This is a genomic window from Azospirillum sp. HJ39, from assembly GCF_041507355.1.
GTDB classification, from domain to species: Bacteria; Pseudomonadota; Alphaproteobacteria; order Azospirillales; family Azospirillaceae; genus Azospirillum; species Azospirillum thiophilum.
Map to the genome: position 1 here is coordinate 2,969,928 of NZ_CP167911.1, position 57,671 is coordinate 3,027,598.

Genomic DNA, 57,671 nt, shown 5'->3' on the forward strand with positions numbered 1-57,671 from the left:
AGGTCGCGAATTCCGCCACGTTCCCGATGGCGTCCAGCATGATGGCGTTCTGGAAGCCGCGCTTGCGCGCCTCGACCAGCGCCAGCCCGGCGTTGGGGTACAGGCAGGCGGCCTTGGCCTCGGTCGGGGCCATGCTCGGGATCGGCCGGCGGCGGGTGGAGATGCAGGCGGCGAAGCCGGTCGGCTTCGGCAGCGGGTCCTCGTAGATCGACAGGACGAAGCGCGTGCTCTCCGGGGCCGGCGAAACGAAACCGTCCTCGGCGTAGAACATCGGACGGACGTAGAGTTCCGCCTCCTTGGGGAAGCGCCGGATGCCGTCCCAGCACAGTTCCTCGATCTCACCCGCGGTCACCATCGGTTCCAGCCCCATGACCTGGGCCGAGCGGATGGCGCGGGCGCAGTGGAGGTCGAGGTCGGGAGCGACACCCTGGAAGGCGCGCGCACCGTCGAAGACCGTCGAAGAGAGCCACAGCGTGTGGGACAGCGGTCCGACGATCGGCGGGTTGCCCTCCACCCATTCGCCCTGGATCCAGCTCCACGCCTGCCCTGCCATGCCGCCCATGATTGCGTCCTTCCCTCGGATGATCTGTGCCTATGGTTTGGGCGCCGCCGGTTCGCGCCGCCCATTCGTGGTTCGTCGTCGATGGTGATCTCCGAAGAGCATACCCCCTCGTCGTCATCGGTCAACCGGTCCGCATGAGGGAGCGGATTGCGGAATCCGCTGTTGAAACGGGGAACTGCCTGACCGAAGCGACCAACCGACGGGAAACGAACCATGCAAACCGCAGAGACCGGCGCCGGGACCGGCGTCCCTGGCATCCTTGCCGCCGCGCCCCGCCCTCAACCGCGTCCGAACGAGGATGTCCCGGTCGTCGATGTGCCGATCACCGACAACCCGGACCTGCCCGACCCGGGCGGCCCCGGCAGCACCGATGTACCGGTTCCCGGTGGCGATCTGCCCCCCTCGCGGCCGACCGACCCGGATTTCGCCTGATCCTGAAATGGGAGGGGGGTTACGGTAGGAATCCCCAAAACGACGAAAGGCGGCCAGAAGGCCGCCCACTCGTAAGTACCTGATCTTTTTTAGGAAGGATGGCGCGCCCGAAGAGATTCGAACTCCTGACCCTCAGATTCGTAGTCTGATGCTCTATCCAGCTGAGCTACGGGCGCCTTGTCTATCCTACACTTACCTACCGTCTGTCCCGGCGTCGGAGTATTGCCCCCGGCGTCGAGGCGCGCAACCTACTCAAATCCTTCATCCGGCGCAAGCGCTTTTCGCGAAGAAAAACACATGCCCAAAAGATGGATTTCGACGGCCCCAGACGACAAAAGCCACCCGAAGGTGGCCTTGCTTGTCATGCTGCGGAGGATGGCGCGCCCGAAGAGATTCGAACTCCTGACCCTCAGATTCGTAGTCTGATGCTCTATCCAGCTGAGCTACGGGCGCCTTGTATATCCTGACATCCACCGTCTGTCCCCGGCGTCGGCGGCAGGCCGTCGGCGTCGAGGCGCGCAACATACTCAAACACCCCCTGCCCCGCAAGCGCTTTTTTCGACGATTTTCGCCAAGCCTTCGGGAAGCGGCCCGATCACGCAAAGCACCCCGGATTGCCGGGCGGCGGCGGCTGGGTTATACAGTCCGCTTGCTGTTTCTGGAGAGTCAGTCCCGTGGCCGAAGCCCCCTTCAACAAGCATTTCCCGGTGTCCTGGGAAGAGCTCCACCGCAATGCCAAGGCGCTGGCCTGGCGCCTGATCGACCGCGGCCCGTGGAAGGGCATCATCGCGATCACGCGCGGCGGCATGGTTCCCGCGGCGATCATCGCGCGCGAGCTCGAAATCCGCATGATCGACACCGTCTGCGTCTCCAGCTACGACCATCAGAACCAGCGCGAGGCGATGGTGCTGAAGGGCGTCGAGGGTGCCAATGCCGGCGACGGCGAGGGTTGGCTGATCATCGACGACCTGGTCGATACCGGCAAGACCGCGGTGGTCGTGCGCAAGATGCTGCCCAAGGCGCATTTCGCCACCGTCTACGCCAAGCCGGCTGGCCGGCCGCTGGTCGACACCTTCATCACCGAAGTCAGCCAGGACACCTGGATCCATTTCCCCTGGGACATCGAATTGCAATTCTCGCAACCGATCGCCAGGCAGCGGAACGGCTGACGCCAAGCGGTTGATGCGGCACCGCAGCCGCGGTCTCCGCCGGTTTCGCGGAGGCCGCGGCATACGGGCCGGCCATATCGAAGAGCATCACACAAAATTTACCGTTCCCTGACTACAACCGGGCTCACGGAGCGTCCGCGCCCGCCTGCCTCACATCATCGCTTCACAACACCGCGTCCCAACTCGCGCATGACCGACGACCCATCTGGCGACACCCGCCCGGACGAGCCTCACCAGGACGAGTTGCGGCGGAAGATCGACGCGCTGGTCACCCGGCTGCCGGCCAGCCTCGTCTACAGCCTCCTCAGCGAGATCGAAGGCATGGACAGCGAGCCGGCCGACCGCGTCCAGCTCGTCCGCCAATATGTCATCGAGTATCTCAACCGCCAGCGCACCAACCGGGCCCGGCGCCTGTTCACCAACCTGTTCGAAGCCTTCCTGATCGACGACGACGTGCTGTACCATGCCGGCGTCGCCATCCCCGGCATGCTGCAGCGGGTCGATGTCGGCGCCTTGTGGGAGGCGATGAGCCGCGACGCCTTTCCCCTGCTGGCGGTCGAGGCGCAGGAGATGTTGGACGAGATGGCACGCGGCGACGTGATCGACCGCGTGCTGCGCTCCCCCGTCGCCATGGTGATGAAGGAGCGGATGCGCGTCGCAGCGGTCAGGCATCTGGACACCGTCCTGACCAACAAGAAGGCGGTGGACGAGTTGCTGGCCGGACTGTCGCGCAACCGGCCGCGCCGTACCCGGCTGATGTCGGGCTTCCTGGAAAAGACGCCGACCATCGACATCGGCACGCTCCGGCTGATGCACCTGATCCTGACCAACGCCGAAGGCGCGGTGAAGCCGGTCGCCGACCGGCTCGAGGATTTCCCGGCATCCTGCGCCGACGAGGCGGAGGCGAACCGGATGGCCGACCGCTTGCTGGACGCGACGGACCAATTGCGCGACCGCTGCGGCGACGATCTGGCGAACCTGCTGCCGTTGTCGGTGGTGACGACGAAGCGCAACTACGCCGTCGCCGCGCTCTACATCCGTCAGAGCGGTGTCGATCCCGGCCGCGGCGACGCCGTGACCGCGGCGCTGACCGGCCATTTCATCGGAGTCACGCGGGCGCTGACCGCGGCGCTGAGCGTCGTGCTGAAGCTGAACGACCGCGTTCCCGGCTCCGCCATCCGCCCCAGCGCCAAGGAAAAGGCGCGGCTGGAGGCCCTGATGCAGCGGCTGGACCAGCTGGTCCACGCCGCGACATCCGCCGGCCTGATGGAGGACCGGCGCAGCGAGCCCGCCTTCCGCAACGCCTGGACCCAGGCGGCGAAGATCATCGGCTCGCGCGTCACCACCGTGGCGCTGGAACGCTCCGCCCAGGCCGCCGCCGCCCGGCGCCAGCCGGTCATCGACCATGCCGACATCGTCTGGCTGAACCGCTTGCTGTGGCGCTGGCAGGCGATGTCGCGCGAGTTCGGATTTGAGACCTACGACCTGGTGAAGTGGCGCGAAACCCTGCTGGAGGAACTGCGCGCCAACGTCGAGAAGGCGATGAAGTTCGAGGAAACGGACCCGCTCGACGAACGGATGGAGCATCTGCTGCGCGTCAATGCGCTGGCCGGCGTGTTCGGCCAGCGAGTCAGCGGCTGGATCCCGACCTTCAGCCAGAACATGACCCGCCTGCTGTCGCACCGGCTGGAACGCGGCGGCACGCTTGGCACCGACGAACAGGCCATCATCGACGACCTCGTCGCCACAGCCCGCACCGAGGTCGGCAAGTCGCGCTACTGGAAGAGCAACGAGCTGATGGACCTGATCGAGCTGTCGGACCGGACGCGGCAGGTGGGGTGACCGCCCCCCTCTACAACAGTCCGGACGACCGGTGCCGCGGGTCGAGCCAGTCGCGCAAGCCATCCCCCAGCATCGTCAGCCCCATCACGCCGAGCGCGATCGCCACGCCGGGGAAGACCGCCTGCAAGGGGGCGGTGAACAGATGGGTCTGCGCATCGCCCAGCATCTTGCCCCAGCTCGGGCTCGGCGGCTGGATGCCGAGCCCGAGATAGCTCAGCGCCGCCTCGTTGACGATGGCGACGGCGAACAGGACGGTGGCCTGCACCACGACGATGCCGGCGATGTTGGGCAGCACATGCACCAGCGTCACCGACAGTGGCCCACGACCCAGCGCCAACGCGGCGCCGACGAAGGGCCGCCGCCACACCGCCAGCGCCGCTCCGCGGGTGACGCGCGCCAGCACCGCGGCGTTGAACAGCGCCAAGGCCAGCACGACGTTGACCGCCCCGGCGCCGAGCACCGCGGTCAGCAGGATCGCCGACAGCACGGCGGGAAAGGCGAAGACCAGATCGCCAAGCCGCGCCACCACCTCGTCCCCCCAGCGCCCCAGCGCGGCGGCCAGCAGCCCGAGCGGTACCCCGCCGAGCAGCCCGAGCCCGACCGCAGCAGCCCCCACCGCCAGCGAGTTGCGGGCGCCGACCATGATCATCGACAACACGTCCCGCCCGAAATGGTCGGTCCCTAGCCAGTGCGCGGCGCTCGGCGGTTTCAGCCGGGCGATGATGCGGACCTGTTCCGCCGGATAGGGCGTCCACAACAGCGACAGCAGCGCCAGCGCCACCAGCAGCGCGGTCAGCGCGGCGCCGAGACACAGGGAGAGGGGAAGGCGCGATCTCACGACGCCCCTCCCTTCGGCCGCGGATCGGCAAGCGCGCAAGCGATGTCCACCAGGGCGTTCACCACCACCACGAACAGCGCCAGCAGAACGACCACCCCCTGCACGACGATCAGGTCGCGCTGACCGATGGCCTGATAAAGCAGCCGTCCCAGCCCCGGCAGGGTGAAGACATTCTCCACCACCACCGCACCGGCGACCAGGAAGGAGATCTGCAGCCCCAGCACCGTCGCCACCGGGATCAGGGCGTTGGGCAGGGCGTGGCGCAGCAGCACGGCGACCCGGCCCACCCCCTTGGCGCGGGCGGTGCGGACATGGTCCTCGCCCAGAGTGTCCAGCACGGCAGTGCGGGTGACGCGGGCGAGGATGGCGGCCTCCGGCACGGCCAGCGCCAGCGCGGGCAGAGCGAGCGCATGCAAGGCCGGACCGATGCCGCCGCCCCAGCCGGGAAAGCCGCCGGCCGGAAACCAGTGCAGCGTCAGGGAGAACAGCAGGATCAGCAGGATGGCGATCCAGAAGCTGGGCATCGACACGCCGAGCTGCGCGAAGCCCAGCACCGCCCAGTCGCCGCCCCTGCCCCGCCGCGCCGCGGCCAGCAGGCCGAGCGGCAGGGCGGCCAGCGTGCTGAGCGCCAGCGCCAGCAGGGCCAGCGGCAGGGTGACGGCCAGCCGCTCGGTCACCAGTTCGGCGACCGGGCGGGCATAGGTCAGGCTGACGCCGAGGTCACCGCGGGCCAGGCCGCCGACCCAATGCAGGTAGCGGGCCGGCACCGGCTGGTCGAGCCCCATCTGGGAGCGCAGCGCCGCCAGCGTGTCCGGCTGCGCGTTGACGCCCAGCATCAGCAATGCCGGGTCGCCCGGCACCAGTTGCAGCACCGCAAAGACCGCGACGGTGGCAAGCCAGACGGTGACGATCAGGCTGAGCAGCCGTCGCAGCAGGAAGGCGAGCACCCGGGCGATCCTTACTTGCCCAACATCACCGGCCCGCCCTCACTTCCAGGCGGCGGCGGTGACGTCGTTGGCCTGGACCGGGCGGTTCACCCACAGGCCGGTCAGCGACGCCTTCTGCACCGTCACCGACGGCAGCATGAACAGGAAGCCGTTGACCGCATCCTCCGCCAGGATCCTCTGCTCCTCGCCATACAGCGCGTTGCGCTTCGCGGCGTCCTGCGTGCGGTTCAGCTCGTCGTTCAGGGCGTTGAAGCGGTCGCTCCGGTAGTTGAAGTAATAATCGGGGCGGGCATAGATGTCGATGTCCAGCGGTTCGGTGTGGGCAATCATCGACAGGTCATAATCCTTGCCCTTGAACACCTTCTCCAGCCAGGAGGCCCATTCCATCGGCTCGATCTTCGCGCGGATTCCGACCTCGGCCAGCATGGCGGCGACCAGTTCGCCGCCGCGCCGGGCATAGGGCGGCGGCGGCAGGCGCAGCGTCGTGTCGAAACCGTCGGGATAGCCGGCCTCGGCCAGCAGCGCCTTCGCCTTTGCCGGATCGTAGGGATGGAGCCCGGTCAGGTCGACATAGCCTTCGCGGTGCGGCGGGAAATGGCTGCCGATGGCGGTGCCGTTGCCGTACAGCACGCCTTCGATCAACGTCTTGCGGTCGATGGCATGGGCCATGGCCCGGCGGACGCGGACATCGTCGAAGGGCTTGCGGGCGTTGTTGGTGGACAGGACCGTCTCGCCCTCGGTCGAGCCGACCATCACCGTGAATTTCGGGTCGCTGCGGAACTCGGCCAGCGCCTCGTAGGTGCTGAACAGGGTGAAGGCATCGACGTCGCCGGCCTTCAGGGCGGCGACCTGGGCGGCGGGATCGCTGATGAAGCGGAAGGACACCCGGTCCAGCTTCGGCTTCACGCCGTCATAGTCCGGGTTGCGGACCAGCACCACCCGGTCGCCGGCAACCCAGCGCTCGAACTTGAAGGGGCCGGTGCCGACCGGTTTCTGCTTGTTGGTCGCTGCCGTCTCCGGAGCCACGATGGCGGCGTCGCCGCTGGCCATGTGGAACAGGAAGAGGCCGTCGGGCCGCGACAGCGTGACCACCGCCGTCTTCGGGTCGGGAGTCTCCACCGAGGCGATCGGGGTGAAATAGGCCTTCTGGGCATTGACCGAATCGGCCGCCCGCGCCCGGTCCAGCGTGAACTTCACGTCGGCCGAATCGGCGGCGCTGCCATCATGGAACCTCGCGCCCGGCCGCAGGCTGAAGCGGTAGGTCAGCCCATCCTCCGACACGGTCCAGCGTTCCGCCAGGCCGGGAACCAGCCTGCCTTCGGCATCGACCCGCAGCAAAGGCTCGAACAGGTTGGCGTAGGTGACTTCCTTGATGGCGCCGGCCGCTCCGGCGGTCGGGTCCAGATGCGGCGGCTCCAGCGCCATGCCGACCACGAGGTCGGTGCGCGGCTGGGCCGTGGCCGGACCGGCGGCCAATGCCGCCGCCAATGCCAATGCTGCGAAAGCCGCCAGGGTGAAGCCCTGCTTGGCGATGGACATGATGGCAAACTCCCCCGTCTCGTCGTTGCCGACGTTCTCTTTGCCGCGATGATGCGGTGCGGCGCGGGAGAGCGCAAGCACGGCCCACCGGCATTCCGATGGGCCGCAGCGGATCAGGCGGCGCCCGGCACGCCCTTGGAGGTCGAATATTCGAAATGCAGCGCCTCGCCCGGATAGACCAGCGGACGGATGGCGTGGGCAGCCTGGGCCGCCTCGGCGAAGCCGCAGAGGATCAGCTTCAGCTTGCCCGGATACGTCGCGATGTCGCCGATGGCGAAGACGCCCGGCACGTTGGTGGCGCAGCCGGGCTGGGCCACCGCGATGTGGCTGCGCTCCAGGTCGAGGCCCCAGTCGGCGATGGGTCCGAGATTCATCGACAGGCCGAAGAAGGCCAGCATCGCGTCGGCCGGCAGCGCCTTCTCCTCGCCGTCGAGCGTGGCGACGCGGACCGCCGTCAGCTGCCCGTTCTCGCCGTCCAGGCCGGACAGCTGGTAGGGCACCACCATGTCGATCCTGCCGTCGCGGACCAGCGCATCCATGCGGGCGACGCTTTCGGGAGCGGCACGGAACTTCGGACGGCGATGGACGACATAGACCCGCTCTGCCACGTCGGCCAGCGACAGCGCCCAATCGACCGCGCTGTCCCCGCCGCCGGCGATCACCACCTTCTTGCCGGCGAAGTCCTGGCGGCGGCGCACCATGTAGAAGACCGACTTGCCCTCATACGCCTCCAGCCCGTCGAGCGGCGGACGGTTGGGGCCGAAGGCGCCGCTGCCGGCGGCGACGATCACCGCCCGGGCGTCGATCCTGGTGCCGATGCTGGTCTCCACCAGCCAGCGTCCGCCATCCTGGCGGGTCAGCTTTTCCACCTGCTGGCCCAGATGATAGGTCGGCGCGAAGGGGGCCGCCTGTTCGGCCAGCCGGTCGATCAGGTCGGCCGCCTCGATGGAGGGATGGGCCGGGATGTCGTAGATCGGCTTTTCCGGGTAGAGCGCCGTGCATTGGCCGCCAACCATGTCCAGCGCGTCCACCACATGGCAGCGCATCTTCAGCATGCCGCATTCGAACACGGCGAACAGTCCGACAGGACCGGCGCCGACGATGACGACGTCGGTGGTGAGGACATCGGTGCTGGAAACGGTCTGCGACATGAAAGCCTGTTCCTTGGGGACGGGTGGGCAGTTGAGACTCGAAGGCGGATGGATGAACCTTCCATTGTCCGCATTTCCCGGCCGGGTCAACCCCCAGCAAGGGGAAAGCGGCCCCGTGTCGCGCGTCCCGCATGTCTCGGCAAGAGAAGGCGGCGGGCATTCGTAGAATTTTTGGCAAATTCGCTTAAATTTGTCGATTGCAGCCCGCCCCGGCAAGGCGGACAGTGACAGGGTTCCCCGGTCTGGGAGCCGGTCGGGTGGAGGTCCGGAATGAAGGAATTGCGGTGTCTGGTCTTCACCGACCAGGAAGTCATCCGGGCCGTGCTGGATCGCCGCCGCCGGGTGAAGGATCCCTTGCCGGTCGGCACCGTGTCCGGTGTCCTCTACCACAAGCCGGAAGGGCGAGAGCAGGAGGGTGTCGAGACCCGCCTGACCGTCACCGGCGACGATGGCGCCGTGACCGAACTGGCGCTGTCCGACACCGAGGTGACGGCCGCGCTGGTCGGCTATTGCATGGGCCGGCGCATTCCCCTGCCGGTGGCGTCCGACAAGATGCTGCACCTGATCAGCGGCGCGCTGACGCTCATGATCACCATGAACTTCAACAAGGCGCCGCGGCTGGTGATGGCCGCGGGCGCGGCTGAGGGACCGGCCGGACCGGCAGCCGACCGGCTGTCGCCCAAACGGCGGATCGGCCGGTAACCCATCCTTCTTTCCGGCTTGCAGGCGGGCGGCGGCTTCGCACAGTATCCGCCCCATGCCGGACACGCCCCCCCATGGCCCGCACGCCATCGTCATCCCGCTTCCCGACGAGGCCGCCACCACGGCGCTGGCCCGCCGGCTGGGCGCCATCCTGCGCCCCCGCGACCTCGTGGCCCTGCACGGCGACCTCGGCGCCGGCAAGACCGCGCTGTCGCGGGCGTTGATCCGCAGCGTCACCCATGAGGATACCGAGGTGCCGTCGCCCACCTTCACGCTGGTGCAGACCTACGACACCGCCATCGGCCCGGTCTGGCATTTCGACCTCTACCGCCTGTCCGGTCCGGACGAGGTCCATGAACTGGGCTGGGACGATGCGCGGGCCGAAGCCGTCGCGCTGGTGGAATGGCCGGACCGGCTGGGGCCGTTGCTGCCCCCCGACCGGATCGAGGTGACGCTGGAGCATGCCGGCCCCGATATCGGCCCGGACGCCCGCCGCGCCACCTTGACCGGCCATGGCGCGCTCGCCGCGCGGATAGCTGCCGCCGACTGGACGCCGTGATGCCTGCTGCCCTGTCAAAGCGGGAGGCGGAAATCGCCGCCTTCCTCGCCGCCCACGGCCTGTCCGCCGCGATGCGGGAGCCGCTGCCCGGCGATGCGTCGGCCCGCCGCTACGAGCGCATCCGCAAGCCGGACGGCGGCACGCTGATCCTGGTCGACACGCCGGTTCCCGCCGACGACCTCGTCCCCTTCATCGCCATCGGCAACGAGTTGGCCACCATCGGTCTGTCGGTTCCCACCATCCTCGCATCGGATGTGGAACGAGGATTGGCAATCCAGGATGATTTCGGAAGCGAAACCTTTACCCGCCTGCTGGCGGACGGTGCCGACCCGTGGCCGCTCTACGAACTGGCGACCGATGCGCTGATCGCGATCCATCGCAATTGGCCCGCCGGCGCCGCCGAACGGCTGCGCCTGCCGGTCTACGACCCCACCCTGTTCCTGGCGCAGACCGGGCTGTTCATCGATGCCTATGTCCCGGTGGCGCTCGGCCGCCCCCCAAGCGACAAGGAACGTTCCGAATTCGAAACAGCTTGGCGCGCGGTTCTGGAGCCGGCCTGCTCCGGGACGCCGTCGCTGCTGCTGCGTGACTATCATGTCGACAATGTGATGCGGCTGCCTCGGCCTGGGGTGAATGCTGCCGGGCTGATCGACTTCCAGGGGGCAGGCTGGGGGCCGCGGGCCTACGACCTCGTCTCCCTGCTCGAGGATGCGCGGCGCGACGTGGCGCCCGATCTGGCGGAGGCGATGGTCGCACGCTATCTCGACGCCTTTCCCGCCACCGATGCCGCCGCCTTCCGCCGCGCCATGGCGGTGCTGGGGGCGGCGCGCCATACCCGGATCGTCGCCATCTTCGTCCGTCTGGCGGTAAGCCGGGGCCGCCGCTCCTATCTTGTCCATCTGCCGCGGGTGTGGCGCCTGCTGGAAACGCAGCTGGCGAAACCGGAGCTTGGCCCGGTCGCCGCCTGGTTCGACCGCCACCTGCCACCCGATTCCCGTGCCGCCCTGGCCGTTCCGGAGACGCCGTGACATGACCGTGACCGTTCCCGATACCGCGATGGTGCTTGCCGCCGGCAAGGGCCTGCGCATGCGGCCGCTGACCGACCACCGGCCGAAACCGCTGATCCCGGTGCTCGGCCGGCCGATGCTCGACCATGCGCTCGACCGGCTGGCCGCGGCCGGCGTTGCCAAGGCGGTGGTCAACAGCCACTATCTCGGCGCGATGATCGGCGATCACCTGAAGGGCCGGGCGGCGGAGAATCCAAGCTGGCCGGCCATCGCCCTCTCGCCGGAAGAGACGCTGCTGGAGACCGGCGGCGGGGTGAAGAAGGCGCTGCCCCTGCTGGGCGCCGCGCCGGTCTATACCGTCAACGCCGACGTCTTCTGGCTGGACGGCCCGATCCCGGCACTGCGCCGCCTTGCCGCCTATTGGAACCCGGCGGAGATGGACGCGCTGCTGCTGATGATGGCGACGACCAAGTCGGTCGGCTATGACGGGCCCGGCGACTATCACATGGATCCGCTGGGCCGGCTGACCCGCCGCGGCGAACTCGAGTTGGCCCCCTTCGTCTATGCCGGCGTCCAGATCGTGAAGCCGGAGCTGTTCGCGGCGGACACCCCCGACGGCGCCTTCTCCACCAACCGCATCTGGGACCGGGCGCAGCAGGCCGGCAGGCTCTTCGGCCTCGCCCATGACGGGCTGTGGTTCCACGTCGGCACCCCCGGCGGGTTGGCCGAGGCGGAAGACCTGCTGGCCATCGGCGGCGTGCGCGCGGTTGCCCATTGAGAGGGTAAGCTGCGATAACTGTGCCGGCGTTCGACGCTGCCCCCACCCCGACCCTCCCCCGCTGGGCGGGGGAGGCGGCAGGATGCTTGTCGGCGTTCGGCGGAGTTCCCTCCCCTGCGCAGCGGGGGAGGGTTAGGGTGGGGGCAAGCAATACACGGACCTTCCATGCTTCCCGATAGCCATCCCACCCCCAAGGTCTACAGCATCCCCTCCGGCGCCCCCTTCGTCGACATGCTGGCGGCGGGGATCATGGAGCGGGTCGGCGGCGACCCGATGGCGCTGGCCGGGGTGACGGTGCTGCTGCCGACCCGGCGCGCCTGCCGGTCGCTGACGCATGCCTTCCTAAAGCGCTCCGGGGGACAGCCAACGCTGCTGCCGCGGATGGCGCCGCTGGGCGAGTTGGACGCCGGCGACCTCAGCCTGACCGAGGAGGAACTGCCCGACCTCCCGCTCGACCTGCCCGAAGCGATCTCGCCGCTGAGCCGGCAGATGACGCTGGCGCGGCTGGTCTTGGCCAGCACGTTATCGGCAACGACAGCTCAGGCGGTACGCCTTGGAGCCGACTTGGGTCGGTTGATCGATGCCGTGTGGACGGAACGTGTCGGTTTCGAGCGGCTCCACACCCTTGTTCCCGATGATTACGCGGAGCACTGGAAGAAAACCCTGGAGTTTCTCAACATCGTCACCGAGGTCTGGCCCGCCATACTCGAGTCGAGCGGCGAGACCGACCCGGCCCGGCGCCGAAACCTGACGCTGGAGACCCAGGCCGCACTCTGGCAGGCCGCCCCGCCGCCGGGGATGGTGATCGCCGCCGGCTCCACCGGCTCCATCGTCGCGGCGTCGGACCTGCTGTCGGTCATCGCCCGGCTGCCGCAGGGGGCGGTGGTGCTGCCCGGCCTCGACCAGGGTGCCGACGACACCATCTGGCAGGCGATCGAACAGGATGAGTCCCACCCGCAGCACGGCCTGTCGCAGCTGATCCGGCATCTCGGCGTCGAGCGGGAGGAGGTGCGGGCCTGGACCGACGTGGCGGAGCCGCGCGGCGCCCGTGCCCGCCTGATCGCCGAAGCGATGCGGCCGGCGGCGACGACCGAGGGCTGGCGCGAATTGTCGGGGATGGACGCCTCGGCGCTGACCGGCCTGACCCGCATCGACGCCGCCACATCGGAGGAGGAGGCGCAGGTCATCGCCTTGCTGATGCGCCATGCGCTGGAAACCCCGACCCGCACCGCGGCCCTGATCACCCCCGACCGCAACCTCGGCCGCCGGGTCGCCATGGCGCTGGCGCGCTGGGGCATCCTGGTCAACGACTCGAGCGGCCAGCCGCTCGCCCACACCGCGGTCGGTACCTATCTGCGGCTGACGGCGGAACTGGCGGCAAGCCGCGTCCATCCGCTTGCCCTGCTGGCTCTCGCCAAGCACCCGATGGCCGCTGGCGGCCGCGACTCGGCGGATTTCCGTGCCGCCGTCCGCGCGCTGGAACGGGTGGTGCTGCGCGGCCCCCGCCCGGCGGAGGGATTCGACGGCGTGCTGGGGGCGCTGGAGCAGGCCGACCGCTTCGACCACGAGGACCAGCAGGGCTTCCTGCGCGAGTGGCTGATCGACATCGGCCGGCGTGCCGCCCCCTTCCTGGAGGCGCTGAACGGCGAGACTCCGCTGGCCGACCTGCTGCGCGCCCATGTCGCCTTCTGCGAGGCGCTGGCCGCCGACCATGAACAGGAGGGCAAGGACCGGCTCTGGCGCCAGGACGACGGCGAGGAGGCGGCGCGCTTCCTGGCGGATCTGCTGAAGGCCGCCGAGGGCTTCCCGGCAATCCCGGCCAAGGATTACCCGGCGCTGCTGGACGCGCTGATGAGCGCGCGGGCGGTGCGCCCCCGCTATGGCCTGCACCCCCGCCTGTCCATCCTGGGCCCGATGGAAGCGCGGCTCCAGCATCTCGACCTGACCATCCTGGGCGGGCTGAACGAGGGGACATGGCCGCCGGCAGCATCTGCCGATCCCTGGATGTCGCGGCCGATGCGGCGCGATTTCGGCCTGCCCAGCCCGGAACGGCTGGTCGGCATGTCGGCCCACGACTTCGCCCATGCCTGCGGCGCGCCGGAGGTGGTGCTGACCCGCGCCGCACGGGTGGAGGGCACGCCGACCGTGCCGTCGCGCTGGCTGCTGCGGCTGGAAACCGTGCTGAAGGCGCTGGGCATGGACGGCGTGGTGGAGGAGCGCGGGGCCTGCTGGCTCGGCTGGGCGCGCGGGCTGGACGAGCCGGACCGGGTGCAGCCGGTCGGCGCTCCCGAACCGCGCCCGCCGCTGTCCGCCCGCCCGCGCAAGCTGTCGGTGACGGAGATCGAGACCTGGATGCGCGACCCCTACGCCATCTATGCCCGCCACGCCCTGCGGCTGCGCGCGCTCGACCCGATCGCCGCCGATCCCGGCGCGTCCGACCGCGGCCAGATCATCCACGACACGCTCGACGCCTTCGTCCGCGAGCATCCGGGGCAACTGCCCCATGATGCGCTGGACCGGCTGATCGCGATGGGACGGGACCGTTTCGGCCCGCTGCTGCGCAGCCATCCCGACGTCTGGGCCTTCTGGTGGCCGCGCTTCGAGCGGGTCGCCGCCTGGTTCGTCGATCTGGAGCGCGAGCGCCGCCCCCGCCTCCGCCCGCTGGCGACCGAGGTGCCGGGCCGGCTGGAGCTGTCCGGCCCCGGCGGCCCCTTCATCCTGACGGCCAAGGCAGACCGCATCGACCGCGGCCCCGACGGGTTGGTCGTCATCGACTACAAGACCGGCACCCCGCCCGGCACGCGCGAGATCGAGCTCGGCTTCGCCCCGCAGCTGCCGCTGGAGGCCGCCATCGCCGCCGCCGGCCGCTTCAGCGGCATCGATGCCGCTCCGGTGGCCGAGCTGACCTTCTGGCGGCTGTCCGGCGGCGACCCGGCCGGCGAGGAGAAGCCGGTCAAGGGCGATCCCGCCGTGCTGGCCGAGGAGGCGAAGGCCGGGCTGGAGGCGCTGATCGCCCGCTTCGACGACCCCGACACCCCCTACCGCTCCCGCCCGCGCCCGGCGATGGCGCCGCGTTACACCGACTATGCGCATTTGGCCCGCGTCCAGGAATGGTCGTCGGGCGGCGGCGAGGGAGAAGGCTGAGCATGACCGACACTCCCGGCAATAGCGCAACCGACCTGCTCGCCCGCACCCTGCCGCCCGACCCCAACGTGGCACAGCGGCGGGCGTCCGATCCGACCGCCTCGGTGTGGGTGGGGGCATCGGCCGGCTCGGGCAAGACCAAGGTGCTGACCGACCGGGTGCTGCGGCTGATGCTGGCCGGGACGCCGCCGGCGCGCATCCTGTGCCTGACCTTCACCAAGGCGGCGGCGGCGGAGATGGCGATCCGCATCAACCGCACGCTGGGCCTGTGGGCGACCCTGCCCGACGATGGGCTGGAGGACAGGCTGGCCGACCTGTGCGGCGAACGGCCGTCGGTCGAGGCGCGGCTGAATGCAAGGCGGCTGTTCGCCCAGGTGGTCGACTGCCCCGGAGGCATGAAGATCCAGACCATCCACGCCTTCTGCCAGTCGCTGCTGCGCCGCTTCCCGCTGGAAGCCGAACTGGCACCGCATTTCGACGTGATGGACGACCGCACCGCCGACGGGCTGCTGACCGAGGCGCGCGACGCCGTGCTCCACGCCGGTAGGACCGGGCCGGACAGCCCGCTCGGCCGCGCCATGGCCCGGCTGACCGCCGACCTGAACGCCGAGGATTTCGCCAACCTGCTGGCCGAACTGGCCGGCCAGCGCGGACAGATCGAGAAGCTGCTCGAATCCCATGGCGGCCTGGACGGGCTGGTCGACGCCATCCACGACACCCTCGGCGTGCCGCCCGGCGTCACCGAGGAGTCCATCCTCGCCCATGCCAGCCACGACGACCAATGCGATCCGCCGGCCCTGCGCGAGGCCTGCCGTGCGCTGTCCGGCGGCGGCAACAGCGACCAGGAGCGCGGCATCGCCATCCAGCAGTGGCTGGACGCCACAGACCGCCGGGTGCGTACCTTCGATGCCTACAAGCGCCTGTTCCTGACCGCCGAGGGCAGCCCGCGCAAGACGCTGATGACCAAGAAGCCGGCAACCGCCTATCCCCAGGCGCTGCTGTCCCTCCAGAAGGAGGCGGAACGGCTGGTGGAGATATCGGAGCGGGTGAAGGCAGCCGGGGTCGCCGCCTCCACAACCGCGCTGCTGACGCTGGCGCAGGCGATGCTGGAGGCCTACCGCGAGCGCAAGGCGGCGCGCGCGCTGCTGGATTACGACGACCTGATCCTGGCGGCCAACCGGCTGCTGGGCGGCAAGGACGGCACGGCGGCGCGGGTGCCCTGGGTGCTCTACAAGCTGGACGGCGGCCTGGACCATATCCTGATCGACGAGGCGCAGGACACCAACCCCGACCAGTGGGCCATCGTCGCCGCGCTCGCCGGTGAGTTCTTCACCGAGCTGGAGGCGGCGGCCCCCGACGGCAAGATCCGCACCGTCTTCGCGGTAGGCGACGAGAAGCAGTCGATCTTCAGCTTCCAGCGCGCCGATCCGGCCGAATTCGCCCGCATGCGCCGCCATTTCCAGGACAAGGCCGAAACGGCGGAGCGGCTGTGGTCCGGGGTGGATCTCGACATCTCCTTCCGTTCCACTTCCGCGGTGCTGGAGACGGTGGACGCCGTGTTCGCCGTCGACCGCGCCCGCGACGGCGTGGCGTCCGACGCCAGCCCGGTCATCCGCCACCGCGCCTTCCGCCGCGGACAGGCCGGCCTGGTCGAGCTGTGGCCGCCGGTGAAGCCGGCGGAGGCGGTGGAAACGCCGGCCTGGGCGCCTCCGGTGGCCCGCGAAGCCACCGATTCGCCATCGGCCCGCCTCGCCTCCGTCATCGCGGCGACGGTGCATCGCTGGATCGACAGCGGGGAAAGGCTGGAGGCCAAGGGCCGGCCGGTTCAGCCCGGCGACGTCATGGTGCTGGTCCGCCGACGCACCGCCTTCGTCACCGAACTGGTGCGGGCGCTGAAGGACCGCGGCGTGCCGGTGGCCGGCGTCGACCGCATGGTGCTGACCGAACAGCTCGCCGTCATGGATCTGGTGGCGCTGGCCGACTTCCTGCTGCTGCCCGACGACGACCTGACATTGGCCACCGTGCTGAAGGGCCCGCTGATCGGGCTGACCGAGGAGGAGCTGTTCCGCGTCGCCCATGGCCGGCGCGGCACGCTGTGGCGCGCGCTGGTGGCGCTGGCGGAGACCGAGCCGGACTTCCGCCCGGCCCGGCGCTATCTGGGCGACCTGCTGGCGCGCACCGACTTCTCCGCACCGTACGAGCTGTTCGCCGGCCTGCTGAACCGGCCCTGTCCGGCCGACACCCGCTCGGGACGCCGGGCGATCCTGAAGCGGCTCGGCCCCGACGCGCAGGATCCGCTGGAGGAGTTCCTGGCCGTCTGCCTCGCCTTCGAGAAGACGGAACCGCCGTCACTGCAGAATTTCCTCGCCTGGCTGGCGGCCAGCGACGCGGAGATCAAGCGCGAGCTGGAACAGGGCGGCGGCACCGTGCGGATCATGACCGTCCACGGGTCCAAGGGGTTGCAGGCGCCGATCGTCTTCCTGCCCGACACGCTGGGCAGCCCGACCCAGAGCCCGCCGATCCTGTGGCCGGACGAATCCTGCCCGGTGCCGCTGTTCGCCGCGCGGCGCAGCCAGGAGGACGCGCTGAGCGCCGAGGCGCGGATGCGGGCCAACCGGCGGCGCGACCAGGAATACCGCCGGCTGTTGTATGTCGCGCTGACCCGGGCCGAGGACCGGCTCTACATCTGCGGCCATCAGGGCAAGCGCGAGCCGTCCGACGATTGCTGGTACCGGCTGGTCGAGGAGGCGATGCGCGGGAACGGCGTGCCGCATCCCTTCGACTTCACCGGCCTCAGCCCCGACGGCTGGGCCGGCGAGGGCTGGCGGCTGGTCGGCGCCCAGACCGCTGCGGTACCGCGCCATGTCGAGAGCGAGGACAGCATCGCCGCGGCCCCGCCGCCGCCCTGGATCGCCGACCCGGCGCCGGTCGAGCCGGAACCGTCGCGCCCCCTCACCCCGTCGCGCCCCGATGGCGAGGAGCCGGCGGCGCGCTCCCCGCTCGGTGCCGACGACGGCCAGCGCTTCCGCCGCGGCCTGCTGGTCCACCGCCTGCTGCAGACCCTGCCCACTCTGGCCGAGGCGGCGCGGGAGGCCGCCTGCCGCCGCTTCCTCGCCCGGCCGGCGCACCAGCTGACCGCCGAACAGCAGGACGCCATCGCGCGCGAGACGCTGGCGGTGCTGAGCCATGCGGAGTTCGCGCATCTGTTCGGCCCGGAGTCGCGGGCGGAGGTGCCGCTGGTCGGCGTGGTGGCGCTGGGCGACGGCAGCCGGGCACTGGCCGGACGCATCGACCGGCTGGCGCTGGCCGGCGACACGGTGTGGATCGCCGACTACAAGACCAACAGGCCGCCACCGCGGGATCTGGAAGACGTTCCAATGGTTTACCGCCGTCAGATGGCCGCCTACCGCGAGGCGTTGCGCGCCGTCTATCCCGGCCGCCGGGTGCGCTGCGTGCTGCTGTGGACCGACGGTCCCTTCACCATGGAACTGCCCCCTTCCCTGCTCGACGCGGCGGCAGCCGGGCTGGCGCCGCGGGCGGGATGACGGACGGGCGGCGGGCGGGACGTGACCCGAAAGATGGGGTGACTTGACCGGCCGTGTACCTCCGCCCTACATTTTGCTCAATTCCACTGACGGGGCGATGCCCGCCGGCCTTCCACAACCGGTCCGCGGCGCTTCCGAATCCAGGCAAGAGGTCACATGAGCACCACCATCAAGGTTACCGACGACAGCTTCGAGCAGGACGTCCTGAAGGCCAGCGGCCCGGTCCTGGTCGATTTCTGGGCGGAATGGTGCGGCCCCTGCAAGATGATCGCCCCGGCGCTCGACGAGCTGGCCGGCGAGTATGAGGGTAAGGTCACCGTCGCCAAGCTGAACATCGACGAGAACCCGGACACCCCCGGCAAGTACGGCGTGCGTGGCATCCCGACCCTGATGCTGTTCAAGGACGGCAGCGTCGCCGCCACCAAGATCGGCGCTCTGCCCAAGGGTGCGCTGTTCCAGTGGGTCGACTCGGCTCTGTAAGCGCCCGTAACGCTCCAGGTAAGGAAAAGCCCCGCCCGCGGTCACCGCGGCGGGGCTTTTTCGTTGGGGTCCAACGCCGAGGCCCCCCTCACTGCACCTTCTTCGCCTTCTCCTTCGCCGCATCCTTACCTGCACCGGTCGCGATCTCCGCGGTGCGGGCGAGGTTGTCGGCGGCGGCACGGCCCCATTCGCTGTCGGGAGCGACGCGGCGGGCCAGCGCCCAGTCGTCGCGCGCGGCGGGCAGGTTGCCGCCCAGCGCCTTGACGTTGCCGCGCAGCAGGATCGCCTCCGGATCGCCGGGCTTCAGTTCCAGCGCCCGGTCGATGTCGCCCAGCGCCTGCCGGTAGTTCGACAATGCCTTGTTGGCCGATGCCCGGTAGAGATAGGCGTCGGCCCGCCGCGGGTCGCGGGCGAGCGCCGAATCGAGGTCGGCGATGGCGTCCCAGAACCGTTCGCCTTCGGCACGGGCGAAGGCGCGGTCGATCAGCAGGTCGGTGTCGCCCGGTGTCTTGTTCAGCGCCGAGCTGTACAGCCGTTCCGCCCGGCCCTGGTCGCCGGCCCGCAGCCATGCCCAGCCGGCCCGGCCGAGCAGGGAGGCCGCCGCCTTGGGATCGTCCTTGCCGAGCGTCGGCACCAGCGCCTCGATCTGAGTGCCGGCCGCCTTGAAATCGCCGGCATGGAACAGCGCCAGGCCCTGGCAGAGTTTCGCGAAATCGCCGCCGCCCTGCTCCAGCCAGCGCTTGGCGTCGGCAATGGCGCCGTCGGGATTCGCCTCCGCCTTGGCGGCGCAGGCCTGAAGCTCGCGGTTGCGGTCCAGCCCGGACGGCGGGCCGGCGGCGGCATCGGCCGTGGACGGAAGCGCCAGCGCAGAGGCCAGGGCCAGGGCTACGAAAAGCCCCGAAGCCGGGGCACCGGAAAGGTAGGGATTGCGTCGGGTCATGGTGCCTTTACACTCCGCCATCGCCGGGCGGCGCGCAAGCTCCGGAACAGGGCCCGCCCCAGCTCCCGGCTTCACCGAGACCACCGCACCAACCGGAACCGCCCGCGATGACCGATCCCCGCCTGTTCGTGTTCGGCCTCGGCTACAGCGCCGGCGTCTTCGCCGACGCGCTGCGCGCCGACGGCTGGCGCATCGCCGCCACCTGCCGCAGCGAGGCGAAGAAGGCGGAGCTGGAGGCCCGGGGAATCGAGGCCTTCCTGTTCGACCGCGGCCGGCCGCTGGCCAACGCGAGGGCGGCGCTTGCCGGCACGACCCACCTGCTGGTCAGCGTGCCGCCGGATGCCAACGGCGACCCGGTGCTGGACCAGCATGCCCCCGACCTCGCCGACCTGCGGACGCTGGACTGGGCCGGCTATCTGTCCACCACCGGGGTCTATGGCGACACCAAGGGCGAATGGGTCGGCGAGGCGGCATGGCTGAGACCGACCGGCGAGCGCCAGAAGCGCCGGGTGGAGGCCGAACGCGGCTGGCTGAACCTCTACCGCCAATATGGCGTGCCGATGCACCTGTTCCGGCTCGCCGGAATCTACGGTCCCGGCCGCAGCGCCATCGATTCCGTCCGCGACGGCACCGCCAAGCGGGTCGATAAGCCGGGTCAGGTCTTCTGCCGCATCCATGTGGCCGACATCGCCGCGACGCTCCGCGCCTCCATGGCCCGGCCGACGCTGGGCGCGGTCTACAATGTCGCCGACGATCTGCCCGGCCCGTCGCACGAGGTGGTGGAGTATGCCTGCCGCCTGCTGGGGCTGGAGCCGCCTCCGCTGGTCCCCTTCGATCAGGCGGAGCTGTCGCCGATGGCCGCCAGCTTCTACGCCGACTGCCGCCGGGTGAAGAACGACCGCATCAAGCGCCAGCTTGGCGTCATCCTGGCCTATCCCGACTTCCGTGCCGGGCTGGAGGCGCAGCTGGCGGCGGGACTATAGGCAAATGGTCCGGTAAATGGTCAACCTAAGCTTACAAAGCAAATGACAGACATATGCCGGTAATCATAAACTTGTAACCAAGATGCGCATGGAAATGGCAAAGGTTATTTAATAATCTCCCGGGATCATGGACGTCCAGGCGACGACAATCCCGCGAGGTGTTGGGCGCATGAGCAGCACGCCTACGGTTATGACCGCCATTCTGTCCACCGGCCCCTCCACCGGCGGTCCGGTCGGGGACGGCCTGAATCAGGCCGCCTTCCGCCGCCAGATGGACGAGGTCGTCTCGCGCATCCCCATGCACGCCATCCGCTCGGTCCTCGACGCGGTGGAGGGAGCGGCGAGCCCGAATGCCGAGCGGGCTCGGCATCTGCGCGACGCGCTGGTCGATCATTTCAACCGTCTGCGCCCGATGAAGGCGCGGCGCCTGTTCACCAGCCTGTTCGAGCCCTTCCTGGTCGACGACCCCATCCTCTACCGCTCGCCGGAAGCGGTGCCGGCGCTGATCCAGCGGGTGGACATGGGCGGCATCTGGGCGGCGCTGGCCCGCTACGCCTTCCCCGGCCTGGCGTCGGAGGTGCAGGGCCGGTTGGATGCCATGGCGCGCGAGGCGATGCTGGACGCGGTGCTGACCAGCCCCGATGCGCTGGTGATGCGCGACCTGATGCGGCGTGAAGCGTTGGATTTCCTCTATGCCCTGGCCGGTGACCGCAAGCTGACCGACCGCTTCCTGGCCTTGGCGAACGAGGAGGCGCACCAGGACGCCGGGCTGCGCACCCAGTATCTCGGCCGCAAGGCGCCGATCGACGGCGACCTGTTGGGCTTCGTCCGCGCCCTGCTGGAACACAATGCCGTTCTGGTGCCGCTGACCGAGCGCATGCGCCGCGACATCGAGGAGATCAGGGGGGAGGAGGGGATGCAGGCCGCTTCAGGCCTACGCTCCGCCGAGGTCGACTGCCAGTCTGCGCTGATGGTGGGCTTCGTCCGCCGGGTGCGCGACCTGGGCCTGCCCTTCCGCGACCAGTCGCAGGTCCTGGCCTGGTTCGCCCCGCTCTACGGGCTGAACGTCAAACGCCGCTATGACGTGTTCCTGCGCCATGTGCGCGAGCATGGCGGCCCGGCCGTGCGCGAGTCGCATCCGCTGCTGCGTGCGCTGCTGTGCCATTTCCACGCCGCCTGCACCACCATCCGCGAGGTGGTGGACGGCATGTTCGGCGACATGGAGATCCAGGACGGCGGCGTACTGTCCGCTCCCGCACCGACACGCGTCCTGCTGGGCGAGGCGGTCGAGCGGTTCGACCGGGCGCTGACCGCGCTGAGCGGCACCGGCTTCCTCGCCAGCCGCTCGACCGGGCCGGCGCTCCGGGCGGAGTTGAACGCGGTCAGCCGCGACCTGACCGGCACGGTGATGCCGGCCCTGGCCGCCCGGCTCCAGGCGGCGATGAACGCCCGGCACGCCCCGGTGCCCGACCATGAGGACATCGTCTGGCTGTTGGATCTGGTCTGGCGCTGGGGCCGCCATCTCGGCAATGCCGGCTACGCCAATCCGGAGTTGAAGTCTCTGCGCCTCTATGCGGTGGAGACCGGCCGCCTCGCCTTTCTCCAGGCGATGAAGGCGGAACCGGAGGAGAAGCCCGCCCACCGCATGGCCCATCTGCTGCGCATCCGCAGGCTGATGGCGGCGGTGGGCGAGACGGTGGACGACTGGATCAGTCCGGTCAGCCAGGGCCTGCACCGGGTCGTCCACAGCTATCTCGACGCCGAGACATCGATCGATGCCGACGAATGGGCGGTGATCGACGCCTTCGTCACCGCGGTCCGCGGCGAGCTGGCCCGTTCCCGCAACTGGCAGCGTGCCGACTTCGTCGACATCCTGCGCCTGCACGAGGCGCGGCGAAGGGGGGCCTGAGGGGGCACCGGGAGAGAACTCGCCGGTTCCTCCCCCTGGCCGAAGGCCCTGCCCGCAACAATTTGGTTCGACCCACCCGCCGATGTGGTATGATGCGCGCCCGCTCGGGGCTGGGCGGCCGGTTTCCGGCAATCACCCCGGCGAGCTTCGCAATCTCAGCCCGGCCGAGACCACGCCAGCATGAACATCACCATCGAACGCGCCGCCCTTCTCCGTTCCCTGGGTCACGTGCAGAGTGTGGTCGAGCGGCGGAACACCATTCCGATCCTCTCCAACGTCCTGCTGCGTGCCGGCAACGGCGAGCTGTCGCTGGCCGCCACCGACATGGACCTGGAAATCGTCGAGACGGTTCCGGCCTCGGTCGGGCGTCCCGGCGGCACCACGGCTCCGGCCCACACGCTGTTCGACATCGTCCGCAAGCTGCCCGACGGCAGCCAGGTGGAGCTGGACATCGCCGGTGAGGGCACGATCCTGACGCTGCGGTCCGGCCGGTCGCAGTTCAAGCTGTCCTGCCTGCCGGTGGAGGATTTCCCCCAGCTGTCCAGCGGCGAGCTGAAGCATAATTTCTCGGTCGCCGCAGCCGACCTGCGCGCGCTGATCGACCGCACCCGCTTCGCGATCTCCACCGAGGAGACGCGCTATTACCTGAACGGCATCTACCTGCACGCCGCCAAGAGCAAGATGGGCAGCCTGGAGACGCCGGTCCTGCGCGCGGTCGCCACCGACGGCCACCGGCTGGCCCGGGTCGAGATGCCGCTGCCGGATGGTGCCGACGGCATCCCCGGCGTGATCATCCCGCGCAAGACCGTCACCGAAATCCGCAAGCTGGTGGACGAGGCCGCCGACCGCATCGAGCTGTCGATGTCCGACAACAAGATCCGCTTCGGCTTCGACAGCGTCGTCGTTACATCCAAGCTGATCGACGGCACCTTCCCCGACTATGAGCGGGTGATCCCGGTCGGCAACGACAAGGTGATGGAGGTCGATGCGAAGCTGTTCGCCGCCGCCGTCGACCGCGTCGCCACCATCTCCACCGAGAAGAGCCGGGCGGTGAAGCTGTCGCTGGTCCGCGGCGCCCTGACCCTGTCGGCGACCAGCCCCGAGGCCGGCAGCGCCACCGAGGAGCTGGAGGTCAGTTACGCCGAGACCCCGCTGGAAATCGGCTTCAACTCCCGCTATCTGCTGGATATCACGCAGCAGATCGAGGGCGAAGGCGCCCAGTTCACGCTGGCCGACGCCGCGTCGCCGACCATCATCCGCGACATTGCCGACTCCACGGCGCTCTACGTCCTGATGCCGATGCGTGTCTGATCGGGACGTGTTTGAAGGGGAGCCGGGGATCGTCCCTGCTCCGGGCGGAACGGATTCCTTGCAGCATACAGCAGCTTCGATGACCGGCGGCGCCCTGGGTCCGGTAGCGGCGCCGGCTCCCGCTCTGGCGGTGCGGCGGATGACGTTGACGCGCTTCCGCGGCTATGATTCCGCCCGGCTGGAACCCGACCGCCGCCCCATCGCCCTGATCGGCCCGAACGGCGCCGGCAAGACCAACCTTCTTGAAGCCGTCAGTTTCCTCGCCCCCGGCCGCGGCCTGCGCGGCGCCCGTCTGGCCGAAGTGGAGCGGCTGGGCTCGCCCCCCGGTTCCGGCTGGGCGGTGGCGGCGACGCTCGACACCCCGATGGGATCGGTGGAGATCGGCACCGGCCGCGAGCCTCATGGCAAGGAGCGTACGTCCGACCGCGACCGCCGGCTGGTCCGCATCGACGGCCATCCGGCCAAGGGCCAGACCGCGCTGGCCGCTCATGTCGCCATGGTCTGGCTGACCCCGCAGATGGACCGCCTGTTCATCGAGGGGGCGAGCGGAAGACGCCGTTTCCTCGACCGGCTGGTCTTCGGATTCGACCCGGCCCATGCCGGCCGGCTCTCCCGCTACGAGCATGCACTGCGCGAGCGCGCCCGGCTGCTGCGCGACGGCCGTTTCGACGAAGGCTGGCTGGGAGCATTGGAGGATCAGATGGCGACCACCGGCATCGCCGTCGCCGCCGCAAGGCGCGAGGTCGTGCAGCGGTTGCGCGCCGCCTGCGCCCGCTCGGTCGGCCCCTTCCCCGGCGCCGGCCTCGCCGTCGACGGCACGGTGGAGCGCTGGCTCGACGAAGGACCGGCGCTGACGGCCGAGGATGCGCTGCGCCAATCGCTGCGGACCGGCCGCCGCGCCGATGCCGACGCCGGCGGCGCCACGGTTGGACCGCACAAGAGCGACCTCGCCGTCAGCCATGTGCCCAAGGACATGCCGGCCGCTCTCTGCTCCACCGGCGAACAGAAAGCGCTGCTGATCGCCATCGTGCTGGCCAATGCCCGTCTGCTGGCGGCCGAACGCGGCGCCGCGCCGATCCTGCTGCTGGACGAGGTTGCGGCCCATCTGGACCCCGAGCGGCGCGCGGCGCTGTTCGGCGAAATCCTGGCTTTGGGCGCCCAGGCCTGGATGACCGGCACCGATGACGGCGTTTTCGCCCCCCTTGGCGACGATGCCCGGCGCTTCCGTATCGAGGATGCCCGTATCCGCCCCGGCTAGAGGCAAAAATATGGTCTCCAGCCCCAAAAAAATGCGTGCTCCCGCACGCTAAACCGCCGTATCCGCAACCGAATCTGTTATAGTCGACGCCATGGCACAGGAAGCACTGAAGAACGACCTCCCGCAGTCGGAGCCCCAACAGGCGGACTATGGGGCGGAGTCGATCACCGTTCTGCGCGGGCTCGACGCCGTGCGCAAACGCCCCGGCATGTATATCGGCGACACCGACGACGGGTCCGGTCTGCACCACATGGTGTATGAGGTGGTCGACAACGCCATCGACGAGGCGCTGGCCGGCTATTGCGACAAGGTCGAGGTTCTGCTGAATGCCGACGGATCGGTCACGGTGCGCGACAACGGCCGCGGCATCCCGACCGACATCCATTCGGAAGAAGGCGTCTCGGCGGCCGAGGTCGTCATGACCCAGCTGCATGCCGGCGGCAAGTTCAACCAGAACAGCTACAAGGTTTCCGGCGGCCTGCATGGCGTCGGCGTGTCGGTGGTGAACGCCCTGTCCGAAACCCTGGATCTGCGAATCTGGCGTGCCGGCCGCACCTGGACCATGCGCTTCCGTCACGGCGTCGCCGAGGCGCCGTTGGCCGACGTCGGCCCGGCCCCGATGGTGCCGGAAAAGGGCAAGGAGTTGTCGGGCACCGAGGTCACCTTCATGCCCTCGACGGAGACCTTCACCAACATCGAGTTCGACTACGCCACGCTGGAACACCGGCTGCGCGAGCTGGCCTTCCTCAACTCCGGCGTCCGCCTGGTGCTGACCGATGCGCGCGGGGTGGAGCCGAAGGTGCAGGACCTGCATTACGAAGGCGGCCTGGAAGCCTTCGTGTCGTGGCTCGACCGTTCCAAGGTGCCGCTGCACAAGCCGTCGATCACCCTGAAGAACGAGCGTCCGACCGAACATGGCGGCGTGGTGACGGTGGAATGCGCGCTGCAGTGGAACGACAGCTACCACGAGACGACGCTCTGCTTCACCAACAACATCCCGCAGAAGGACGGCGGCACCCATCTCGCCGGCTTCCGCGCCGCGCTGACCCGCGCGATCAACAACTATGCCACCGAATCCGGCATCGCCAAGAAGGAGAAGGTCAACCTGTCGGGCGACGATGCCCGTGAGGGACTGACCTGCGTCCTGTCGGTAAAGGTTCCGGATCCGAAATTCTCCAGCCAGACCAAGGACAAGCTGGTATCGAGCGAAGTCCGTCCCGTCGTCGAGGCGGTGGTGGGCGAGGCGCTGGCCCAGTATTTCGAGGAGCATCCGGCAGACGCACGGCGCGTCGTCCAGAAGGTGGTCGAGGCCGCCGCCGCCCGCGAGGCCGCCCGGAAGGCACGCGAGTTGACCCGGCGCAAGGGCGCGCTCGACATGGCGTCGCTGCCCGGCAAGCTGGCCGACTGCCAGGAACGCGATCCGGCGGCGTCGGAGCTGTTCATCGTCGAGGGCGACTCGGCCGGCGGCTCGGCCAAGCAGGGCCGCTCGCGTCAGTTCCAGGCCATCCTGCCGCTCCGCGGCAAGATCCTGAACGTGGAGCGCGCGCGCTTCGACAAGATGCTCGGTTCGGCGGAGATCGGCACGCTGATCGCGGCGCTGGGCACAGGCATTGGCCGCGACGAGTTCAATGCCGACAAGACGCGCTACCACAAGATCATCATCATGACCGACGCGGACGTGGACGGCAGTCACATCCGCACCCTGCTGCTGACCTTCTTCTTCCGGCAGATGCCCGACCTGATCGAGCGCGGTTATCTCTACATCGCCCAGCCGCCGCTCTACCGCATCAAGCGCGGCAACGCCAGGGAACGGTACCTGAAGGACGACCGGGCGCTGGAAGAGTATCTGGTGGAAGCGGCGCTTGGCGATCTGTCGGTCCAGCTGTCCGACGGTACGCTTCTGATCGGTGACCAGCTGTCCGGTCTGGTCGAGCAGGCGCGCACCGCACGGCCGGCGATCGACACGCTGTCGCGCAAGGTCGGCCACGCCCTGGTGGTGGAACAGGCGGCGGTCGCCGGCGCGCTCGCCGCCACGCTTGCCGACGACAAGGCCGCCGCACAGAGTGCCGCGCAGGCGGTCGCCGAACGGATGAACCGGATGGACGCCGATGGCGGCTGGCGTGGCGAGGCTCTGCCGCAGGGCGGCTATGCCGTCATCCGCGCCCGGCGCGGCGTCACCCACCGTCACCTGTTCGACATCGACCTGCTGAAGAGCGGCGAGGCCCGCCGGTTGGACGGGCTGGCCGCCGACCTGAAGCGGGTGTTCGGTACCGCAGGCAAGGCCTTCGAGAAACAGAAGGAAGCCCGGGCGTTGACCGGTCCCGTCGCACTGTTCGACACCGTCATGGAATTGGGCCGCCGCGGCGTCACAATCCAGCGCTACAAGGGTCTGGGCGAGATGAACCCCGACCAGCTGTGGGAGACCACGCTGGACCCGACCAAACGTTCGCTGCTGCAAGTCCGGGTCAACCACGCCGATCAGGCGGAGGAGGTGTTCTCCACCCTGATGGGCGACATCGTCGAACCGCGGCGCGAGTTCATCCAGGACAACGCGCTGAAGGTGTCAAACCTGGACGTTTGATCCACCAATTGTGGTCAGTTTGGTCAGTTAAGCAAAGAATGAGAAACCGAATCCTAAGTTTGAGAAACTTTTAACCGTCCTATCATCAGAGACGGCAGGATCCATCTCCGGAAGCGGAGAGCGAGCAAAGAGGGCGGGGCCGTAATGGCTCCGCCCTTTCTGTTTGTGCTGCTGGTTAATTACGACCTCCTCGCGGACAGGCGCGCGACTCCGATGTCAGTCCCTAATTCGCTTGCCCCGCGGCGACTCTCTGATACTGTCGATGAGCAAGTCTGAGAGCATAAGCGAGGGAAGCGCTTCCAGTCCGCGCGGCAAATCGACGACCGTTACCAGCGATGGACTGGAATGGCCGCTCTCCAAGTCGCTGAGATAGGGCACGCTCATTCCTGCAAGGAATGCGAGTTCCACCTGGAAGAGGACCTCTCAACAGCATCTGGATGATTGGCAGTATCCCAAGCTGAGCGCCCATAGTGCAAAAGGTTAGTCGGCCTATTTAGAGGCTAGGCGGTAAGAAGCAAAAGACGTCAATGCGCGCTTCGTAATCGCGAACCAGACGTTTCCAGCGGGTCATCCACCCGAAGCTTCGCTCGACCAGCCGAAGGCCATTCGAGCCGATTGTCTCCAGCGTGCTGGAGATTCGCCACCTCACCACCGCCCTCCAGAGGCTGTGTCCACCTGGGCTTACCCTGATCCTGGGTTGGTCGGTATGGCGACGAACCCATCAGGCAGTCGCACATGCGTATCATTGGGCCGCCAGATCATGCTCGGGTAACCTCAACTGTAGGACTTAGATACGAACCTTTCGGTAGCCTATGCCTCTGATGAAGCCCCGCTCCAAACACCATCGCCGTGTAAGACCGGCTCTTGTGTTGTTAGAGTATGCTCGGCCATCCAAACGAAACCGAAGAAATGATGGCCATGCAGGAGGACAAGGATGGTTTTTCATTACATGAACTAAGACCTCTTCCTCATCCATTATGTTGGGTAACGGCTTCACCAAATAGCGAAATCCCCATTCAGTAGTGCTATCAAGCACCGCGTGCGTAACCGTATGCTTCCGCTCAGGGCGGAACGATTGGACAGATCGGGCTCGGTCAGCAATCCAATCACGGGAACTCCAGTTACAGAAATAGACATTGTCCATACAATTTAGCAACTGATGATCGTTGATTGCTTCGATATCAGATACACGCTCCACATCTACCCAGTGATCTTGTTTGCTTACTGTGTAGACATCGCCATCGTAGAGAAGAGCGCAGAGATCTTGAGTGAGCGGGAGAATGAATATAGCACCGGCGGTCTTAGCGCCGAAGCGGCAATCGGATTTTCTCGATCGCTGGATTATAAGACGGTTCGTTAAAATTGCTGGATTGTCTGATGTAATGAATGGGCGATTCGTACGGTTGCGTACAATGCAGAGCTTCAGATCATCAATGATGTCCATAGACTCTGCGAAATGCAACATTGCAGATTGCACCGCGGCCTTCTGTGCTTCGCGCTTTGAGGGTATAGGGATATCCGATCCAGGTAAGTCTAGCATCGAGAGTGTCATCTCACTCGCACTTCGTGATGCCTCCTCCGTCCGCAAATGCTGCAAGTAAATAAATTTCCTTAGGACAACATGCTCTATCGGTCCTATAATTAAATTCTCCTGCGCAAGATGCTTCATACATTCTCCATATTTGTTCTCAACAAAGTTTATTGCTTTCTCCAGATCGTTGTCCCATCCATAGAAATAGTCTCCAGAGCACTGATGCTTGACGGCAGCATTTTGGATGACCTTCATGCGATTGAAATTAAAGAGATTAATTGCCAATCCATTGCGTTCAATGGTGAAATGGCGCAAATATACACGCGGAACGTAGTGCTGGTTTTTATTTCTAGCCATAATCACATCATTCTGGAATTTTTATCTAAAAAATTAACCGGAATTCTAAGGATACTCGTGCCAGTTGCTCACTTAGCGACCATGGACGCAAATCATGAGGTAGCGCACAGCTTGTTTCTGGTGGCGTGTAGTTCATGGTTTACTTTGGCCAAGCCGCCCAGCCATCCAATGGATGGCAATAAGCACTGGGTGCCATTGCACCATATGCCCTAGGCGGCTGTAAGAAAGGCGGTCTCCTCCTTGAAGGAGAAACGTGTTGCGAGGCATGTGCTGTCTCTGCGGCTACCACGGGAAAGCTCGAGCGTCAGCAGACTATCTGTCGGGAAGGCTGGGCTGAGTTCAAGCTTGAGGTATTCAAAGAGTTGGCGATCATGGACCGCGATCATAACCTGACGGCCATGCTCCTTGGACAAGGTTCTCAGCAGTGCCGCGAAATGGGCGATATGAACGTCGTCCATCGACTGCACCGGATCATCAAGAATCAACCAAGGCAACTCCCCGGGTACCGAAAGATGCAGCGCAATAAACAAGGTCAGCGCCGCCGTATTGAGATTGCCAGAGCTCAGCATGGCACCCGGAGTTCCGCCGTTCTCGCCACCGTCCCGGTGCTCGGTGACAAGCTTGGGCTGAAGCCTTTGCGTGGACGACTCCGGAATGCGGAAAGCGGGCACGAACGGCTCACCAGGCGCCAGCCGCACGAATAGATCCCGCCACACACGATTGAGCCGGTCGTTGAATTCCCGGCGAATGATAGCCGATCGGACCTTATCGACGGCGGTACGGATCATAACACCCTGAGAGCGCAAGACTTGTGCCCGGGCGAGGGCCTGTTCGGCACGCTTGTGGGAGGCAAGATCGACCTTGATTTGTGCGTCGACTTCTTGCCGGCGCGTGATTGCCGTACGAATTGTCGTGATGTAGTCGACACCCTTGCGCCGCAGCAAGAGTCGTTGCTCCAAGTGTGCGGCCCGTGCCGCCATAAACGCGTCCAATCGTGATGCGGCGGCCTCGAAGGACTCATCCTCTACCAGCGCGGCTGTTCCGATCGAAAACGCGAAACTGTTCAGCGTCTCGCGAACTGCCGCCAGCGAGAGGTGACTAGACTGGACGGCGTTTACCATGCGCTGGGCCGCGATGGCTGCGGTGCGCAATCGTCCCCCCTCGCGCACTGTATCAATTAAGCCTTCTAGCTCGGTGATAGCCGTTTCGATTGAGGCCTGTCGGCGATCAACCTCAGCCAGAGCTTCCGGTTCGAGCCGACGAGCGTCGATTGCCTCAATCTCCCAATCCAGACGTTCAATGATGACCTGCACCTCGCTGCGGGTACGCCCCAGAACCAATAAACGCTCAGCCGACGCAGACAATGTCCGCACCTTGCGATGAATGTGCTCGCCGAGCGGCCTTTTGCTTACTTCTCCGAAGTCCCGGTCGCAAACGGGACAGATATCGTCGGCGATGAAGGATGTAAGCTCAGCCAATGCCGATCCGAAACTGCCCGCACCGCTCGGCAACTGCGCGATCTCCTCTTCAATTGTATCACGTTGACGCCGTGCGACGTCGCGCTCATCCAGCGCCGCAGCATGCCGAACGATATCGCTTCGTGCGCGTGATACGTAGTCTGTCAGCTGCTTATGCTCGGCGCGCAAGCGCGTTAGCGCCTCTTCGGAGAATTGCGCCGGATCGTTTGACGCCGAGAGGTCAGGCAGCAACCCTTCGATGCGACTGCGAAGACGGCTGACCTGTGCACCATGAGTTGTCTCCCATTGCGTGAACTTTCGGCCGGCATCGTCTGCACTGATCCCCACGACTTGCGTGCCGGGAGATATGACGCTTTGTGCATGGATGATCTCACGTCGGATCGACGCAAGCTTTCGCTGCTGATCTGCAAGCCGTGCGAGCACCTCAGCGTCAACGGGTTCCGCAAGTGCCGTGGCGACGTCGTCCAGCGTCTCCTCTCGTACTTCTACGGACAACTCGAGTTCAGCACAGAGTGTCGCGAGTTCGCATATGCTTGCTTCAACCTGTCCGTGAAACTTTTCACGACTCTTACGTTGATCGACGAGTAGATCTTTAAACCTATCCTTTTCACCTTCTGCTTCCAACCAGCCTTCCACATTTTTGCGGACGTTACGCACATCCACAAAAGGTTTCAGTCCGGCCTCAAGCGTATCCAACCGATCAAGCCCCAAAAGCTTGCTAACGAATTGGGCCAGGGGGGAACCAGCATCGTTCCTGGCGTCCTGATAAATTTGGAGCAGCTGACCGAGCAGGGATTGCGGCAGGAATGCCCGCTCCCGGAAAAAGGAAGCAAGGGGCTCGGCCAGCGTATCGTTTGATTGCGCCCCGGTTGCGCTCAGGATCGACTCGAATTTTCGTTCTGATGTTCCCGTAGACGTCCGAAGCAGAATACTGCCCTCGGCCGCTGACCGGTGAAGCAATTGGCTCTCGTAGTCCGGATCAGCACGCAGCAGCGACTGTACCCTTCCAGTCAGCGCAAGCTCGGCAGCGGATAGAAAGCTCGTCTTTCCTGCCCCGTTTTCACCATGGAGAAGTACAACCTGAGCGTCGAGGGGAGCATGGACATGGCCGCGGATGCTGCGGAAGTTCGTGATGTCCAGGCTCTTGAGGGTGAGGTCGCTCACGACTCGTCTCCTCTGGGTTCGAACTGGAGCGCACTTCCGATCAGCCCGGCTACGGCATCGGTCACTGCATCTTCACCGATGCCGGATGTGCTGATCACAATGTCTATAAGCGCTTTGTTCGTGTCAGCCGGCAAGGTTCGAATGAGCTGCTCCATGGCCGGACCGCTGCCATCCTGCGTTGGCGTCGGGGGATCCGGAAGGGTCAACGGCAACAGTACACGAATCCGATCGTCAAGCTGACGCTCGGCATCCTTATCCACTGGCTTGCCTGCGACATCAAGCGCGACGCCTTCAACTTGGAGAACCCGGCAGGTCTCGGACAGCGCTTCAATTCCGTCAGCGAGTACGGCCCCTGCAAGAATGGCAGTGACGACAAAGCGCGACCCGGTGACGTCGAGGGCACGGCTCAATGCCTCCACGCGGTGGCGGACTTGCCTGCCATCACGATCGCCAAAATCCCCGGTCGTTGTGTCTATCAGCAGAATGAGATCGAGCGATCTGCCGTCGCGGCCCCGCATTGCCGATGTGAACGCAAATTGGACACCCGCCATCGTGAAAGGGGCTGGCAGGTCGCTGTAGCCCGCGCTGCGCAGCCGCTCCTGGATGGCCAGTACAAGGGGGGAGCCGGTCATTGTATCATCTCCGCGGCGAAATCCTGCTGGAGTGTCGTGGCGTCTCCGCAACGGGAAAGCAATGCGCCTAGACTGACATGAGTTGTGCCGATACGACCGGTACGCCCCGGAGGAGAGCTGACGCGCCGCGCGCTCACACTGCCTCCAGTCAGGCAATGCCAAGCATCGTCGGCATGCACGACGATCGCGTTGTCGTTGACAAAGGCTCCCCTGCTCTGAAGAGCAATGGCCTCTGTTGCCGACTTGACGACAAACAGGGGGCGATCCACGGCCCCTGACCTTGATGCGCGGGTGGTCATTGCGCCGGATGTCAGATCGTTTGACGCCGGCAAGCCCAGTTCCCAATACCCAGCCTTGGATCCGTAATGCAGCAGGGACAGCGCGATCCCAAGCCGCGCTATGGATTGGGCGTTGGCATCGCCCGCGATCAGGCCAACTCTCGCATGGCTCAGGATCTCGTAACCATCAGGATTCGTCGGAACGGCGCCGCTTCGGAACAGAGAGAGCATGCGTGACCATAAAGTGAGGGCTTGATTTACGAAGGCGGTTCGATCAAAGGCGCCAGGGAGGGGCACCGCGTGATGAGCGACCTCGTCCCGAAATGCCTTGAGTAACGGCTCAAGTGCAGCCGCGATCGCCCCCTTCCCTATGGAAGCGAGACAGAGCTGCATCAGCTGCACAAGTTTGCCTTCAAGCACTCTCAAGGCTAAGGCGATCAACACCTTCTCGCCCCAGGCACGCAGCAGCGTGGCCTCGTGGACAGCCACTGGGTCGTTGTCATACGCATCGCCATAGCAAAGGCGCAGCACGTCGCGTTGGCCCAACTGGATCACATCCTCGCAGAAGATATGCGCCGGAGCCTTCGGCGCGCAAGGCCAGGGCCAGGGATTGATTTCCCGCGCGCGCGAGAAGATCGTCTGCAGATTGGTGTCCTGGATCGAAAGCCCAAGCACCATTGTCTTGTGACGCGCTGCGATGCCAACGACCTCGTGACGCATCGCGGCAAATTCAGCCTTTTCCGGCCAACCTATGATCTGGGTGTGGCTTCCGATCAGATATTTTCTGAAGGTCCCCGGCTCGCGGGTCGCATGCACGATGCAACCATGGAACTTCAGCAATCGTGCCCGGCCGGGGGGATCCCGGAGTTGATCCGGATCGACGACGACCTGTAGAAAGCCTGGCACCCCATTGCCGAGCCGCTCGATCGACGCCTCGATCGCGCCGTCCCAATTGGCCGACGCGATATCTTGTACCACGCCTTCAAGGGCAAGAACGGCGATGCACAGATGCTCCGCGGCAGGTGGCTTGGGATTTCGAAACGCCTCCCTGATATCAATCGCTTCCCACAAAACAAAATCGGCGGGCTTGCCAGCAACACGAATATCAAGCACGCGCGAATATCTGTTCCAGAGTCGATCAACAATCGTATTTCGCTCCGGCCAAGCGGAAAGCGGCTGCCCATATTGCGCTTGCACGCTGGCGGCCGGGACCTCTGCAAGCGCCAGGAACTCTTCAAGTGCTGGCATATAGTCATTCGCCGTGGCCGGATTGATGGCTTGACTGCGAATATGATCAAAGGCTCGCTCGATCAGGTCGCCGAGACGGGGAGCCTGTCTCGAAATTCCCGAGCCGACCCAGAGTGCAAATTCGCCATCCGCGACCGCGCGAGCAACGTCGGCGAACTCGTTTTCGAGCTTTGCAAGTACCTCGGGAACCGTAATATCACTGGCGGTCGGCGTCGGTGGCACGCTCTCTCTACTCCCTTCACAGCGCTATCGGGCATTACCCTCGAATGACAGCCCCATTCTTCCGCGTCATCGGAGCTAATGCCAGCAAAAATTGAAATAAATAATAAATTGATATAGTTTGTATTCTAATGGAATGTTGACCATCCTCAGAACAAGGGGCCTGTTCTCGCTACATTCCTAATGGTAGGGTCCCATACACGCGAAAGGCGGCCCGCTTGGTGAGGGGGTGGAGCACGCCGGCAGCCACGGCGCGGGAGAGCAGCAGGCGGCTGGCGGCGGCTGACAAGCCACAGCGCTGCGCCAGGATGACACCGGTCACCGCCGGCATTTCGGTCAGCAGGTCCGCGACCAAGCCGCCGCGTCCGGTGGAGCGCGCCGGCTTCAGGACTTGGTGCAGGCGCTGATGGGCTGTGCTCAGCCGCCCATGAAGCGCCAGCCCGACCTCCGCCGCGCGCCGGCAGGCGTCCAGCCAGTCGATCACCGCGCCGTCCTCGGTGAGCAGACGGTCCGGCCGGTAGCGGCCGAGGTGCCCGCGGAAGCCGAGGGCAGGGAACAGGACCAGGCCGTCGGTCGCGCCGAGCCGAACGAGCAGCTGCGGCACCAGGGCACGGCCGACGGCGCCGCCAACCGCGCCGGCGCCGCCGCTGGCCGACCAGTGGCCGAGGAACCCGCCGGCGGCGATCAGCGGCGGCAAGTCGTGCCAGCGGGCCATCGCCTCCGGCGTCAGCGCCCGGGCCAGGGCGGCGTGGGCGGCGGCGGGGTCCGGCACCTCGATCAGACTGGGCGGCAGCCGCTCCCGCAGGAGGCCGGCGGCGATCTCGCCGGGCCGGCCCTTGAGGCGCAGGCGGGCGGCGGCGGCCAGGCGGTTGGCGGTGAAGAGCTGCCGGGGATGGCGGGCGGTGACGGCGCGCAGCAGACGCAGGATGCCGGCGGCGAGGGCGACGCGGTCGACTCCCTCGACGGCGCGCTCGGCGTCGGCCGCCAGGGCGCCGACCGCCTGCAGGCGGAGCTCGTCGGCATCGACCGCGATGGAGTCGAGGGCGGCGGAGGCGGCGGCCTCCTCGAGCAGCATGTGGGCGAGCCAGCCGCGGCGCACGGCGGGCGGGGCGGCTGCCAGCCGGTCGTCGAGCCGGGCCAGCCGGTCGACCGCTGCCGACAGGGCGGAGCCGGCGTCATTGGCCATCCCGGCGGGCCACGCGCCGGGCAAGGGAGAGTTTGACAGCCGCCGCACGGTTTTAGGACCTCTCAGATGGCTGAAATACTGGACACACTGCGATGAGATGCAAGCTAACACGCTGTTGGCTTGCGCATGCTGGAGGATCGCCGGAAGGCGCGCAATGGCGGCTGTACTGCGCGAAAATTTCCCTTTTCGCGCAGGAACCCTCCGGCTAGGCTCGGCACCGGACAGCCACCGGGAAACCGGTAAATTCTCCCCGCCCACCGCCGTCTCCGGACCCCGCCGATGCCCTACGTCGCGCTCGACCGCCGCTTCGCAACTCTGTCTCCCGACGACGTTGCAGGTGATCCCGACTGGTCAGCGCCGGCAGCGGGCACCGACCAGGGGTGGGCGGCGTTGCTCCAGGACCCGGTGACGGTGATCCTCGGGCCGGGCGGCACCGGCAAGACCACTGAGATGCGGGAGCAGGCCCGCCGCCTGCGCGCCGGCGGTCGGGTGGCCGTATTCGTTGCGTTGGAGCAGTTGGTTGACCAGACGCTGGCCGAGGCACTGGACGGCGAGGAGGCCGCCGCCTTCGCAGGCTGGGTTCTGGCGGGCGGCGAGGCGGTCTTCCTGCTCGACGCGGTGAACGAGGCGAAGCTGGTCAAATCAGGCGCCTTGTCCCGCGCGCTGAAGGCCTTCGCCAAGGACGCCGGCCGGGGGCCTCTGCGGGTTCTGCTCTCCTGCCGGCCGAGCGACTGGCAGTACCACGCCGATGCGGACACCGTCCGCGACGCGCTATGTGACCTCTTTCAGCCCCCCGTCCCGGTCAGCGCTCCCGGCGCGAGTGGAGAGTTGGACGACCCGACGGCCGCCCCGGGAAGCCTGATGGCCGTCCCCTCAGCATCGGCGCCTGTCCCTGTCGCGGTTGCCACCGTGCGCCTGCTCCCGCTGGACGAAGCGCGCATCCGCCGGCTTGCATCCAATTATGGCGTGGACCGTGCCGACGCCTTCATCGATGCCTTGAAGGAAACCGGTCATCTGTTCCTGGCCGGGCGGCCGCGGGATCTGGAATGGCTCGCCGAGTATTGGAACCGCGAAGGTCGGATCGGAACGCGGTGGGACATGCTGGAGCTCAACGTTCTGGCGAAGGTGAAGGAAGCCAACGTGGTCCACAGCGACTCCGACCCCCTCTCGCCGGAGAAGGCGCTGTGGGGCGCCGAACGGCTCGCCGGTGCCACCATCCTGGGTCGCCAACCGGCCATCCGGCTTCCGGACTCAGGTCCGCTGTTGGTTTCAGCTCGCTCGGCGCTCGATCCGGCCACCGTGCTTCCCGACTGGCCCGCCCGCGAGATCGCCGCGTTGCTCCGTCGGCCCCTGTTCGAGGAGGCCCCTGGTGGCCGGGTGCGATGGCATCACGCCTCGACTCAGACCTATCTGGCAGGACGGTGGCTGTTGGGCCTGCTGAAGGCGGGCTGTCCGGTCCCTACGGTGATCGATCTGTTCACCAGCGAGGTCGATGGGCAGCGCTACCTTGCCCCATCGCTGCGGGAGGTTGCTGGTTGGGTCGTCTGCCGTCACGCCGCCGTCCGTGAAGCGTTGACTCCGATCGCTCCAGAGCTCGTTCTGCTGTGGGGGGATGCCGCGCAAGTGCCGGTCGAGGCGCGGGCGAAGGCGCTGCGCATCCTCGCTCAGCGTCATCCGGAGACTGTTTCATTTGAGTGGTTCGTTGAGGCCGGTGATTTGGTCCGGCTTGCCGACCCGGCGCTCGTGCCGACTGTCCAAACCTTGCTTGCCGAACCGGGAAGAGCTGTGGCGATGCGCCGGTTCCTGCTCGATCTCATCCGGGTCGGGAGATGGCGGGAGGCGGCAGAGACGGCCCTGACCATCGCGACCGATGCGACCCAGGACCTGCGGATCCGGATCGCCGCCGTGGAAGCGGTCGGCGCCGCCGGCGACGCGACGGTGCATGCCCGGTTGCGGGCCTACGCGCTGGAGACGCCGGAGCTGCCCAATGCTTTTCTGGTACGGGTTGGGACCGCACTGCTGCCCGACGCCCTATCGGTCGAGGACACCGCCGCTCTGTTGGCGAAGTTCACCATGGTGCTGCCCGACGCGATTGGGGACGCAAGCTACGCCGTCGGGCGGCACTGGGTGGACACCGTCCGACCGTCCGACCGAGAGACTCTGCTGGCTCATCTTCTCGATCTGATCACCACGCCGCCGCACGCTCCCGGGCAGAGGAGCATGCGGACCATGCCCCTCTCGGAGCGCTATGGCTGGCTGATCCACGCCGTTAACCGGACCGTGACCCTCGAGGTGACCCGGACCGCAGAGGACGCTGAGGAGCCGGCACCGGTTCTCATGCGGGGTCTCCAGCTTCTCTACGAGTGTGTCCGCTGGGGCGGGCCCAGGGTGCACGAACGAGATTCCCTTGCGGCAGCACTTGCCTTGAACGTTGCTGTGCGGTTTGCACTCTACACCATAGTCCTGTCGACTGCCGACGATCCTCAGAGGGCGTTCATCGGCCTGGAAGGGCGGTTCTGCCGGTCACAGCCCGGTGATGTGCTTGAGTTCCTGAGGCGGTCGGACGAGGCCGAAACTTCGGAGAACCGGCGGCGGCTGTTGCTCGGGGCCTGCGTGGTCGCACACCGGCATGGGATGGCCGAAGATGTGCGCGCCCGGCTTGAGGCCGCGATCGCCGCCGCCAACTTGCCCCCGTCCCAGTTCGAAGAACTGCGGCACTGGATCGAACCGGCACCGGCCGTTTCACCTCTCACATCGGACACAGACGCAGACACGGGTGCGGCCGAAGCCGCTGCCGCCGAGGCGGCAGCCTTGGCCGATGCGCGTCGTCGCCTGACCGAGGAGATCGATGCGCTCCGGCGCGGCGAGGCCTTCGGTGCCCTCCAGTATCTGGTTGGTCAGATGCGTCTATTGCCCGGAGCGACAGCGATGCGGTGGGGGCAGGCCAACATCGACTCCTTGGCAGCGCGCTTTGGGGTCGCCATCAGGAACGCGGCCGCCGAGGGCCTCGTGCGGTGGTGGCGGGGCTGGTGTCCGCCACTGCCCTCGCAACGGGATGATCCGTCCTCGGTCGAACAGGGCGTCGTCGTTGGTCTTACCGGCTTGGCGGTCATTGCCGCGTCGGGCGGCGACCTCGCCGGGTTGTCGGCCGAGGACACCCGGACCGCGGCGCACTACGCGTTGCGGGAGATCAATGGACCGCCGGATTGGTTCCCGGTGTTGCTTGCAGCCCATCCGGACGTGGTGGGCGCTGTTCTCGAAGCCGAGATCGCCGGGCTGTTTGGGGAGGGTGCCGACGATGCCGCGTGACCGCCAGAGCCTGCGCGCCATCGCCGCCCTGGAGCCGGCCGCCAAGCTGGTCGCCGGTGACCTGCTGACACGGTTGGAGCAACGCACCCCCGACGGGACGGATGGCCTTGTCGACGCCTTGGCCATCATCGCCCAAGGGACCGAGGAGGACCGCTCCCGTCTGGCCACGCTGAGCGCCCTCCGGACGGCCGATCTCTGGAGCAACGACCGCGACAACGCCTGGCCCTGGCTGCAGGCCTGGATGGGCACCGATGTCGCTGCAGCCTGGAGCTTCGTTGAACGCGCCCTGGCGGCCGCCCCCGACGACCCGCGGGCGGTGTTGGTGCGGGTCCTCGGCTTTTGGGATGAGGTCCGCTTCGACGTAAAGACCATGTGGAGCGAGCTTCGCGAGCAGCCGGCCCTGCTGGCGAGGATCATCCCCACCGTGTTCCGGTACCTCCCGCCTGATGAGGATCCACAACACACTGGGGTCTATGAGGTTACAATCGAGGACCGGGCGGTTGAGATCCGCGGCCGGCTCACCCGCCTGCTTGAACAAATCGCCGGGCCGGAGGCGCATGCGGCCCTGAAGGCTCTGGCAGTGCATGCCGATCTGGCGGCGGTCGCGCCCGTCTTCCGAGATGCGGTGCGGCGGCATGGCGAGGCGGTCGCCGATGGGGAACCCTGGACACCGGCTCAGATCGTGGCGTTCGCCGCCGAACACGAGTGCGATCCCAGGACCCCCGACGACTTGTTCCGCGTGGCCTGCAACCGGTTGCGGGCCATCCAGCACGACATCGAGGAGCGGGATTTCGGTGACCGGGGCCTCTTCCCACCGAAGACCCCCGAAATATCGCTGCAACGCTATTTCGCGGGACGGCTCGAGCGGGAGAGTCGTGGCCGGTACGACGTGACCCGCGAGGAGGAGGTCGCCGACCACAAGGAGCCGGACATTCGCCTCCGCCGCGCGCAGGTGGGGGTGGTCAGCATCGAAATCAAACCGTTGGATAGCGGGCGCTATTCGGTGGCCGAACTGAAAGACACGCTGGAGACCCAGCTTGTCGGCCAGTACATGCGGGCGGTCGACTCCCGCCACGGCATCCTGCTGCTGTGCATGATCGAAAGCCGCAGGTGGGAGATCGAGAACCCGGACGGCACCATCAACCGGTTCGCAGGCTTGCCTGATCTCCTCAGGGTTCTCAACGACGCAGCGGTCGGCTTGGTGGCCCGCCGCCCTGACATTGACGGCCTGACGGTGATCGGCATCGATGCGACCCCCTGGGAAAAGGCAGGCAAAGCGAGCAAGACGAAGAAAGCGAAGGCTCCTGTGAAGCCCGGTCGGCAGGCCAAGGTCAAGACGGCCGCTCCAGCGGAGGGGACGTGACCCATGGACCGGCCGCTCCCTCCCTCCGACGTCCAGGTTCCAGAGAACCTGCCGCCAAGCGCTTCTGCAGAGGATCTGGTCACGCCGACGGTGCTGCAGGCCTTGGAGACCGCCGACCGCCTCATCGAGCGGTCGTTGGCGGACGGCACCCGGGCGGTCTACGCCCGCGCCTGGGCGCGCTTCGCCGGCTGGTGCCAAGGCCAGGGGATGGCGGTGCTGCCGGCGACGCCGGCGACGCTCGCCGCCTTCCTGGCGCACCACGCCGGTCCGCCACCCCAGGCCGGCTCCCGTACCACGGAGGGGGCGCCAACCGGGTTGTCGCCATCTCGCCTCGAGGTGGTGCGGGCGGCCGTCCGCCGGGAACACACCCGCGCCGGTCACCCTGATCCCGGCGCCGATCCGCGCATTGGTCAGCTGCTGCGCGGGGTCCGCCGGAGTTGGGCTGAGCGCGGTCAAAGCCGGCGCCAAGTCGAAGCCCTGACGGCGTCCAGCCAGGGCGACACCGATGTGCCGACGCTGCGGCTGGTGGTCGAGGCGATCGACACCGCCAAGGTCCGCGGTGTGCGCGACACGGCGCTGGTTCTGGTCGGCTTCGCCGGCGCCCTCCGGCGGTCCGAGCTGTGCAGCTTGACCTGGGGTGACGTGCGGTCGGCCGCCGGCGGGCTGACCGTGACCCTGCGCACGTCGAAGACCGATCGCGATGCCAAGGGGCAGAGTGTCGGCATTCCCCGCGTCGGCGGGCGCCTGTGCCCGGTTGGCGCCCTCGCCGCCTGGAAGAAGGCCCTGCTTGCGGCCGGTCACACCGTCAGTACCGCCGACCCGGTGTTCCGCGATGTCAGCCGCTGGGGCCATGTGGCGGCGGCGGCCCTCCATCCCAGCACGGTGGCGCGCATCGTCAAGCGGCTGGTGGCGGCGGTTCCGACCGAGGGGCTGAACGAGGAGTTGCGCCGACGCCTCGACCCCGCCCGCTATGCCGGACACAGCCTGCGTGCCGGCTTCGTCACCACCGCGGCGATCGAGGGTAAAGACATCATCGACATCCTGATGACGACCCGCCATGCCGAGCCGCGGACGGTGATCGACTATGTCCGCACCGAACGGCTGGCCGGGCGCAACGCCGTGCGTGGCGCCCTGGCGCGCCCGGGCGAAAGCGCGGCGGCTGAAGAGCGTTCAAACGATCTGTCGCAAGGTTGATTTTTCCGCCAATTCTCGACGCACCTGCAGTGCCCATCCCAGGAAAGCCCACTCCATGCATCAGCACCTGACCGACCTTGATGCCCTTGCCTTGACCGTCCGGGAGCCGCGCTCACGCGACTATATCCAGGAGGCGATCGCCGCCTATCGGGCTGGGGCCTATCGGGCGGCAATCGTCGCCACTTGGGTGGCGGTCTCCTTCGATCTCACCATCAAAATTCGTGAGATTGCAGTCGACGGCGATGGCCAAGCGAATGAGGAAATGGCTGCGTTCGACGGGTGGGTGCAAGCGGGCAATCAAGGCAAGCTCCAGGAATTTGAGGGAAAGCTATTGGGCAAGGTTCAAAGCAGATTCGGTTTCCTCAACGCACAAGACGTGCTGCACCTTGAGCGCCTGAAGGAGGACCGCAACCACTGCGCCCATCCAAGTTTCTATGGTGATCAGGATCTCTTTGCCCCTACCTCCGAACTGGTGCGGATGCACATCGTCCACGCCGTCACCCTGGTGTTGGCCCGGCCCCCGATCCAAGGACGGGTGCTGATCGAGCGTTTTATGACCGATCTGCGGTCGCCGGCATTTCCACGCGACGGTGACAAGCTCGCCCGCTACATGAACGAGCGATACCTTGATCGCGTCCGACCGGATTTGTTCGGAAGGTTCGGAACGACGTTGGTGGCGGCGGTTGTAAAACCATCCGCTGAGCAAGTGTCCAGTAACGACGTATTGCTGACTACAGTAATGGCGTTTGCTCGCACGCGACCCGATGCGTGGCGTGCAAGCGTTGTTCCTGGTATTCCAAGGCTGATAGAAGGGCTGACCTCAGAGCAGCTGCCTAACCTGTTCCGCCTTCTCAAAGCTGCTCCTGATCTGTTGCCGCTTTTGGACGCAGGGACCCTCCACCGCCTGGAAGCCCTGATTGACACCATGAGTGAACGCCTGCGGCAGGCGCCCCCTAGCCTGTTCGGGGGTGAGAAGTCCTTTACGCTGAGCGCGACCGAGATGGCGCTGTTCGCGGGGATGGTGGTGCCACAACTGACCGATCGGTTGGTGGCCGTATTCGAGCAACTCCCTCGTGTGGCGGCGAACAAGGTGTTGGAGGAGCACCCGAACCGCCGGTTTCTCAATCATGGCTACACCCGCCTACGCACTGCCCGCGACTTTCGTTCTGCTGAAGCGCTCTACCGGAGTTACATCGCCCCCCTGGCCGGCATGATGCAGGCGGAGGACGTCCCAGCCCTTCTCGACGCTGTGATGAGTGATCGGCAGATCTGGGATGCGACTGACATACGCAGCCAGTTGGCGTCGACGGCGCGGGTGCTGCTCGAACGAGGAGAAGCCCGAGCCGCCGACTGGGAGCGGTTCCGCGCCTTCATCTTTGAGAAGGGAGTTGAGTCCTGGTACGGCGAGCTTCGGGTGGTCTTACATGACGGCGGTGTTGTGGAATGGCCGGAGACGCCGGATGCGGATGAACTGGACGAGCAACCGGAATGAGAGGTGGCGCGTGTTCTTACCACGCGCAGTCGGCGCTTGTTGACCGATTGGGAAGGGCGGCGGGCCGAGGTCAGATTGTCGGCCGAGACCGTGACAGCCCTCGCCGGTTGGCGGGCGGTGGCGCCGCCTAGGATCGAGTTGCTCGTCGCCTGTCGCGACGAGCATGTAATCGAAGTTCGTTGTTGGTTCGGGAAAAGGTTCGTTGAAAATCCGTCGGCAAGATCGTTGATAGCGAACCATAAAGTTCGATCATCTGATGCATGTTGGGATTCGTCACCACCGACGGAGAGACCGATGAATAGCCCAGCTGCTGGAAGCCCGAACGGCGACAATCGTAGCGCCTCTGTGATCAATAGCCGCATTGAGGCCCAAAGGGGGCGCATGCGACCGCTGGAGGAAGTTCAGGCTGCGTTTGTCCGTGGGCGTATTGCTCATAACAAACCGCTGACGAAGAAGAAGGACCTTCTGCAGCTCGCTGAAAATCTTAACCGTATTGTTGAACAGGCCTGCACGGTAGTAGGTAAGGACGGTCGCTGTGTAACCAAGTCAGCTATTGCCGAAGAGGCTAGCATGCTGGACAGCAACGGGAAGAGTGGCCGCTTTTATGATTATATGGTCGATCCTTCTCTGCCTGAGGAGGAAAAGCGTAAGCGTGTCGAGACACGGCTGGTAAAGAAGCCCGCGAATTACCTGAAGATCGCCGAGGTGGCTGCACGCCTGGCTGGACAGTCAACTGACTGGGCCGCGATTACGCTCGTTGATCGGACAGGGTTCGCGGAAGGAATGGATGCCTTGTCGGAAGACAGTGAGGCTGAACACCTTCACATGCTTGCCGATGCCCTAAAAGGTGAGGCTCGCCGAATTGCTGATGCAACGGGGCTCAACTGGTATTTCCGGACCATCGACGAGCAAGGCTTGTCACCCAATGGCAGCAACTGGGAACCGGACGCGCAAGCCTTTCTATGGACGTGGATGGCAACTCCATGGATCGATCTATTCACCGAGGAAGTTGCGGCATTCCCGGCCCTCTGGTGGACTAAGGAAAGGAACAGCAAGCCGCAGGAGAAGATTGCACGGGTCTGTCGCCGTGTCAGCCTTGCCCTGGCGCCGTTTGGTCCGAACCAGGAGGTCCGCGCCTACCTTGTGCGGCGCCCGGTCCTGGCTGTTACCGACAAGCCGAAAATTCGCCGTGAGGGTGAGCGGCCGGATTTCTTCGACTTCGATGCCTCCTTGCCTGTAATCACCTGGATGCCAGACGAGCGGGGGAATGTCTCACGTGCGGATGGGAGTGCCCTGGCAGTGGATCCGTCTGCCCGTATGGTCGAAGGCTGCTATGCCTGTGACATTCCCGGCGATGATCATGAATTCTTGGAGATCACGGGCGGAACTCTCGCCTCTGTCCTGGAGAGTGGCTTCCCGCTCGTTAACACGATCCTCCAGGACGCCTTCCATCTTCCAGCCGTAGCCTATACGAAGTCGCCGCCAGACAGCCGGGCTGCTCGTTTGGAGCGGCTTATTCGCAAGGGTGAATACGGCGGTGATGAGAAGAGCCGGCTCACAGTTCGTCTCGAAGCCAAAGCGCGTGAGTACGTTGACGGCTTGCGTGGCTGGGTCGATGCGGAGCGTGCGCGGATCGAAGAAGAAATGTTCCACATGGCGGGAGGTGGCCAATGAACGCCGCGTTCGAAAAGACGCTTGGTGGAGGTGCTGCCATACCGTCTGCCGTGCTAGCTGCGCGGCCAACAATTTATCGCGGCATTCGGATGGCTTCACGTTTGGAGAGCCGGTGGGCATTCTTCTTCGATGAGTGTGGCCTCGACTGGGTTTATGAACCGTGCCGGCTGCGGGTCGCAGGGTCTGATTATCTCCCCGACTTCTTTTTGCCCAGTCTCACTACATGGTTTGAAGCCAAGGGCCGCCTTGACGCGCATCATGCCGCTAAAGCTGTCGCTCTCTGGCAAGTGGTTTCTTGTCACGGGCAGCGCGTCGCGATTGGGTCCTCGAACGGACACCTTTGGGTGCCGCATCGTGCGGCGGACGGTAGCGTATCACTGGCTGGTACCTGTGCGCGGTGCATTCGCTGCCTTGGATGCTGGTTCATCAACCATCACGACCCGCATGCCCAATGTTGTCCGCATTGCGGGGCAGATGACGGCGGCGCAGGGGCCGTCGCTGCAGCCGCCGCCGCTTATACCGCCGGGCTGTCGCCGGGGTGGCCGGGCGGGTTCGATCCCAGCGGTTTTCGTTTTGCGGTCACAGACGCGTAATCGAGGAGTCCGGGGGAGCGATGCACCGGTGAGGCCGACCCCACTTGCCGTCGGCTTCAGCGACCACGTGGACCTACCCGGGCTGATGCAGGCGGGACGCTGGTTCTCACCAGTGATGCTGACTTGTTGCACCGAGCGCCTGCGGGCGACGCGAGGTGCGGTGGCTCGGGTGCGGCGGGGAAAGGACGAGGAAAACAGCGGACGGCTCAAATAGGCTGACAACGAAAAAACCTCAGGAGAAAGCGACAGTAGGGCTATCGCGTACCGTCCTCGCCTCAATGCAACACGCCCGTAAGGGTCGAAAAGCGCCGACTGGCCGTACCGGATGAGCGTTAACGCAGATTTCGGAGTCGGTCCCGCAGGGCCTCGGCATTCGGCGCATGGGCTGGGTTCTTAGGTGAGCGCAGTCTCAGCTTTTTCAGCCCGTCCGCGAATTTAGTCCCGGCGATGACGGCTGAGACCATCAGCACGCCTCCTTTGTCGGGGTTGAAAGCGATCAGGTTCTGATCGAACAGCGTATGGATGTCGGCGCGAAGCAGCAGACCGTTGGCGACATGGTCGGTATGTTTACCAAGGTGCGGGGCAATGTGAGCAGCCTCTAATGTCTCTACCAAGTCGCAGCCGGTTACAGCACAACGCTCGCTATAGGCGGCCAGCAGCGCCTTTCGGAATGCCCGTTGGCCTTGGCGTTGTACAATCGCACGCAGGGCTCGGGTGCGAGCATCCGTCGTGTCGGACGGATCAAACGCGCCGTCTCGTTCAGCAGCCTCGCAAACTGCATCTAAGATGGAGCCGTCGTCCTCCGCTCTGTGGACGCCGAGGGAGGCCAATCCATCAAGGAACGTGAGCGAATTGATGCGCTGGGGATCCAGTATTTCACCGGTCGCGAGCCTCTTGGCGATCAGCCCGAAGATCTTAGCTGGATACCGTCGCCCGTTCACCAGCACGAAGTGGGCCGTCGCCCACCGATTAGTGCCGGCGAACGACTTTACCTGTTCGGCCGAGTTCTCATCGATGAATGCGGCGGCGGCCAGGATGTGCTCATCCCGCACCCCCTTTGCAACCTGCGCCGCCAGCGTTTCCCCCGCGTTGTCCTGCGGGACCGGAGGGGGAGCCGAACTGTCCGCCGGCGCCTTTGCCCTCAACACGAGGTATTCGATCCGCTGATCGGATGGTGGTTCGCGGAAGACCTGTCTACGCACGGCCATGCGCACGCAGCCTCGATCCAGCTGAAAGACTTCGCCGTCGGAGAACTCGAAAGCCCAAGGCACCCGGTCCTCACCTACATGTTCCGCTATCCGGCGGGCCTGATCCTCAAACCATAGTTGACGACCACTGTTTGGCTTTCCCTCTGACCGCAACTCTCCGAAAGTGGGAGGCGGCTTTCGGGTCCATTGGGAGAAGGGCGGCTTTTCGCCTACCTCCTTGCCTGGGTAGACGTAGTCAGGGGTCGGATACGGCAACTTGAAGGGGGGCATAGGCGTCCAGGATCGAAGCGGATCATCTCCGTATCATACCGCATTTTGAGAAGGGCAGCCCAGGACCGGCTGACGGCCGACGTCGACCTTCCCGGGCCGATGCAGGCGGGAGAGTAGGCAGCACGCTCTCACGACTGAGCTGCCAGATGCGAGCTGAGCACTTCAGCTGTTTGCAAATGGTGATTCGCTTCGTGTGCGGTTGCCCGTATCGGCCGCCAGCTGGAGCGTCAGGGCATCCCAACGAAAACCGGCGCAAGGACTTGGGCGCCTTCGAGCGTCAAGGCTTTGCTCGACCGGGCATGCGAGTAGGGCTTGCTTCACCACACCGAGGACTAGACCTGACACTTGTCCAACCCGTAGAGCGTCCCGCCCCCCGACGTAGCGGGGAAGGACGATGCAGAGTTTGAGATGAGCGGAGTATCTCTGTTTCTCGGACGTAACGATCGCTGGATTGCTGCGCATGTTGCGAGGGTGTAGAAGATAGCAATACACCAGCGACGTGTGGCTGCGGATGCATCTGGCGGAACTCCATCTGGAGAATTTTCGGCTCTTCGCGCGTTTGACGCTTACATTGAGTCCCGGGCTGAACGTCCTTGTGGGTGAGAACGACGCCGGGAAATCGGCGATCATTGATGCGGTTCGTTTGGTTGTCGGTGTGGCCGGACATGACACTGTTCGGGTCGATGCGGATCGCGATTTCCACTGGAGGAATGATCAGTTGGAGCCGGAAGCTCGGCTATCGATCACCTGCAAGTTTGCCGGCATCTCCGAGGCCGACGCCGCCGGCTTTATCGAGCATCTCACTTACGAGGGCGATCTCGGATCACCGCAGGCGCCCGTTCTGTACCTGACGCTGGTGGCACACCGTCCCACCAGAGAGGAATCGGCCAAGGTCAAGCACGCTTCTCGCTGGCGTGTCTCCGTGGAACTGCGATCGGGAAAGGATGGTCAGGGGCCCTGGTTCGAAGGACCCGCCCGGGCGCTTCTGGAAGCCACCTATTTGAAACCTCTACGTGATGCCGAACGTGAATTGTCATCCGGGCGGAACTCGCGTTTGTCGCAGATCCTCCGTCACACGCTGGCCATTGCAGGGGAAGATGACGAGGCGTTTGACGTCCAAGCCTTCGTCAGCGCCCTGGCCGCTGGGAAGTCTGACGTGTCGCTGCCGCAGACGCTTTTGCGGCGCGGTGAACTAGCCGATCATTTGATTGAAACCCACGCCGGGGTGAGCAAGGCACGCGCCCGCCTGAACGAGGACTATCTGCACCATCTCGCCTTGGGCTCCGACCGGATGTCCAGCCACATCGGCGTTGCGTGCGGCGCCGATGAGTTGCGGCTGCGGCTGTTGCTGGAGAAGTTGGAACTGCTGTTGCTTCCCAGCGGACCTCCAGCCGCCGATCCTGAGGCGGCGGGTGCGGCGATGACGCGCCCTCCCCGTCTGCATCCGCGTGGGCTCGGCTACCAGAACCTGCTGTTCATGGCCTGTGAGCTGCTGCTTCTGGGGCAGGATGAGGAGAAGATGCCGCTTCTTCTCATTGAGGAGCCGGAGGCGCATCTGCACCCCCAACTTCAGCTTCGCCTCATTGATTTTCTGCTGAGTCGTACCGAGCCAGGGCTTCGCTCCGCCGCCAAGGCGGAGACCGAGGAGGAGGCAGCGGATGCGGAACGGGGGGACAGCGACCGGAGCATCGGGAAGGGGACTCCGTCGGGAGCAGGCCATGGGGCGGCACGGCCGGACACCCGGTCGGAGCGCCCGGTGCAGGTGCTGATGTCCACCCACAGCCCGGTCCTTGCGTCGAAGCTGCCGCTTGGCAGCCTGATCGTTCTCGCGGGTGGTCAGGGCTTCTCCTTGGCGGAAGGCCGGACCCGGCTAGTTGCTGGAGACTACCAGTTCCTGCAGCGTTTTCTGGACGCGACCAAGGCCAATCTGTTCTTTGCGCGCGGCGTCATCGTCGTCGAAGGGACGGCGGAGGCGTTGCTGTTGCCGACCATCGCGGTCCTGCTCGGCATTGATCTGGCCAAGCATGGGGTGTCGATTGTCAATGTCGGCGGGACCGGCTTGCACCGCTACGCCCGGATCTTGATGCGCAGCGATGACGTTCCGGGCCCCTGTCCCGTTGCCTGCGTGACCGATCGTGACGTGCTGCCGGATTGCGCGCGAGAAATTCTCAAGCTGAAGCCTGGAAGCCGGCAGAAGACCGAATCCCAGATCGATGCCGATGCGTGGATGAAGGCGAAGGTCAAAGCGGACGGGCAACGCGTGAAAACGTTCGTCTCGGATCACTGGACCTTGGAGTACGATCTGGCACGCGCCGGACTGGAGCGCGAGGTCTACATCGCCGGTCGTCTGGCGGCACGCGGCGATGAGCCCGATGGCCCGGGCGAAACGACTGGAGCGGCTTGGACAGAGTGGGAAACCGAGGCCGAACAAGCCTACGAGCGATTGCGGGCAGCCTGCACTGACCCGATCGAGCGTGCGGTCCACGTCTACAAGGTGGTGGCGGCCGGCTCGAAAGCGGCGGCGGCTCAAATCCTGGCCCGTATCCTGGAGGAGCGCTACAGCACGGCCGCCGAGCGGCGGACCTTCGCCGGCAAGGTGCCACGCTACCTGAGCGAGGCCTTGCGGCATGCCACGGCCACCGACCAGCCGATGCCCGTTGCCAGAGCCGAGGTGCTTGTCGACGAATGAGCGAGTTTTTTTCGCTGCCCGTCATCAATGACGCCGATATTTTCTGGATCGAAGAGGCGCTGGGATTGCGCTTCGCGGGCGAGCGCCGGGATGTTCTGCAGGCTTTGGACTCCGGCGATGTCGAAGCCTGCCCGGGAAGCGGCAAGACGACGCTTCTGGTCGCCAAGCTGGCCATTCTTGCGCGCAAGTGGACGGCGCGGAGTCGTGGCATCTGCGTGCTCTCCTACACGACCGTCGCGCGCGATGAACTGGAAAAGGGAGTGCAGCGGGTACCGGAAGCGGCGCGTCTGCTGACCTATCCGCATTATGTCGGGACTATCCACGGCTTCGTGAACAGCTTCCTGGCCTTGCCTTATCTCCGATCATACCATATGGGGCCGATTGGCGTCCGCTTCATCGACGATGACCGATGCCGGGCTGTCGCACGCCGGATCGTTTGGGAGGATGATCGGTTCGAACCAATCCGCAAGTTTGCCATCATGCGCGCCCAGAGTTCATCACGGAAAGCTACGGCCGGTGCTCCGAAGAAGACCGCCATGGAGGTCGTGTCTGAACTGTGCGATGCGCTGGAGTACCGGGGGGCCGAGCTGGGCTTGGACCTCTCAGCCTTTCAGTTGAAAGATCCGAAGCTGCCCACCTACGAGGCTATGACGGAACTGCGACGCCGTCTCCGCCGACTCGGGTATTTCTTCCACAACGACATGTTCGCGTTTGGAGAGCGGCTGGTTGCCGAGGCGCCCCAGTATCCCGCTCTGATACGGCACCGCTTCCCCTGTGTTTTCATGGACGAGATGCAGGACACCCAACCTTTGCACGCCGCCATGCTGTCACGGCTTTTCCCCAAGGATGCCTGTGCGCTGCGGCAGCGCTTCGGAGACAGCGATCAGGCCATCTATGACGGAGACCGCGGCGAGCCCGAAGCCGTTCCGGTGGTGGATGCCTTTCCGGACGCGCAGGCGCGCAGCCTGCCGCGCAGCAATCGGTTCGGGGGCTGGATCGCCGCGCGGGCGTCCGCCGTGGCGCCGAGCCGGCGTGTGATGGAAGGCGATGCCTTGCATCGCTGGGGGACCTTGAAGGGTGAGCCGACCAGCAGCCGCGGCCACACCATTTTCCTCTTCGGCCCCGAGGCCATGCATGAACGTCCGCTGCAAGCCTTTGGCGCGCTACTGTGCCGAGAGTTCGACGGCGATACCCTTCACCATGGGGTGTTCACGGCCATCGGCCGGGTTCACGCCCCTCCAGGTCAGCGCGCGCGCAAGGCGGACCAGTTGCCGCACTCCGTCCGTGACTATTGGAACCGGTACGAGCCAGACACCTCCCGCCGCACAGCGCGGCCGCGTGTTCTTGCCGATTACCTGTGTCTGGCTCACCACCGACGAACCGAGAGCGGAGAATTGGGGCCAGCCATCACGGAACTGGCGTTGGGTCTGATCCATCTGCTGGAAGCGTGCGGAGCACCTGAATTCGGAACGCGCCATAACCCGCTTCGTCAACTCCGGGCGTATGCGTCCGAACGACCGGCCTTGTGGCAGGCGATACACAAATGGCTGTGGGACTGTGCAACCATGAGCACGCCTCCCAATCCAGCCACTTGGCCTGTCATCCGAGTCGCGACGGAAGCGCTCGTTAGAAGCCATCAGGAAGGAGGATGGCATCGTTCGCGCCAAATGGAACCGATCGATGCGTTTCTAGCGTGGCCGGAGGAGGCGATTGTCCGGGCGCCCGAACAGCCTCCCCGCCACCTCTATGTCCACCAGGGCGAGGACGGGAGGTCAGTGAACATCCGGCTTGGCTCGATCCACAGCGTTAAAGGGCAAACCCACACCGCCACCCTGATCCTCGACACGTTTTTTCACTCTTGCCACATTGGGCGACATTTTCGGCTGCTGGCTGGCCGTAAGAGCCCCATGGCCCTTGATGCGCAGCGATTGCTTTACGTTGCCATGACACGGCCAAGCCATCTGCTGTGCGTGGCGCTGAGAGCCAGCCATCTCGGTGAGGGCAAAGCCGCGCTTGGTTGGGAGCGTCGGCTGCAAGATGTCGGGTGGCGGATTGAGCATATTGCCCCCTAATTGTCAGGATGGGTGACCTCCTCCCCAACCATGTCGATCACCGTCCACCCGGTGAGATCCCTCCCAATACGGCATCGTGTCTGCATTCCTGTTTATCGCGCTGCAACAGAGTGATGACAATCCGGAGCTTCCCTATCGACAAGGAGGCGTGGCTATCGACGGCTCCAGAGAACAAGGTGCTGCGGTCGGCAGACGGAGTGAGTGCAACTGCGAGCCTCGAGAGATGGGCGCACGGAAATGACCCCGTGACCGGGCTGTCTGAGGTATGCTGAGGGAGCCCAATGCTTGGCAGGGACAGGGCTGCAACTGCCGCCGATGGCGCACCGGCGAGGTGGAGCTTCGATGAGGATGAGTACCGTTCGGACGAGGATCAGCGAGTTGCGGGCCGAACTCGAGACAGCGCGTGCACTCGAATTCGAGGCGATCGTGCGTCGGCGTGCGGTCGAGGCGCGCTTGGAGGAGTTGGAAAATCTGGTCGGAAGAGACGGGTGGCTGGGACCGACGCTTGACGGCTTGCCGGCGTTTGTAACGTCCGAAGCGCGTGGTCGGCGCATGATTGCGATCCTTGAGTGCTTGGCCGAGGTGTTTCCCGGCGGCCTCACCACTCCAGAGATCATTGACCGTGCACGCCGTCGCACCATCGAACTCAATCCGGGATCCACGCGTGCGCAGCTGTCACAAGCCCAGCGTCGCGGATGGGTTCAGCGCGACGGCCGCCGCTATATCCTGACAATCGCCGAGCAACCAGCCCGCCTGGGCCCGAACTCCTGACCAGGCTGCGGATGATGCCAAAGCGCAGCATATGACTCCACAAACCCGAATTCCCGGCGGTGGGCGCCGCATCTGAGACCGCGGCGCCCACCCATATTGGAGGGTTCCGCATGGCCGTCATGGGGCATGCGAAGTAGTGTTTTTCCAGCCTCTTTCCAGCTCTGGGGCTGTTTGACATGCTGGGCTGTCCACCGCAACGAATGATGCGCGAGAAGGCCGACCGGCCATCCTGACTTTGCAAGCTGCAGCGCTGTATGGGCGGGCATCCCAGGCAAATGGCGGGCCTGTCCGGCACGGCTGCAACCTGATCGTCGGACCGGAGGAGGATTGTCAGGTTCCCGAACGCGAGTGCGGGCTTCGGCGAATTCATCGCGCCGAAGAGGAGAAGCCGTATGCCTTCGCTCACAGACTGCCGTACCGACCAGCCACAACCGGAAAGCTCGGTTCCGCAGCGCCTGAGCCAGCCGGAGGGTGTGGATTGGCCAGACGACGATCAAGAGCGAACTTTGGCCGATTTCTTCCTGGAGCTTGTGCATTCAGGACCACCGATGCCGTTGCCGAGACCGTCTCCTCCGTCGATCGACCGGGTCTGGGCACCGCAAAGCCTTGGCGGTCCTCCACCGGATAACGGACGGTTTACCGCGCGCCACCCCGAGTTCACCTTTGGCGGCATCGACTGCCCGATCCGGGCCATCGGCCGGGCGCCGCGCAATTCCATCCGTGGGCGGCAGGGCCGGTTTCACAGCCGGAAAATGAAGCGGACACTGCGGGCGCGCTCGGACCTGGAGTTCGACATGTTCCTGCTGTGCGAACTCGACCCTGCCGTCGACGCCTACATCGAACAGCCCCTTCGGGTTCGCTATACCCTGGACGGGCGTACCCGCTGGCACATGCCGGACCTGTTCGTGCGTCGCGCCGGCGTCGGCACCTTCATGGCGATTATTTCCGAAGGGGAAGCCGCACTGCCGGACCGGGAACGGCGTTGGCCGGCGATCGGGGTGACGCTGGCACGGTCCGGGTTCGGGTATTGCGTCCAGACGGAGCGACACATCCGCCGACAGCCACGCGTCTCGACCCTTCGCACCCTGTTCGCCGACCGCCATGCCTCGCTTCCCGACGGCGCCATGTGGCGCCAGCTAGCGCTCGCCGTGCCGGCGGGGGCAACGGTCGCCATCAGTGCCCTCCTGGCCGGGTTTCCGCAGCTTGCGGCCAAGCACATCCACAGCCTGATCGTGCACGGATATCTGACAACCGACCTCGACACGCCGCTGGAGCCAGCCAGTCGCGTGTGGCGAAGCCGCCAGTCGTTGAATGGTCCTGGCTCGGAGCCGCTGTGATGCGGAGCTTCTGCTACGCCCCCAACACGTGCGTACGCATCGACGGCATCCCCATGCGGTTCGTGACCATGCAAGGCGATGGTGAGTGGCAGCTGGTGGAAACCCTCACGAACCGGCTGGTGACCAAAACCACGTCACAGCTGGACACCCTGTATGTCTCGGGAGCCCTGGTGCTCGATGCCGAGCGGGCCGATGATGCCCGCAAGCCGGACGATACCAAGAGGCGCCGTGCAGCAACCTCGATCACCGATCGGACGGAAGCCGAACAGCAGCGGATTTCCCTTCGGTCTGCCGTCCTGGGAGCCGTGGACGCTCGAGCAGCCGCGGGTGTCCATTTGAACTCCGTGGTCGTATTGGAAGACGGGCAGAAGACAACGGCGCTTGAGAAGATCCTCGCGGAGATCAGCAAGGAGCTCGGCCGTTCCAGGCCGGTGTCCACGCCCACCTATTACCGATGGAAGGCTGATCTCGCTGCTACCGAAGACAGATTGGACCTTGCTGGGCGGTCCGCCTGCTGCGGGCGCCACAATCAGCTGCATCCCCGGGTTCGGAAGATCATCCTGGACACCATGCGGGCAAAGCTTGATGACGCCCGCGAGAACAAGGGGGCCGCCGGCCACTCACCGACCTGCACGATGCGCTCCATCCGCAACACGGTCGACGATCTCCTCCGCCTGGAGAACAGACGCGATCCTGCGGCGAAATTGACGATGCCGTCGTTGCCGACCTTCTATCGCCTGTGGAACGAATTTCCGGCGTACGACCGCGATGTCGCCAAATTCGGCAAAGCAAAGGCCCGCCGCATGTATCGGGGGAGAACCGGCCATGAGGGACCTGAGGCCTGTCTCGACCTTGTGGAGTACGATGAGACCAAGTTGCCCTTCTTCTTCTTCGATGAAACGTTTGGCGTTCCACTCGGGCGGGCTTGGCTGAACTGGTATCTTGACGTCTACTCCAACCTTCTGGTTGGTTTCTATCTCGGCTTTGAACCTCCAAGCGATCTGACGATAGCGAGTGCCTTGCGCCACGCCTGTCTTCCCAAAGCTTATGTCCAGGCGACCTATCCGGATATCCAGAACACCCTGCCTGCGGCTGGCATCCCGCGCCTTCTCATCTTTGACAATGGTTTGTCCCAATATGGCGAGAGCATTCGCACCATTACATATGATCTCAACACTCCATACAAATTCACGAAGGTTTACACGCCCTGGTTCAAATCGGCTGTCGAGAATGCATTCAATCTTTTGAATAAACTTCTTCTCCAAGAAATGCCCGGGTTCGTTCTTGGCAACACCATCGATAAACAGGATTACGATCCGACCAAGAATGGCTGTATCGGGCTCCGGCATTTCCTCTACATTTTCCACAAATGGCTGATCGACGTTTATTGCAGTCGGCCTATGGGAACATGGAAGATCACGCCGAGAGATCGCTGGAACGAAGGTGTCCGATCGCGGCCACCGGAGTTCCTGGAGCGGGCGACCGATCTGGACCTGCTGTTCGGTATCATCCGAACCGGCACTGTCGATCACCGCGGAGTGACGTTCAAGAGCCTGTCCTACTACTCAGATAGTCTGCACGCATTCCGCCGCCAGTATGGCCGTCGGACGAAGGTGCGGGTGAAAATCGACCCGAGCAACCTGTCCGTCATCCATGTCTTCGAACCGAAGGAACGCTTCTGGATCCGCGTGGAGGCACTCGACAAGCATTACACGCAAGGCCTCAGTCTCCACCGTCATGAGTTGAACTTGAAATGGGCCAATGAACGGTACGGGCGCGAGGACATCGACGCCCTGCAACAGGCGCAATGGGATTTGCAGCAACTCATCTCGGATGCCCTTCCAATGGCCTTGAGTATCCGCACCAATGCATTGATCGCCCGCACATTCGGTGTCGGAACACAGCACATCTTCAACAATCTTGACCTCAACGGAAACCTTGGCCCGTTGAGCGGTCCCTTCACCGGACAGTCACTCAACCCGTTCCAGGAACAGGCTTCGACATCCGCTCCGCCAACACCTGCGGCACGTCCGCCAGAGGGTGGCGTGAGAGCCGACGCGCCTCCCGCACCGATCCTTGCGGAACGGCCAAAACGCACAATCCCGGTTTATGACGCCGACCTCTCCCTTGGGGGCCTCACTGAGCGCACAGAGGAGCAACGCCCATGACCGTCCAAGACCTGCTGGAAGTGCCACCACGCACCCTATACCGTCAAATGGCGAGCATCTTCGTACCGCACCCACGGTTCATGCGCATCATGGAGGAGGTTCGACTGATCCTGAGCCTTCAGGACTGCGATGACGAAGCCCCCTGTCTACAGGTGAGTGGCCCCCCCGGAGTCGGCAAGTCGACGTTGCGCAAGAAGCTGGCGCAGGAATACCAAGCCGTTCCCGATGGCCGTTTGATTGACGAGCCGCCCCATCCGGTCATGACGGCGGACCGCATCCCGCTGCTCCAGTTCGTCATGCCGCCAGCCCCCACGGTCAAATCGGTCGGCATGGAGATGCTGCGGACGTTCGGTGATCCCGCTTGGCATCGTGGCGACAAATATTCCTTCGGCAAAAGGGTCGACAGACTGGTCGCGGCATGCGGCACGGTCGGTATCCTCATCGACGAAGCTCAGCGCGCGGTTGATCGCAACGGTGTGGTGGTGACCGAAGAATTGGCGGACTGGTTCAAGTCCCGCCACGATGAAAACAACGTAAGCTTGATCTTCCTCGGTCTCGGTCGTCTGAGTTACCTGTTCGAGCAGGACGGCCAACATGAGCGGCGTTGCGATGCCGAACTTCGCATGCCCGCCTACCGGTGGCGGACGGGTGACGGCATGGACGACCTGGAGGATCAGGCGCAGTTCATTGGAACCTTGCTGGCGTTTCAGAAACTGTCGCCCATTCCGTTCGACTTCGACGTCACGGAGGATCGGATTGCGCTTCGCTTCTATTACGCCAGCCGTGGCGTGATCGGCGCGTTGAAGAAGCTGCTGAAGATGTGCATGAGGATCATTGCGCAGAACCCGGCGGTGCCACGGCACATCACCCTGGAACTCTTGGAGGAAGCCTTCGACCGGGCCTTCCGTAAGGAAGCGCACAGAATGATCAACCCGTTCTCCTCAACCTATGCCGGGCAGTTGCCCCCGCCGATCGAAGACGATTCGCTTTCGCGTCCGGACGTCGCAACACGGCGAAGCGCCAAGAAGCGTCGCCTGCGCAAGGAGGACGTGAACCAGGCGCTGACCAAACGGTGAACGCCCTTGCCAATGGAAAACCGCCTTACCGTCCGCAGCGCGCCCCTGGCTGATGAAAGCCTGAAGGGATACGTTCTGCGTCTGGCCCAAGCCAATGGCCACCCGGACATCCGCTGGCTGCTGGATACGGCCGGTTTGCGTCTTGCGATCGCCGGAACACGCTGCGATCTGACAACCCTGTCCAACCTCATCGGTGTCGGCCCCATCGATCTGGAGGATTTGGCCAATTGGCCCGTTGCGGGACGGACGGGCTTGGTGCGCTTCGGCAATGGGTCTCTGCCGGCCACGGCGCTCGACCTCATCCACCCCCGCGCCTGTCCAAGTTGCGTCCGCGAACGCGGCAGCGTACGGCGGATATGGGATGTGACCGCTTATGTCGCGTGCCGGACACACGGCTGCTGGCTGGTCGACAGCTGCCCTCACTGCTTGAGCCGCCTGAGTTGGATGCGTCCGGGCCTCGAGCTTTGTCGGTGCCGACGGGTCTGGACCGATGCGTCCTCAGGCCCGGCTTCCGAGTCGGCACTCGAGATTGCGGCCCTTCTGGAGGAGCGTGCGGCTCAGCCGATGCTGACACCGGCATCGCAGACTCTGCCGGTCGGTGCCCTGCAGACCCTCGACATGGCGGTGCGCTTCATCGCCTTCTTCGGCTCCGATCACACCGACCCCAACTGGCGCGTTTCAACCA

General features: G+C 65.6%; 41 protein-coding genes and 2 tRNA genes (2 of these 43 cut by a window edge). 28 read left to right on the forward strand and 15 right to left on the reverse strand.

Annotated features, from left to right (window positions below; translation table 11 throughout):
* Positions 1-562: the 5' portion of a branched-chain amino acid aminotransferase gene (locus ABMY26_RS27500; RefSeq protein ID WP_045581226.1), read on the reverse strand. It extends 287 nt beyond the left edge of the window; only the first 562 of its 849 coding nucleotides appear in the window; it begins with the start codon at positions 560-562; the stop codon falls past the left edge of the window.
* A gap of 213 nt (positions 563-775) precedes the next feature.
* Between ABMY26_RS27500 and ABMY26_RS27505 the strand changes: the two genes are divergently transcribed.
* Positions 776-994: a hypothetical protein gene (locus ABMY26_RS27505; protein ID WP_372397732.1), complete on the forward strand. Its 219-nt coding sequence runs from the start codon at positions 776-778 to the stop codon at positions 992-994.
* A 99-nt stretch (positions 995-1,093) separates the two neighbouring features.
* Here the strand turns inward: ABMY26_RS27505 and ABMY26_RS27510 are convergent.
* Together ABMY26_RS27510 and ABMY26_RS27515 are read right to left on the reverse strand one after the other, a co-directional pair.
* Positions 1,094-1,170: transfer RNA gene (locus ABMY26_RS27510), tRNA-Arg, on the reverse strand.
* Positions 1,171-1,370: 200 nt separating this feature from the next.
* Positions 1,371-1,447, reverse strand: a tRNA-Arg gene (locus tag ABMY26_RS27515).
* Between the two features lie 221 nt (positions 1,448-1,668).
* Here ABMY26_RS27515 and gpt point away from each other — a divergent pair.
* Together gpt and ABMY26_RS27525 are read left to right on the forward strand one after the other, a co-directional pair.
* A complete protein-coding gene (gpt, locus tag ABMY26_RS27520; RefSeq protein WP_372397733.1) occupies positions 1,669-2,163 on the forward strand; it encodes a xanthine phosphoribosyltransferase in 495 nt (164 codons plus the stop codon).
* 189 nt (positions 2,164-2,352) lie between these two features.
* Positions 2,353-4,005 carry a hypothetical protein gene (locus tag ABMY26_RS27525; protein ID WP_372397734.1) on the forward strand — a complete coding sequence of 551 codons (1,653 nt, stop codon included), beginning with the start codon at positions 2,353-2,355 and terminating at the stop codon, positions 4,003-4,005.
* A 10-nt stretch (positions 4,006-4,015) separates the two neighbouring features.
* On the opposite strand, the gene ABMY26_RS27530 is transcribed toward ABMY26_RS27525, so the two are convergent.
* From ABMY26_RS27530 to ABMY26_RS27545, 4 genes are all read right to left on the reverse strand, one after another.
* Positions 4,016-4,843, reverse strand: a complete 828-nt coding sequence (locus tag ABMY26_RS27530) for an ABC transporter permease (protein ID WP_372397735.1) — start codon at positions 4,841-4,843, stop codon at positions 4,016-4,018.
* Positions 4,840-5,790: an ABC transporter permease gene (locus tag ABMY26_RS27535; RefSeq protein ID WP_372397736.1), complete on the reverse strand. Its 951-nt coding sequence runs from the start codon at positions 5,788-5,790 to the stop codon at positions 4,840-4,842. Before ABMY26_RS27535 ends, ABMY26_RS27530 begins: the two co-directional genes overlap by 4 nt.
* Before the next feature lie 39 nt (positions 5,791-5,829).
* Entirely contained in the window at positions 5,830-7,329 is a 1,500-nt protein-coding gene (locus ABMY26_RS27540; protein WP_372397737.1) for an ABC transporter substrate-binding protein, read from the reverse strand.
* 113 nt (positions 7,330-7,442) lie between these two features.
* The gene (locus ABMY26_RS27545; RefSeq protein WP_372397738.1) at positions 7,443-8,480 is read right to left on the reverse strand and encodes an NAD(P)/FAD-dependent oxidoreductase; all 1,038 of its coding nucleotides are present in this window, start codon (positions 8,478-8,480) and stop codon (positions 7,443-7,445) included.
* Between the two features lie 270 nt (positions 8,481-8,750).
* On the opposite strand from ABMY26_RS27545, the gene ABMY26_RS27550 reads away from it, so the two are divergent.
* The 7 genes from ABMY26_RS27550 (at position 8,751) to trxA (ending at position 18,695) form a co-directional block, all read left to right on the forward strand.
* Positions 8,751-9,182 (forward strand): hypothetical protein, encoded by a 432-nt coding sequence (locus ABMY26_RS27550; protein WP_372397739.1) that lies wholly within the window; start codon positions 8,751-8,753, stop codon positions 9,180-9,182.
* Positions 9,183-9,237: 55 nt separating this feature from the next.
* Complete coding sequence (gene tsaE, locus ABMY26_RS27555; protein ID WP_372397740.1) at positions 9,238-9,741, forward strand: tRNA (adenosine(37)-N6)-threonylcarbamoyltransferase complex ATPase subunit type 1 TsaE; 504 nt, start codon at positions 9,238-9,240, stop codon at positions 9,739-9,741.
* Positions 9,741-10,769 carry an aminoglycoside phosphotransferase family protein gene (locus tag ABMY26_RS27560; RefSeq protein ID WP_372397741.1) on the forward strand — a complete coding sequence of 343 codons (1,029 nt, stop codon included), beginning with the start codon at positions 9,741-9,743 and terminating at the stop codon, positions 10,767-10,769. The genes tsaE and ABMY26_RS27560 overlap by 1 nt, the downstream gene beginning before the upstream one ends.
* Position 10,770: 1 nt before the next feature.
* The gene (locus ABMY26_RS27565) at positions 10,771-11,526 is read left to right on the forward strand and encodes a nucleotidyltransferase family protein (protein WP_372397742.1); all 756 of its coding nucleotides are present in this window, start codon (positions 10,771-10,773) and stop codon (positions 11,524-11,526) included.
* 165 nt (positions 11,527-11,691) lie between these two features.
* Positions 11,692-14,670, forward strand: a complete 2,979-nt coding sequence (gene addB / locus ABMY26_RS27570; protein ID WP_372397743.1) for a double-strand break repair protein AddB — start codon at positions 11,692-11,694, stop codon at positions 14,668-14,670.
* Between the two features lie 2 nt (positions 14,671-14,672).
* The gene (gene addA, locus ABMY26_RS27575; RefSeq protein WP_372397744.1) at positions 14,673-18,215 is read left to right on the forward strand and encodes a double-strand break repair helicase AddA; all 3,543 of its coding nucleotides are present in this window, start codon (positions 14,673-14,675) and stop codon (positions 18,213-18,215) included.
* Positions 18,216-18,371: 156 nt separating this feature from the next.
* Positions 18,372-18,695 (forward strand): thioredoxin TrxA, encoded by a 324-nt coding sequence (gene trxA, locus ABMY26_RS27580; RefSeq protein ID WP_045581239.1) that lies wholly within the window; start codon positions 18,372-18,374, stop codon positions 18,693-18,695.
* Positions 18,696-18,783: 88 nt separating this feature from the next.
* Here trxA and ABMY26_RS27585 read toward each other — a convergent pair whose 3' ends face one another.
* On the reverse strand, positions 18,784-19,635 hold the full coding sequence (locus ABMY26_RS27585) for a hypothetical protein (protein WP_372397746.1): 852 nt from the start codon (positions 19,633-19,635) through the stop codon (positions 18,784-18,786).
* A gap of 107 nt (positions 19,636-19,742) precedes the next feature.
* Between ABMY26_RS27585 and ABMY26_RS27590 the strand changes: the two genes are divergently transcribed.
* The 5 genes from ABMY26_RS27590 to gyrB all read left to right on the forward strand — a co-directional run bounded on the left by ABMY26_RS27590 (position 19,743) and on the right by gyrB (position 27,677).
* Positions 19,743-20,618: an SDR family oxidoreductase gene (locus tag ABMY26_RS27590; RefSeq protein WP_372397747.1), complete on the forward strand. Its 876-nt coding sequence runs from the start codon at positions 19,743-19,745 to the stop codon at positions 20,616-20,618.
* Between the two features lie 169 nt (positions 20,619-20,787).
* Positions 20,788-22,527, forward strand: coding sequence for a hypothetical protein (locus ABMY26_RS27595; protein ID WP_372397748.1), 1,740 nt, complete (start codon positions 20,788-20,790; stop codon positions 22,525-22,527).
* 180 nt (positions 22,528-22,707) lie between these two features.
* Positions 22,708-23,838, forward strand: a complete 1,131-nt coding sequence (dnaN, locus tag ABMY26_RS27600; protein ID WP_372397749.1) for a DNA polymerase III subunit beta — start codon at positions 22,708-22,710, stop codon at positions 23,836-23,838.
* Between the two features lie 79 nt (positions 23,839-23,917).
* A complete protein-coding gene (gene recF, locus ABMY26_RS27605; protein WP_372399069.1) occupies positions 23,918-25,096 on the forward strand; it encodes a DNA replication/repair protein RecF in 1,179 nt (392 codons plus the stop codon).
* Between the two features lie 91 nt (positions 25,097-25,187).
* Complete coding sequence (gene gyrB, locus ABMY26_RS27610) at positions 25,188-27,677, forward strand: DNA topoisomerase (ATP-hydrolyzing) subunit B (protein WP_372397750.1); 2,490 nt, start codon at positions 25,188-25,190, stop codon at positions 27,675-27,677.
* Between the two features lie 216 nt (positions 27,678-27,893).
* Here gyrB and ABMY26_RS27615 read toward each other — a convergent pair whose 3' ends face one another.
* The 6 genes from ABMY26_RS27615 to ABMY26_RS27640 all read right to left on the reverse strand — a co-directional run bounded on the left by ABMY26_RS27615 (position 27,894) and on the right by ABMY26_RS27640 (position 35,770).
* On the reverse strand, positions 27,894-28,085 hold the full coding sequence (locus tag ABMY26_RS27615; RefSeq protein ID WP_372397751.1) for a helix-turn-helix domain-containing protein: 192 nt from the start codon (positions 28,083-28,085) through the stop codon (positions 27,894-27,896).
* A 379-nt stretch (positions 28,086-28,464) separates the two neighbouring features.
* Positions 28,465-29,565 carry a DUF4238 domain-containing protein gene (locus ABMY26_RS27620; RefSeq protein WP_372397752.1) on the reverse strand — a complete coding sequence of 367 codons (1,101 nt, stop codon included), beginning with the start codon at positions 29,563-29,565 and terminating at the stop codon, positions 28,465-28,467.
* A 209-nt stretch (positions 29,566-29,774) separates the two neighbouring features.
* The gene (locus ABMY26_RS27625; protein WP_372397753.1) at positions 29,775-32,207 is read right to left on the reverse strand and encodes an AAA family ATPase; all 2,433 of its coding nucleotides are present in this window, start codon (positions 32,205-32,207) and stop codon (positions 29,775-29,777) included.
* Positions 32,204-32,839, reverse strand: coding sequence for a hypothetical protein (locus ABMY26_RS27630; protein ID WP_372397754.1), 636 nt, complete (start codon positions 32,837-32,839; stop codon positions 32,204-32,206). Before ABMY26_RS27630 ends, ABMY26_RS27625 begins: the two co-directional genes overlap by 4 nt.
* Positions 32,836-34,587: a hypothetical protein gene (locus ABMY26_RS27635; protein WP_372397755.1), complete on the reverse strand. Its 1,752-nt coding sequence runs from the start codon at positions 34,585-34,587 to the stop codon at positions 32,836-32,838. Before ABMY26_RS27635 ends, ABMY26_RS27630 begins: the two co-directional genes overlap by 4 nt.
* Before the next feature lie 169 nt (positions 34,588-34,756).
* Positions 34,757-35,770: a hypothetical protein gene (locus ABMY26_RS27640; RefSeq protein ID WP_372397756.1), complete on the reverse strand. Its 1,014-nt coding sequence runs from the start codon at positions 35,768-35,770 to the stop codon at positions 34,757-34,759.
* A 279-nt stretch (positions 35,771-36,049) separates the two neighbouring features.
* Here ABMY26_RS27640 and ABMY26_RS27645 point away from each other — a divergent pair, with 279 nt between their 5' ends.
* The 6 genes from ABMY26_RS27645 (at position 36,050) to ABMY26_RS27670 (ending at position 45,395) form a co-directional block, all read left to right on the forward strand.
* The gene (locus tag ABMY26_RS27645) at positions 36,050-39,079 is read left to right on the forward strand and encodes a hypothetical protein (RefSeq protein WP_372397757.1); all 3,030 of its coding nucleotides are present in this window, start codon (positions 36,050-36,052) and stop codon (positions 39,077-39,079) included.
* On the forward strand, positions 39,069-40,442 hold the full coding sequence (locus tag ABMY26_RS27650; protein ID WP_372397758.1) for a hypothetical protein: 1,374 nt from the start codon (positions 39,069-39,071) through the stop codon (positions 40,440-40,442). The genes ABMY26_RS27645 and ABMY26_RS27650 overlap by 11 nt, the downstream gene beginning before the upstream one ends.
* Before the next feature lie 3 nt (positions 40,443-40,445).
* Positions 40,446-41,636: a tyrosine-type recombinase/integrase gene (locus ABMY26_RS27655; protein ID WP_372397759.1), complete on the forward strand. Its 1,191-nt coding sequence runs from the start codon at positions 40,446-40,448 to the stop codon at positions 41,634-41,636.
* Between the two features lie 55 nt (positions 41,637-41,691).
* Positions 41,692-43,128, forward strand: coding sequence for a hypothetical protein (locus ABMY26_RS27660; protein WP_372397760.1), 1,437 nt, complete (start codon positions 41,692-41,694; stop codon positions 43,126-43,128).
* Positions 43,129-43,422: 294 nt separating this feature from the next.
* Positions 43,423-44,802, forward strand: a complete 1,380-nt coding sequence (locus tag ABMY26_RS27665; RefSeq protein WP_372397761.1) for a hypothetical protein — start codon at positions 43,423-43,425, stop codon at positions 44,800-44,802.
* Complete coding sequence (locus ABMY26_RS27670) at positions 44,799-45,395, forward strand: hypothetical protein (RefSeq protein WP_372397762.1); 597 nt, start codon at positions 44,799-44,801, stop codon at positions 45,393-45,395. The genes ABMY26_RS27665 and ABMY26_RS27670 overlap by 4 nt, the downstream gene beginning before the upstream one ends.
* A 332-nt stretch (positions 45,396-45,727) precedes the next feature.
* Here ABMY26_RS27670 and ABMY26_RS27675 read toward each other — a convergent pair whose 3' ends face one another.
* On the reverse strand, positions 45,728-46,603 hold the full coding sequence (locus ABMY26_RS27675; RefSeq protein WP_372399070.1) for an HNH endonuclease: 876 nt from the start codon (positions 46,601-46,603) through the stop codon (positions 45,728-45,730).
* Positions 46,604-47,384: 781 nt separating this feature from the next.
* Here ABMY26_RS27675 and ABMY26_RS27680 point away from each other — a divergent pair.
* The 7 genes from ABMY26_RS27680 to ABMY26_RS27710 form a co-directional block, all read left to right on the forward strand.
* On the forward strand, positions 47,385-49,562 hold the full coding sequence (locus ABMY26_RS27680; RefSeq protein ID WP_372397763.1) for an ATP-dependent endonuclease: 2,178 nt from the start codon (positions 47,385-47,387) through the stop codon (positions 49,560-49,562).
* Positions 49,559-51,634, forward strand: coding sequence for a UvrD-helicase domain-containing protein (locus ABMY26_RS27685; RefSeq protein ID WP_372397764.1), 2,076 nt, complete (start codon positions 49,559-49,561; stop codon positions 51,632-51,634). The genes ABMY26_RS27680 and ABMY26_RS27685 overlap by 4 nt, the downstream gene beginning before the upstream one ends.
* Before the next feature lie 378 nt (positions 51,635-52,012).
* A complete protein-coding gene (locus ABMY26_RS27690; protein WP_372397765.1) occupies positions 52,013-52,405 on the forward strand; it encodes a hypothetical protein in 393 nt (130 codons plus the stop codon).
* 392 nt (positions 52,406-52,797) lie between these two features.
* Positions 52,798-53,742 carry a hypothetical protein gene (locus ABMY26_RS27695; RefSeq protein ID WP_372397766.1) on the forward strand — a complete coding sequence of 315 codons (945 nt, stop codon included), beginning with the start codon at positions 52,798-52,800 and terminating at the stop codon, positions 53,740-53,742.
* Between the two features lie 53 nt (positions 53,743-53,795).
* Positions 53,796-55,910, forward strand: coding sequence for a Mu transposase C-terminal domain-containing protein (locus ABMY26_RS27700; RefSeq protein ID WP_372397767.1), 2,115 nt, complete (start codon positions 53,796-53,798; stop codon positions 55,908-55,910).
* Entirely contained in the window at positions 55,907-56,986 is a 1,080-nt protein-coding gene (locus ABMY26_RS27705) for a TniB family NTP-binding protein (protein WP_372397768.1), read from the forward strand. The genes ABMY26_RS27700 and ABMY26_RS27705 overlap by 4 nt, the downstream gene beginning before the upstream one ends.
* A gap of 12 nt (positions 56,987-56,998) precedes the next feature.
* Positions 56,999-57,671, forward strand: partial view of a TniQ family protein gene (locus tag ABMY26_RS27710; RefSeq protein WP_372397769.1) — the beginning only. Its footprint extends 1,160 nt past the window's final position; only the first 673 of its 1,833 coding nucleotides appear in the window; it begins with the start codon at positions 56,999-57,001; its stop codon lies off the right edge, out of view.

Excerpts from the sequence above, each read along its gene's own strand:
- ABMY26_RS27675 (WP_372399070.1), bottom strand. The coding sequence starts at position 46,603 with ATGGCCGTGCGTAGACAGGTCTTCCGCGAACCACCATCCGATCAGCGG.
- ABMY26_RS27585 (WP_372397746.1), bottom strand. The coding sequence starts at position 19,635 with ATGACCCGACGCAATCCCTACCTTTCCGGTGCCCCGGCTTCGGGGCTT.
- trxA (WP_045581239.1), top strand. The coding sequence starts at position 18,372 with ATGAGCACCACCATCAAGGTTACCGACGACAGCTTCGAGCAGGACGTC.
- ABMY26_RS27665 (WP_372397761.1), top strand. The coding sequence starts at position 43,423 with ATGAATAGCCCAGCTGCTGGAAGCCCGAACGGCGACAATCGTAGCGCC.
- ABMY26_RS27560 (WP_372397741.1), top strand. The coding sequence starts at position 9,741 with ATGCCTGCTGCCCTGTCAAAGCGGGAGGCGGAAATCGCCGCCTTCCTC.
- ABMY26_RS27550 (WP_372397739.1), top strand. The coding sequence starts at position 8,751 with ATGAAGGAATTGCGGTGTCTGGTCTTCACCGACCAGGAAGTCATCCGG.
- dnaN (WP_372397749.1), top strand. The coding sequence starts at position 22,708 with ATGAACATCACCATCGAACGCGCCGCCCTTCTCCGTTCCCTGGGTCAC.
- ABMY26_RS27620 (WP_372397752.1), bottom strand. The coding sequence starts at position 29,565 with ATGGCTAGAAATAAAAACCAGCACTACGTTCCGCGTGTATATTTGCGC.
- recF (WP_372399069.1), top strand. The coding sequence starts at position 23,918 with ATGACCGGCGGCGCCCTGGGTCCGGTAGCGGCGCCGGCTCCCGCTCTG.
- ABMY26_RS27595 (WP_372397748.1), top strand. The coding sequence starts at position 20,788 with ATGAGCAGCACGCCTACGGTTATGACCGCCATTCTGTCCACCGGCCCC.
- ABMY26_RS27705 (WP_372397768.1), top strand. The coding sequence starts at position 55,907 with ATGACCGTCCAAGACCTGCTGGAAGTGCCACCACGCACCCTATACCGT.
- ABMY26_RS27670 (WP_372397762.1), top strand. The coding sequence starts at position 44,799 with ATGAACGCCGCGTTCGAAAAGACGCTTGGTGGAGGTGCTGCCATACCG.
- ABMY26_RS27545 (WP_372397738.1), bottom strand. The coding sequence starts at position 8,480 with ATGTCGCAGACCGTTTCCAGCACCGATGTCCTCACCACCGACGTCGTC.
- ABMY26_RS27695 (WP_372397766.1), top strand. The coding sequence starts at position 52,798 with ATGCCTTCGCTCACAGACTGCCGTACCGACCAGCCACAACCGGAAAGC.
- ABMY26_RS27630 (WP_372397754.1), bottom strand. The coding sequence starts at position 32,839 with ATGACCGGCTCCCCCCTTGTACTGGCCATCCAGGAGCGGCTGCGCAGC.
- ABMY26_RS27645 (WP_372397757.1), top strand. The coding sequence starts at position 36,050 with ATGCCCTACGTCGCGCTCGACCGCCGCTTCGCAACTCTGTCTCCCGAC.
- ABMY26_RS27640 (WP_372397756.1), bottom strand. The coding sequence starts at position 35,770 with ATGGCCAATGACGCCGGCTCCGCCCTGTCGGCAGCGGTCGACCGGCTG.
- ABMY26_RS27650 (WP_372397758.1), top strand. The coding sequence starts at position 39,069 with ATGCCGCGTGACCGCCAGAGCCTGCGCGCCATCGCCGCCCTGGAGCCG.
- ABMY26_RS27525 (WP_372397734.1), top strand. The coding sequence starts at position 2,353 with ATGACCGACGACCCATCTGGCGACACCCGCCCGGACGAGCCTCACCAG.
- ABMY26_RS27590 (WP_372397747.1), top strand. The coding sequence starts at position 19,743 with ATGACCGATCCCCGCCTGTTCGTGTTCGGCCTCGGCTACAGCGCCGGC.
- ABMY26_RS27540 (WP_372397737.1), bottom strand. The coding sequence starts at position 7,329 with ATGTCCATCGCCAAGCAGGGCTTCACCCTGGCGGCTTTCGCAGCATTG.
- ABMY26_RS27655 (WP_372397759.1), top strand. The coding sequence starts at position 40,446 with ATGGACCGGCCGCTCCCTCCCTCCGACGTCCAGGTTCCAGAGAACCTG.
- ABMY26_RS27680 (WP_372397763.1), top strand. The coding sequence starts at position 47,385 with ATGCATCTGGCGGAACTCCATCTGGAGAATTTTCGGCTCTTCGCGCGT.
- ABMY26_RS27505 (WP_372397732.1), top strand. The coding sequence starts at position 776 with ATGCAAACCGCAGAGACCGGCGCCGGGACCGGCGTCCCTGGCATCCTT.
- ABMY26_RS27565 (WP_372397742.1), top strand. The coding sequence starts at position 10,771 with ATGACCGTGACCGTTCCCGATACCGCGATGGTGCTTGCCGCCGGCAAG.
- ABMY26_RS27660 (WP_372397760.1), top strand. The coding sequence starts at position 41,692 with ATGCATCAGCACCTGACCGACCTTGATGCCCTTGCCTTGACCGTCCGG.
- gyrB (WP_372397750.1), top strand. The coding sequence starts at position 25,188 with ATGGCACAGGAAGCACTGAAGAACGACCTCCCGCAGTCGGAGCCCCAA.
- tsaE (WP_372397740.1), top strand. The coding sequence starts at position 9,238 with ATGCCGGACACGCCCCCCCATGGCCCGCACGCCATCGTCATCCCGCTT.
- addB (WP_372397743.1), top strand. The coding sequence starts at position 11,692 with ATGCTTCCCGATAGCCATCCCACCCCCAAGGTCTACAGCATCCCCTCC.
- addA (WP_372397744.1), top strand. The coding sequence starts at position 14,673 with ATGACCGACACTCCCGGCAATAGCGCAACCGACCTGCTCGCCCGCACC.
- ABMY26_RS27700 (WP_372397767.1), top strand. The coding sequence starts at position 53,796 with ATGCGGTTCGTGACCATGCAAGGCGATGGTGAGTGGCAGCTGGTGGAA.
- ABMY26_RS27685 (WP_372397764.1), top strand. The coding sequence starts at position 49,559 with ATGAGCGAGTTTTTTTCGCTGCCCGTCATCAATGACGCCGATATTTTC.